Origin of the sequence: Flavobacterium sp. LC2016-13, assembly GCF_009707955.1 — a bacterium.
GTDB lineage: Bacteria > Bacteroidota > Bacteroidia > Flavobacteriales > Flavobacteriaceae > Flavobacterium.
The window spans coordinates 173,015-230,685 of the sequence record NZ_WMDQ01000005.1 but is presented as its reverse complement, the minus strand read 5'-3'; the positions used below and the strand labels follow the sequence as shown (position 1 = coordinate 230,685).

Sequence of the window (57,671 nt, the reverse complement as noted above, 5' to 3'; positions counted from 1 at the left end):
CAAAATTAGCATCATCATTTTCATCTTTCATCATCCAGATATTTCCTGAATCAATTTGAAATTGAGTAACATCTAAATCTAATGTCAAAAACAAAATTAAAGAGGTAACAGAATATTTTGTTTTCTCTAATTTTTTGATGAGTGATTTACTGATATGTTCTTTGCCAATTAAATTTAAATAGGTAATAGAAGGATCTGCATTTGAAACAATATTTTTAGCCATTATTCTGTCGCCATTTTCAAGCTGAACGCCTATTGCCTTTTTATTTTCGACAATAATGTTTTTAACGTTTTGTTTTACGCGAACTTCACCGCCATGTCTTTTTATTCCGTTTGTCATGGCTTTTACAATACCGCCGCCGCCGCCCATTGGGTAGAAACCGCCATCGAAATAATGACTCATTACAGAACAATGTACAGGAAAACAGGCTCTGTTTGGCGAAAGGCCATGATCGCCACATTGTATATTAAGGACTGCTTTTAATATTGGATCTTTTACGTGCCAACCCACAACTTTCTTTAAAGGAAATAAAGCAAATTTTCCGAAATGTTTGGTACGAAACGGAACGGTTATGTTTTGCCAGAAACCTTTTAGTTTTGGAATTAATTGCAGTTCATAACTTACTCTTTGAACTAGTGTAAGATATTCGTTTATATTTTTTTCTTCGTGTGGAAAGTGTGAAGAAAGTCTTTTTTTAAGATTGTCAACTCCGGCAGGTAAATCGAAACTTTCGTCACCAATTAAACAATGCTCGTAGGCATCTTTGTTCATTCTAAAAAAAACCATATCGTTGGCAATTCCTAAACCACGATATAATTTATCTGTAGATTGTCCTTCATCAAGTAGTCCCACGTAATGAACACCGGGACTAAAACGTTGTCCTTTTAAAGTAAAACTATGACTCCAGCCACCAGGAACATAATGTTGTTCCAGTACTAAAACTTTTTGCCCGGCTCTCGCCAAACATATTGCAGTTGATAATCCTCCAACTCCAGAACCGATGATAATTGTGTCAAATTCCTGCATATTTTGTTTTAAGATTTGGGGTATTTATGAAAGAATGACTTTAAATGTTATATTTTACTTTTTTAACTGGTTCCAGAAATCAAAATAATTGAACCACTGTAAAGGATACTTTTCAAGCATCGATTCTACACTTTCGATATAAGATCTTAAAAGTGCTTTTTCGTCTCTGTGTTTTACTACAGCTTCACGGGCATATAAATGATAATGCAGGTTTTGTTCTTTCATTACATAAACAAAAACAACAGGAACTTTTAATCGTGATGCAATTAAAAACGGACCTGCAGGAAAGTTAGCTTCCTCGCCAAGAATTTTTTCAGACAACGATTTTGTACCTTCAAAATAACGATCACCGGTAAAACAAACTAATTCATTATTAGACAAAGCTGCGTTGATCTCAAAAATATGAGACAAATCATCTCTGATAATTATAAATTTTACGGTTGGTTTTTGAGCAATACTTTCCAGATAATTTTTAATTGCTGAATGTTCTAAATCTGTAGTGACCAAATTAATTTGAAAATCAAGATCAATTTCGCCAAAGAAATGTTCAGCGATTTCAAAATTTCCAATATGGGCACTAATTAAAACACCTCCTTTTTTCTCAGCTAAAAGTTTTTTTAAAATTTCTATCCCGTCAAATTCATAACTGAATTTATTTCGCATTCCTGCCGAAATAGAAATTTTATCAATAATGGTTTGTCCAAAAGTATAATAACTTTTGAACACCATTTTTTTAGATTTAAAATGAGGATACTTTAGCCGTTCTTTAAAATAATAAAAGATGGCCTTATTACTTTTCTTTAAAAACAAAAAATAATAAGAAGCAACAAAATAAAGTAAAACGTAAGCGGATTTAACACCCGCTTTCTGTATCAAAAAAACGAATATTTTATAACCTAAAACTGTTCCTTTTGATTTGCCATCCCATTGACTCATTAAACAACTTTAGCTTTTAGTTTTGTTTCGATAAGATCATAAAAACTTTGGAAAGAAGCGATTCCTACGAAATCAGCTTCAACTAATTTTACACCAAAAGTTGCTTCAATTGAAACTACTAAGTCAACATAGTCTAAACTATCTAACCCAAGTGTGTCTTTTAAATTTGCATCCGGTTCAATGTCGTCGTTATCAACTTCAAATTCATCAACCAAAAAACTATTAATTTTTTTTACTATTTCTTCTTTATTCATCGCTTTCATTTAATCTTTTTAACTACAAGTGCAGAATTTGTTCCTCCAAACCCGAAGGAATTCGACAAAAATATATCAATTTTTTTATTTAACGTAGTTTTAACTAAATTTAATTTCGCTGAATCTTCATCCGTGTTTTCTAAATTGATATTTGGAGCGATAAAATCGTTCTGCATCATTAGCACAGAATAGATTACTTCGCTTGCTCCGGCCATCCAACATTCGTGCCCAGTCATTGATTTTGTTGAGCTTACGTAAGGATTGCTTTCTCCAAAAACTTCAAATATAGCTTTAGCTTCATTGCCGTCTCCAACAGGTGTCGAAGTTGCATGAGCATTTATGTAATCGATATCACTTGCTTTTAATTGTGCGTCATCAAGCGCTCTTTGCATGGCTGTTGACGGTCCTTCGACATTTGGAGTCGAAATATGACCTCCGTTTGAAGAAAACCCATAACCGGCAACTTCAGCAATAATAGTAGCACCACGTGCAATTGCAGATTCGTAGCTTTCTAATATTAACGTTGCGCCACCACCACTCGGAATTAACCCGTCTCTTTCGGCATCAAAAGGTCTGGAAGCTTTTGCAGGATCGTTTTCTCTGGCTGAAAAAACACCTAATCCGTCAAAACTGCTCATTGCATATTTGTTGATTTCCTGTGCTCCACCGCAAATAATGATGTCCTGAAAACCGCTTTTTATTAAAAAATAAGCCAATCCTATAGAGTGAGAACCACTTGCGCAGGCAGCACTTATAGTAAGATTGATACCACGAAGTTTAAAAATCGTAGATAAATTCATTGTTACTGTAGAATTCATCGATTTAAAAATAGCTCCTGAACCAATTAAGGCAGTGTCCTTTTTTTCGCGTATAATATCTGTAGCTTCGATAATTGCTTTCGAAACACTGTCGTTTCCGTACATGATTCCAACTTCGCGATCATCAAAAAAAGCATCGTCAATATTGGCATTTTTCAATGCTTCAATGGTAGCCATATAAGCATATTCGGTTTCTTCACCAATGCTCATACGTTGTCTTCTGGTTAATAAAGATTTTAAGTCAGGTTTTGGCACCATTCCGGTTAAGGCAGATTGAAACCCAAATTCTTTTCTTTCGGAATCAAACTGAATACCAGATTTTCCGTTATATAGCGATTCCTTTACTTCATCTAAAGAAGTACCAATACAAGAATAAATTCCCATTCCGGTAATTACAACTCTTTTATTCATCGTTTTAAAGTAATTTTTTAAACCTTAGGCGTAATTGTTTTTAACAGATAGTAAAACATAGCTTTTACATTCTTTTTGCACATAAAATTTATGTTTCTATGTGTTAAAATATAATTTTTACGAATATATTCCTCCGTTTATATTAATAATTTCTCCTGTAATATAACTTGCTTTTTTAGAAACTAAAAAGCTTACTAAATCGGCTACTTCTTCAGCTTCGCCAAAACGATTTACCGGAATTAGTTTTAATAATTCTTTTTCGTCTAATTGGCTTGTCATATCGGTTCTGATAAAACCCGGCGCAACTGCATTTACTGTAATATTACGTTTGGCAACTTCCTGGGCCAGCGCTTTTGTAGCTGCAACAATGGCACCTTTTGCTGCTGAATAATTGGTTTGCCCTGCAGTTCCTTTTACACCGGAAACAGAAACGATATTTACAATACGGCCATATTTATTGCGCAACATTTTTTGCATAAAAAATTGTGTCACATTAAAAAAACCATTTACACTAGTATTCACAACTCCGCTCCAGTCTTCAGGTGTCATCCACATAAAAAGACCATCTTTTGTAATTCCGGCATTGTTTACAATAGCTTCAACAATAGCTTCAGGATTTGCTTCCTGCCATTGTGTTAACGTTTTTTGAACATCTTCAAAATTAGAAACATCGAAGCCTAAAATTTCTCCGGTTGCTCCTAATTTTTGTATTTCCTGAAGCGTCTCTTCCGCTGCAGTTTTGTTAGAATGATAATTAATCAGAATATGATAGTTGGCTTCAACGGCTAATTTTTTACAAATAGCACTTCCAATTCCTCTTGAACCACCTGTTACTAATACACATTTCATATTTAAAAACAGTTTTTTATTATTTTTGAAAAGGTTCAGCATTTTCAAACCATTGGTTACCTAATACGGTACCATCTGGCTTAAGAAAACCCCATTTCTTTTCATTTTTTACTCTTGCAACACCATTAATAAATCCTTTTTCCTGATCTGAAAATAATGAAAGAAGACCATTGGATGTAATACCATATTGTGTTGGAATTACTATTTTTCCTTTTTCATTGATAAAACCCCAGTTGCTTTCTTTAATTGGAGCCAAACCATTTGAGCTGAAAGTTTCAGCATCACTATACGTTGGCTGAATTATGAAATCTCCTTTCAAATTAATGTAACCCCATTTTGAACCAACAAGAACGGGTGCTAAATTTTTTGAAAAAGCTTTTGCTTTATCAAATATTGGAGTAACAGCCCAGTTTCCTTTTAAATCAATGAAACCAATTTTTCCGTTTTTTCTCGCATAGGTTAAATCCTGTGTTCCAAAATCCCAGATTTTATCGGCGCCATCAACAGGAATAAATTTTCCTGCAACAACCAATCCAAAACTTTCTCCTTTTTTCGCCCAGGTTGTCGCTTTATAATAATTACCAATTTCCTGGTAAGCAATCTCAACAACAACTTTTCCGGCTGTATTGATGATTCCCCAACTGTCATTGTTTTTTACTTTGGCAAAACCATTTTCAAAAGATTTGATCACATCATATTTTGGCTCTAAAACAACGGTCATCTTTGGATTAATTAATCCAATTTTATTTCCTTGTTTTATGAATGCCACACCGTTTTCAAAATCAAATACTTTTTCAGAAGCCGGCGCAGTCAGAACATCTCCTTTAGTATTTATGTATACCCATTTTTTGTCTTTGGATACCACACAAATTCCGCTGCCGAAATATTTTACATTATCAAAAGTAGCCGGAATAACCAATGTACCTTTCATATCTATGAAACCCCATTTCCCATTATCTTCTACAGCAGCAAGGCCTTCGGAGAAATTTTTGGCATTTTTGTATTTTGGTTCTATACGAAACGTTCCTTCTTTAGTAAGGTATCCGTATTTACCGTCCTTTTTAACTAATGCCAGTTCCGGAGCCGGAGTCTGACTATTAACAAATTGAATAAACAATAACAACAAAAAAAGAAATGATTTTTTCATAGCTTAAGATTCAGATTAATAATAGGTATGGATTTTAATTATTTATAAGGTGATCTTTTACTTGTTGAACAAAAGGATACATTACCTGATCTTCTTTAAATACAGGGATTATTTTTCTAATTTCATCATACCATTCTCTGGTAACTGAAGAAATTTTATCTTTTTGTCCTAAATAATCAATTGCCTGAACAATCGTGATCATTTCTATACTTAATACTTCAAACGCATTTTCGATTACTTTTGATGTAATTACAGCTGCATTTGTTCCCATACTTACAATGTCCTGATTGTCATTGTTGTTCGGGATACTATGTACGTACATTGGGTTAGATAACATTTGGCTTTCTGCAGTTGTAGAAGTAGCAGTAAACTGAACTCCCTGCATTCCGAAATTGAATCCTAATGTTCCTAAATTTACAAATGGAGGAAGAAGTTCGTTGATTTTTGAATTCAATAAATAATTCAATTGACGTTCTGCCAACATGGTTAATTTAGTAATAACAATTTTCAACTTATCCATTTCAAGTGAAATATAATCGCCGTGGAAATTACCTCCATGATAAACATGTTGATTTTTTACATCGATAATCGGATTGTCATTTGCTGAGTTAAATTCGTCTTCAAGAATAGAAGCAACATTATTTATCGTTTCTAAAACCGGACCTAAAATTTGAGGTACGCAACGTAAAGAATAATATTCCTGAACTTTTTCTTTGAAAATTTCCTCAGTATTTTCGCCAGAATATAAATGGTCTTCTCTTTTACGAATCAAAGTACTGTCTGAAAGATTGGCTCTCATTTTTGCAGCAACTTCCTGTTGACCTTTATGACGTTTTGTTTGATTTAATTCTTCAGAGAAATGGTCATCGTATGCCTGAACCAATTCGTTGATGGCGCAAGAACATTTTAAAGACCAGTCTAATAATTTATTGGCATGGTGTACATTTACAACTCCAATTCCGGTCATTACTGATGTTCCGTTAATTAAAGCCAAACCTTCTCTGATTTCTACCTGAATAGGTTTTAAACCTTCAATTTCAAAAACTTCCTGAGTTGGTCTTCTGTCTCCTTTGTAGAAAACTTCACCTTCACCAATTAAATTTAAAGCTAAATGTGATAATTGTACCAAGTCACCACTTGCTCCAACACCACCGTGTTCAAAAATTAAAGGCGTAATGTCTCTGTTGATAAATTCTGACATTAGGTGAATTACTGACGGATGTACGCCTGAATTACCTAAAGACAATGTATTTAATCGCGCTAAGATTGCTGCCTTTGCACAAACCGGACTCAAAGGTTTTCCTGTTCCTGAAGAGTGGCTTCTGATTAAATTGTACTGTAATTGAATCTGATCAGATTCCTTAATTCGATATTGAGCCATTGGCCCAAACCCGGTATTTACACCGTAGATTACTTTATTTCCTGAAAATTCTTTTAAGAAATTAAAGCTTTCGTTTACTCGATTTAATACAAGATCGCTCACAACAACCTTGTTATTTCCAAATATTATGGATTCGAATTCTTTTAAGCTCAGGTATTCATTAATTGTGTTCATTAAATTCTTTTTGGTTCGTGCTAATTTAATTTTATTTATCAAAATAAATGTAGTTATTTTGAAATGGCAAATGTAAGTTAATAATTGATAACATTTTTATTATGACAAAAGAGATTGTTGATGTTTTAGTGATAGGTGCAGGACCTTCAGGATGTGTGTCTGCTTCGTATCTTCATAAGAACAATATTAAGATAAAAGTTGTAGAGAAAACTAAGTTCCCGAGGCTTGTAGTAGGAGAAAGTCTTATTCCTCGTGTAATGGACCATTTCTCTGAGGCAGAACTTTTTGAAAGTCTTGATGCAATGAATTTTGAAAAAAAATTAGGTGCACGTTTTATTCGAGGAGAAGAAATTTGTGTTTTTGACTTTAGTCAGAAATTTGGAGAAGGTTGGGATTGGACATGGCAAGTGCCAAGAGCTGATTTTGACAACACTATGGCTCAGGAAGTTATTCGTAAAGGAATTGATTTAGAATTTGAAACAGAAGTACTGGAAGTTTCTTTTGAAGGAAAAAATTCTAAAACGATTGTAAAAGACAAAGACGGGAATTTAAAAGAAATTCACGCAAAATTTATTATCGACTCGAGCGGATACGGTCGTGTTTTACCAAGACTTTTAGATCTTGATACACCATCAAAGTTAGATCCTCACTCTTCGATTTTTGCACACGTAAAAGATATCAACAGACCAGAAGGTGTAGAAGGAACGATGATTTCGTTTGATATTTTAGAAACAGAAGTTTGGTTATGGGTAATTCCGTTCTCAAACGGAAACACAAGTTTAGGGGTTGTTGGACCAACAGATTTTATCAATTCACTTTCTGAAAATAAAGATAATGCTGAGGCTTTACGTAATGCAATTCAGCTTTCTGATTATTATATCAAAAGATTTAAAGGAACTGAGTTTTTATTTGAACCGGTAAAACTTGAAAATTATTCAAGAGCCGTTAAAAAAATGTACGGAGATGGTTTTGCCTTAACAGGAAACAGTTCTGAGTTTTTAGATCCTGTATTTTCATCTGGTGTTGCTTTTGCTACAGAATCCGGAATGTTGGCTGCAAAATTATATATTAAGGAATCGCAAGGAATCGAAGTAGATTGGGAAACTGAATTTACTGGTTATATGAAAAGAGGAATTGCTGTTTTTACCACTTACGTGAAAGAATGGTATACCGGAAATTTACAAACATTGTTTTTTCACCAACCAGAAAATCCTGAAGTAAAAGAAAAAATTTGCTCGGTTTTAGCAGGTTATGTTTGGAATGAAGAAAATCCGTTTGTTAAAAAACATGACAACGTAATCAAAAATATGGCATATCTTATCAATAGTGAAAAAGAGAATGCTGAAAAATAATAAACTATTATTTTACGATATAAAAAAGAGGATGCAATTGCATCCTCTTTTTGTTTTAAAAAGAAAACCCCGGTTTAGAGACCAGGGTTTTTATAATCTTATTTGTAAGCTTTTTTCAAAAGTAATTTACCTAAAGATTTTCCAGTTTTAGCATATCCTTCACCAATTCTGGTTTCGTTGCTAAAGTTGCTTCCGTATTGATCTCCAGGAGCTTCTTCACTAGAAATTTCTAATAATACATTTGATTTGTTAGCTGTTTCAACAAATTTTAGGTTTGTTGTTACTTTTGCAGCTTGTTTCATCATTGCAATATCCCAACCTGGGTAAATCCAAACTGTTTGTACAATTAAAGTGTAAGGAGCAGTAGCTAAACCTTCTTGAAAAGTAACATCTTTTTTCTCCTTGTTTAATACAACATTAACAAGTTCTAAAAACTTAGGATTCCAGTTTAATTCTTTTGCAGCAGCCCATTTTTTGCTCCATGCAGTTCCATTTCCTTTTGTTTTTTCATTCAATTCAGCAGTTCTCTCTTCTACATACTGAGCTTCAGTTTTTTTATCTTTTAAAACTGTAAAGGTGCTGTAGTCAAACTCTACGTTAATTTCTTTTTGACCTTTTAAAAAGTCAAAATTTCCTTTTACAACGTCAATATCCTGAGCAAAGGCAGCTCCAGACATGAATAATAATGATAGTACTAGTTTTTTCATAAAAAGTGTTAAGTATTTATTAGGTCTCAAATGTAAAAATTAATTTATTAAAAACTATTTTCTACATCATTAATTATGTGTAAAAAATGAAATTATTTTAACTCAAATATTTTATCCATAAGAATCCATTTTTGACCTGCTTTTGCCCACGGCAAAGCTTGTTGAAATTTCCACATTAAGTTTTCCCATTCCTGAACTTTAGGGTTTTGAGCATCTGATGCTGATTTTTTTTCAAATGAAAATGCTGCATCAGCTTCAATAATCATAAACAGTCTATTCCCGGTACAATAAATATCAAGAACCGTTATGCCTGTATTTTTTATACTTTCTATAATCTCCGGCCAAACATTTTGATGCGTTAATTTATATTCTGCAATCAAAGCCGGATCATCTTTTAAATCTAACGCTAAACAGAATTTTTGTGTTGACATATATATAGGTATAAAATTATTGAGTTTTGTTTTTCCGAATTTGATGTATAAGACAAAAAAGACTGTCGTTTATAGACAGTCTTTTATTCTTCAAAAAATAATATAGTAAAAAATTATACTACCAAAATTTAACGTAAAGTGCAATAATAGCCAAAACTGTTATTACAATTAAAACCGTTGTTTGAGGTTTTACTTTAAACATTTCTGTATCTAGTTCAAAAGCTTTTGGGTTTACTTTTGGACCAGCAAAACTTATCGCAACCATTGTTAATGTTGTAAAGAAGAAAGATAATCCCATACAAATGTGGAACGGAATTTCAAAAGCTCCTTTACCGTTTGGATAAGCAGTATACAATAAAGTTTCATTTCCGAATAAAGCCGGAGCATATTCATTGAACAATACAGACAATAAAAATCCTAAAATTACACCCACAATTGCTGCAGTTCCGGTTGTTCTTTTCCAGAACATACCCAAAATAAACATAGCAAATACTCCAGGGCTAATAAAACCGGTATATTTTTGAATGTATGTAAATCCTCCAACACCACCAATTCCTAAAAGGTCATTCCATGTAAATAAAACAGCCAAAAGCATCGCAGCAAAAACGGCAATTCTACCAATATTTACCTGTTGTTTTTCGCCAGCATCTTTCTGAATGTATTTTTTATGAATATCTAAAGTATAAATAGTCGAGATACTGTTTACTTTTCCGGCTAACGAAGCTACAATTGCAGCCGTTAAAGCAGCAACCGAAAGTCCTTTTAAACCTGTTGGCAAGAACGTTAAGACAGCAGAATAAGCACCATCTTTTCCTCCAACTAATTGAGGTAAATGTCCGTTTTGGTATAAAACATAAGCAGCAATACCAGGTAACATTACGATTAAAGGCATTAATAATTTTAAGAAGCCTGCAAATAAAATTCCTGTACGCGCCGTTTGCAAATCAGCACCCAAAGCTCTTTGAGTAATGTATTGATTACAACCCCAATAGTTTAAGTTGATAATCCAGATACCAGCCAAATAAGATAACAATCCAGGGAAAGTTAAATATTTATCGATATCAAGTTGTGATGACGTTGCAGTTGGTTTTGGAATAATCATTTTGAAATGCTCAGGAGCTTCTCTCATCAGGACTTTAAAACCTGCAATAGCGTTTTCACCAACTCCAAAATATTGTCCAACAGTAGTTAATGCAATATAAGAAGTTACCAAACCTCCAATGATTAAAACGGCAACCTGAATAACATCAGTATAAGCTACAACTTTCATACCTCCTAAAGAAATAAACAAAGCAAATACAGCCAATCCGATCATGATAACATGCAGATATTCTCCGCCTGCAAGACCATTAATAGCAACAGCTCCTAAATATAAAATCGAAGTTAAGTTTACGAAAACATATAAAAACAACCAAAAAACGGCCATAATTAAAGCAGTCGATTCGTTATAACGTGTTTTTAAGAATTGAGGCATCGTGTAAATCTTATTTTTAAGATAAACAGGAATAAACCAAACAGCCACAATAATCAAAGCAATGGCAGCAATCCATTCGTAAGCAGCAACGGCAATTCCTAAAAAGAAACCTTCACCGCTCATTCCGATAAATTGTTCTGCAGAGATATTAGAAGCAATTAATGATGCTCCAATAGCCCACCAGGTTAAGTTTCCTTCAGCAAGGAAGTACGCTTTAGCATCATGTTCGTCTTTTTTACGTTTGTTGTAGATCGTGAAACCGTAGGATGCGACTACGATAAAGTAGATAATAAAAACCGCATAATCTGCGAAAGCGAGGTTCTGGTTCATTGTTTGTGGTATTTTAAAAATTAGTAAAGAATGATTGTTTGTTTAAGGTTTAAAACTTATTTTATTTTTAGATTTATGAATGTTCAACCTGATTTTTTTCTTTGCTTTTATAATGCACGTCTGATAATTCTCTTAAAATTTCTGCACTTTTTTCAGGAGTAATATCACGTTGCGATTCCGCTAACATTTCGTAACCAACCATAAATTTTTTAACGCTTGCAGAACGCAATAATGGTGGATAAAAATGCATGTGAAAATGCCATTCCGGATGATCAAATCCATCTGTTGGTGCCTGATGAATTCCTGACGAATACGGAAAAGATGTGTTGAATAAATTATCGTATTTTGATGTTAATTGTTTTAAGATCGTAGCATAAGCAATCGTTTCATCAGCAGTAAGATCTGTAATTTTTCCGAAAGCTCTTTTGCTGATAATCATGGTTTCGTAAGGCCAGATTGCCCAAAAAGGAACCAAAGCCACAAAATGATCATTTTCGATAACAATACGTTCTCCAGATCTTAATTCAGCTTTAAGATAATCCTCAAGAAGCGTTTTTTCATTTTTATCGAAATAAGCTTTTAAGCTTTTATGCGTTTTTTCAACTTGCGTTGGCAATGATGATTGTGCCCAGATTTGTCCGTGCGGGTGCGGGTTGCTGCATCCCATAACACTTCCTTTATTTTCAAAAATCTGAACGTAATTGATATATTTAATGTCTCCTAAATCAGTATATTCTGCTTGCCATGTTTTGATGATATTTTCAATTTCGGCAATACTCATTTCAGGTAAAGTAAGATCGTGTCTTGGTGAAAAACAAACGACTCTTGAAATTCCGCGCTCAGGCTGCGCTTTAAAAAAGGTATGTTTAATATCTTCCTCAAAAATAATTTCGTCTTGTTTCATGGCGGCAAAATCATTTTCAAAAACAAAGCTGTCTTTGTAATCCGGATTATTGACTCCGTTTGCACGTACATTTCCGGGACATAAATAACAAGTTGAATCGTATTTTGGCAATGCCTCCGTTAAAACAGTTTCGTTTTGTCCTTGCCAGGGACGTTTTGCGCGATGAGGTGAAACTAAAACCCATTCATTTATTAATGGATTAAAGCGTCTGTGCGGGTCTTCGTTAATGTCAAAATTTTTCATTGTAGTTGTTGTGGTATTAAAGTAGTGTTGTTCCGTTTCCGATTTTTACATCATAAAATTTTAGTTCGATACCAAATATATTTAAATAAAGATTTGAAAACTTATTTTTCACCTCATTTTCGTGACCTTTTTTAATTAAATTTATGGTGCAACCCCCAAATCCACCACCCATTAATCGCGAACCAATTACTGCATCGTCTTCTTTTGCAGTATCTACAAGCATATCCAGCTCCTCACAACTTACTGCATATTCTCTCGACAACCCATCATGGGTTTCAAAAAGCAATTGTCCTAAAAGTTCTATATTTCCGTTGTCTAAAGCCTCACACGCTTTTGTTACACGCTTAATTTCTTTTACTACAAAATGAACTCTTTTAAAAACAGTTTCATTCATTTTGTCCTGAAGACTCAAAACTTGTTCTTCTGTACAATCCCTAAAACTTTTTATTTCAGGAAAGTTATTTTTTATAATTGATAAACCTTCTTCACATTCAATTCTTCTCGTATTATATTCAGATGTAAAAAGAGAATGTTTAACATTACTGTCAAATAAAACCAAAGAATAATCTTTGAAATTTGCATCGTGATATTCGAATTCCAACGTATTACAATCTAATTTTATTACCTTATTTTCAAGACCATGAACGCTCGAAAACTGATCCATGATACCACAATTAATACCAACCCAATGTTCAGCCTTTTGCCCCATTAAAGCAATATCAACCTTATTAATAGTAAGGTTAAAAAGTTCCTTGATACCAAAAAGCATCCCGCACTCTAAAGCGGCAGAAGAAGATAATCCTGAACCAACCGGAATATTACTGCTAAAAACACAATTGAAACCTTCAAACGAAAAACCGTTATCCTGCAATTGTTTAATTACACCAAGAATATAATTTGTCCAAACGACATTGCTTAATTTAATTTCTTTCGTTAAATCAATCTCAAACTCTTCATTTAAATCTATAGCAATCACTTTTGATTTTGAAGTATTATTTTTTTCGAAAGCAAAAACAATAACCTTGTCTATTGCGGCCGGCAAAACATAACCATCATTATAATCGATATGTTCTCCAATAATATTAATTCTTCCTGGAGAAAGTACGATTTTTTGAGGCGTTGATCCAAACGATTTTTCAAAAAAAGCAGTTGTATTTTGTATTAAAATGTCATTCATTGTGTAATAAATTGGTGTTGTTTTTTAGCTTATTTTTTGAAATTGATAAACAGTTTTCTGTTGATATTCATCTCCTTTTTTCAAAACCGAATTTGGAAAATGAGAATGATTTGGTGCATCCGGAAAATTTTGTGTTTCAAAACAAATTCCGCTTGACGGATGATAATTTGAAGCTTCTTTTCCTTTCAAAACATCAAAACAATTTCCTCCAACATATACATGTACACTTGGCTGATCCGTGTAAACGTTCATTTTTAGATTGTTTTTTTTGCTGAACAATTGAGCCGCAATTTCATTTTTAGCTTCAATTACAAAAGAATTGTCAATTGTTGAAGGACAATTTTTTTGCGTTCTGAAATCGAAAGCATGATTAGAAAGATTCGTAAAATTTCCGGTTGGAATATTATCTGAATTCGTTTCTAAAATCTGATCAGAATTGACCAACATTTCCTGATCCAGAACCGTTGAATCATGACCGTTGAGGTTAAAATAACTATGATGCGTCAGGTTTAAAACAGTATCTTCAGTTGTTGTCGCTTTATATTCTAATTGTAATTCGTTTTCTTCTGTTAAAGTATAAGTAAGATCTACACATAATTCGCCAGGAAAATTTTCATCTAAATTGTCGCTTATTAAACGAAATGTTATCGACGGATTTTCTCCATTTGTAATGTCTGTAACAGACCAGACTTTTTTTCCAAAACCAACATTTCCTCCATGTAAAGTATTACCGTTATTGTTTCCAACAAGTTGAAATGTTTTGTCATTTAAAGTAAAAGTTCCCTTATTGATTCTTCCAGCATATCGACCAATAGTGGTTCCAAAATAAGGCGCGCTTGGCAAATTATAAGATTGCAAATAAGAATCTAAAGTATCGAAACCTAAAACAACATCTGCGACTTTTCCATTTTCGAGAGGTACCTGAAGTGAAGTTACAGTTGCACCATAATTGATAATTTGCGCTTTCATTCCGTTTTTATTTGATAATTCGAAAGAATAAACTTTCTCTCCATCAGGCATTAAACCAAATAATTTAGCTTCAGAAATATCTATTAAATGCGATATGTGTTTTAATTCCATGAAAATTTTAGTAAAAATGAAATTCAAAAATAGAAACATTTTAAAATTTTACATACCAGTACCTACCAGTTTTTTGTATATTGCAGAAAATTATCATTTTTCATGAATTTAATTTCCATTCAAAACAACCTCGGTTTACCAAAATATAAACAGATAATTCTTTCAATTGAAAAAGCAATTGAAGACGAACAATTGGTAAAAGGCGACAGGCTTCCGTCTGTAAATAAAGTGTGTTTGGCTTTTTCCTTATCGCGCGATACCGTTTTGCAAGGCTACGATGAACTTAAAAAAAGAGGGATTATTTATGCTATTCCCGGGAAAGGTTATTACGTGAAAAGCGTTGAAATCACTATAAAACAGAAGATTTTTTTACTTTTTGATGAATTGAATATTTTCAAGGAAGACATTTATAATTCGTTTTTAAAAAACATCGGAAAAAATGTTCAGGTTGATATTTTCTTTCATCATTTTAATGTTCAGGTTTTTCAAAAGCTAATAAATGACAGCAACGGAAATTACACGAAATACATCATTATGCCTACCAACTTAATCGATATAGTAAATTCTGTAAAAACCCTACCAGTAGGTGAAGTAATTATACTGGATCAAACCAATCCGGATTTAAAATTATATCCTGCCATTTATCAAAATCATCAAAAAGACATTTTTGAAGGTTTGCAAAAAGGAAAATCAAAATTGAATAAATACAAAAAACTGATTTTAATTTTTCCCGGATTCAGAGAACCGCTCGGAATGAAAATTGGCTTTGAAAATTTTTGTACTGAATATGATTTTGAATACGAAATTATAACCGAATTTACGAACAGAGAAATTACGGTTGGAGATCTTTATATTATTCCAAACGACAGAGATTTGGTTCGGGTAATAGAAAATGCCAGAAATCAAAACCTGAAATTAGGTAACGATTTTGGAATTATATCTTATAATGAAACTCCGTTGAAAAAAATTGTAGCAAACGGAATCACGACTATTTCTACCCATTTTGAAGCCATGGGAAAAATTCTTGCCGAAATGGTTCTTAAAGGGAAAAAAGAACAAATTGAAAATAAGTCTTCATTAATTATGCGGAATTCGTTGTAATCTCAAAAACGTCTTTTTTATATAGTTTGTGATTATATCACATCCGATCACATTTATGTTTATTAAATCGTCAGCTTTTTAATTAAAAAAATAAAAGAAACATTTCTTGTTTTAATGAAATTATTTTACATACATTTGTAAATGTAAATTCTACACTTATTTTTTTAGCATTGGATAATGTAAAATTTCATACAAATTAATTTGTAGTTTTTTAATAGTAGTTTTATTGAAGGAAAAACCCTGAGAGTTTGTAGCTTTCAGGGTTTGTTTTTTTAGGCAGATTTTAGAAATGAAAAAAACTGGCCTTATATGTAAAATCTGCGTGAAACATTTTAAAGATTTAATACAAAATCGTTCAGCAATTTTTCTTCGTATTTTTCTTTGTTGAAAGTATATAGATAAGAACCTTTTCGAGAAGACTGCATATCCTTTTCGTCTAATTTATTTAAAATTTCTAAAGAATTAATCTTACTGATAAAGTTTCGTTTATCTAATTCTTTGCTCAAAATAGCTTCATATAATTCCAGCAATTGACGCATCGTGAATTTTTCCGGCAGCAATTCAAAACCAATTGGTTTAATAGAAGTTCTGTAACGTAATCTTCGAATAGCATATTCTACCATTTCGTTATGGTCAAAAATTAAATGCGGCGCTTCGGCAATAGGAAACCATTCAGCATGGTAATTTTTAATAAGTTCCGTATTATGATTTTCAATATTAATCAAAGCAAAATAAGAGACAGAAATTGTTCTTTCAACAGGGTCACGATCAATTTCGCTATAAGCATATAACTGCTCCATATAGATATCGTGTAAACCAGTGTAGGTATTCAGGATTCTAATAGCTGCATTATCTAATATCTCGTCACGTTTTAAAAATCCACCAATCAAAGACCATTTCCCCTTTTCAGGTTCAAAATCCCTTTGAATCAGAAGAATTTTCAGCCCCTGGCTGTCAAATCCAAAAATGATACAATCTACTGCTAATAAGACCTTATCGGCAGAGCTATAACTGTTTAGCATATTCAATAATTTATTGGTAAATATATAAACTTCCTGACAGGTTTCATAATTTATTAATGTATACTTTACACTTGTAAAAAATACTTTTAGTATAATTCGATTTCAGCACTAATTAAAATTAGAAATACTTAGCGCATTATTCCTGAGAAATAATTCAACGGCTAAAATATTCATTTTTGGCTGTTTTTTCACACTTCATTTGCGAAATGTATTTTTATTTTATCTTTTTTACGAATTTAATTTGTTTTTGCGGTTTTATTTTAGCTAATTTTACAAATGTGTAAAAAACACTTATTAAAAATATTTATTAAATATTTCTGTAAGTAAATCAAACAGAAAAAGACGAATAAGAAGCGAAAATTCTTTGAATCTTAAACTGAATAGACAGAAAAAAGACAAGAGTGAAATTAAAGTTCAGGGAAAATTAACAATTGCTCAATTAGTGTTTTAAAATTATTATGAAATTATCGCAACAGAATAAATGTATAACTAACGTTTATTTTTTGTTTTAACTTCAAATACCCGTTTTAATGCATTATTTGTAAAAATTACTCACGTCGTTTTTGTTAAGTGTTTATTGTACACTTATAAAATATTTATAATTATATTTGTCGTCATTAAAAATGAATTTCGAATGAAAAATTACGTCATTGGGTTAGACTACGGAACAGATTCTGTTCGCGCGATGCTAATAGATACTGAAAATGGACAGGAATTAGCATCAAATGTTTCTCATTATAAAAGATGGAAAAACAAACAATATTGTGATGCATCGATAAATCAATTTCGTCAGCATCCTTTAGATCATATCGAAGGTTTGGAAATTACAATTCAAACTGTAATAAAAGAAAGCAAAGTAGATCCTTCGCAAATACGCGGAATATGTATTGATACAACAGGATCTTCTCCTGTTCCCGTAACCAAAGAAGGAATTCCGTTAGCGTTGACAAAAGGTTTTGAAGAAAACCCAAATGCAATGATGGTCTTATGGAAAGATCATACATCTATAAATGAAGCAAACGAAATCAACGAATTGGCAGTAAGCTGGGGCGGAGAAAACGTAACCAAATATGTTGGCGGAATTTATTCATCAGAATGGTTTTGGGCAAAAATACTGCACATTGCCAGAGAAGATGAAGCGGTTAGAAATGCAGCACATACCTGGATGGAACACTGTGATTTAATGACGTATTTATTAATTGAAGATAAAGATCTAAAAAAGTTTAAAAGAAGCCGTTGCGCCGCAGGTCACAAAGCTATGTGGCATGAAGACTGGAACGGACTTCCTCCTGTTGAATTCTTAGAAAAACTACATCCGTATTTAGCAACGCTTCGGGGTAATTTATATGATGAAACGTATACATCAGATTTAGTTGCCGGAAATTTAAGCAAAGAATGGGCAGATCGTTTAGGACTTTCGACTGATACAGTTATTGCTGTTGGAACTTTCGATGCACATTCTGGAGCTGTTGGAGCTAAAATTGGAGAAAATACTTTGGTTCGTGTTATGGGAACTTCAACCTGTGATATTCTGGTTGGTTCTTATGATGAAGTAGGAACAAAAACCGTTCGCGGAATCTGCGGACAAGTTGATGGATCAGTTATTCCAGGATTTATTGGTTTGGAAGCGGGACAATCTGCTTTTGGAGATTTATTGGCTTGGTACAAAGAATTGTTGCTTTGGCCAACAGAACATTTATTAGGTTCTTCGTCACTTTTAAATGATGCTCAAAAAGAGCAGTTAAGAGAAGAATTCAGCGATAAATTAATTGTAGAATTAACAAAAGAAGCAGAGAAAATTCCGGTTTCAGATAGTCTTCCAATTGCATTGGACTGGATTAACGGAAGAAGAACTCCTGATGCAAATCAGGAATTAAAAAGCGCAATTTCGAATTTATCCTTAGGAACAAAAGCACCACATATTTTCAAAGCTTTAGTAAACGCTATTTGTTTTGGAGCGAAGAAAATCGTAGACCGTTTTGAAGAAGAAGGTGTAAAAATTGACAGCGTTATCGGAATTGGTGGCGTTGCCCGTAAGTCTCCTTTTATTATGCAGACTTTGGCAAATGTTTTAAACAAGCCAATTAAAATCGCAGCTTCAGACCAAACTCCGGCTTTAGGAGCGGCTATTTATGCAGCAGTTGCAGCCAGAATTTATCCAAACGTAATCGAAGCAAGCCAAAAAATAGGAAGTGATTTCGACGGAGAATATTTCCCTCAATTAGATAAAGTAGCAGCTTATCATAAACTGCTTTTGGCTTATGATCAATTAAGCGCTTACGAAGATCCAACTATTAAAATATCGCAACATGAGTTCTCAATATAAAGATTTAAAGCAGGAATGTTACGAAGCCAATATGCAGTTAAACGCATTGAATTTGGTGGTATACACTTTTGGAAATGTAAGCGCAGTAGACAGAAAAAATGGTGTTTTTGCCATTAAACCAAGCGGCGTTCCGTATGAAGATTTAAAACCCGAAGATATCGTAATTGTCGATTTTGATAATAACATTATCGAAGGAACAATGCGTCCGTCATCAGACACCAAAACGCATGCTTATTTATATAAAAACTGGCCAAATATTGGAGGCGTTGCACATACGCACGCAACTTATTCTGTGGCTTGGGCACAATCGCAACGTGATATTCCAATATTCGGAACCACACATGCAGATCATTTAACTTCAGATATTCCATGCGCGCCGCCAATGGCAGATTCGCTTATCGAAGGAAACTATGAACACAATACAGGAATTCAGATTCTAGATTGTTTCAAAGAAAAAAATCTTTCATACGAAGAAGTAGAAATGGTTTTGATAGGAAATCACGGTCCTTTTGCTTGGGGGAAAAACGCAGCAAAAGCAGTTTATAATAGTAAAGTTCTGGAAGTCGTGGCAGAAATGGCTTACCTGACTTTACAAATAAACCCAAATGCACCAAGATTAAAAGACTCATTAATAAAGAAACATTACAACCGTAAACACGGCAAAGATTCGTATTACGGACAATAGTTTTTGTTTCAGGTTTCAGGTTTATTTTGTTTCAAGTTGTTGGAACGTTGAACATTGAACCTGCAAATAAATAAAACTTTAAGCAAAAAATAATATATAACAATAAGATTTTCCGCATTTCAAACTTGAAACTTGAAACAAAGAAAACTTGAAACAAAATAAAAAATGATAGATATATCTCAAAAAGAAGTATGGTTTGTAGTAGGAAGCCAGGAATTATACGGTGAAGAAACACTTAGAAAAGTAGCAGAACATTCTCAGATAATTGCAAAAGGATTAGATGCATCATCTAGTATTCCGGTAAAAGTGGTTTATAAAGATGTGGTAAAATCTCCTTCTCAGATTTTAGATGTTTGTTTGGCTGCAAATTCGGCTAAAAACTGCATCGGAATTATTGCCTGGATGCATACTTTTTCTCCGGCAAAAATGTGGATTGGCGGTTTGAGTATTTTGAAAAAACCATTATGTCATTTGCATACACAATATAATGCTGAAATTCCGTGGGGATCTATCGACATGGATTTCATGAACCTGAATCAATCCGCTCACGGAGATCGTGAATTTGGTTTTATCATGTCAAGAATGCGCAAAAAACGTAAAGTTGTTGTTGGACATTGGGAAGACGAAAGAGTTCAGAAAAAATTAGGGATCTGGTCAAGAGTCGTTTTAGGTTGGGATGAACTTCAAAACTTAAAAGTCGCTCGTATTGGAGACAATATGCGTGAAGTTGCCGTAACTGAAGGAGACAAAGTTGAAGCTCAAATTCGTTTTGGCGTTTCGGTAAACGGATACGATTCTTCGGATGTTACGAAACATATCGAAAAAGTAACAGACAAACAATTAGCTGATTTATTAGCCGTTTACGAATCATCTTATACTTTAACGGATTCTTTAAAAGAAGGCGGAGCACAAAGAAGTTCTTTAGTTGAAGCTGCAAAAATCGAATTAGGATTAAGAGCTTTTCTTGAAGAAGGAGGTTTTGGTGCTTTTACAGATACATTTGAAAACCTTGGTGTTTGGAAACAATTACCGGGAATTGCAACACAAAGATTAATGGCCGATGGTTACGGTTTTGGTGGAGAAGGAGACTGGAAAACGGCTGCAATGGTGAGAGCTTTAAAAGTAATGAATATTGGTCTTGAAGGCGGAACATCTTTTATGGAAGATTATACGTATCATTTCACGCCGCAAAAATCATATGTTTTAGGATCGCACATGTTAGAGATTTGCCCATCAATTGCAGACGGAAAACCTTCTTGCGAAGTGCATCCTTTAGGAATTGGAGGAAAAGAAGATCCTGCTCGTTTGGTATTTAACTCTCCTGCAGGAGATGCAATCAATGTTTCTTTAGTAGATATGGGAACTCGTTTCCGTTTAATTGTAAACGAAGTTGAAGCAATAAAACCATTGGCTGAATTACCAAAATTACCGGTTGCGAGAGTTTTATGGGATTGTAAGCCAAACCTTGATATCGCTGCAACAGCTTGGATTCTTGCTGGTGGAGCACATCATACTGTTTACAGTCAGTCCTTGACAACAGAATACATGGAAGATTTCGCAGATATTGCCGGAATCGAATTATTGGTTATTGATGAAAAAACTACTGTAAGAGAGTTTAAAGACAAAATCAATGCTAATGAAGCATATTTCCATTTGTTTCAACATGGGCTTTAAATGAGTCAAAAGTCTAATGTCATAAAGTCTTAAAGATTTTCCTAACTTTGAAATTCCAGACTTTAAGACTTTTGACTTTAAGACTTTACTAACTTAAAATTACCATTTATGAATGTATTAAAACGTTGTGTTTTCGGATTAAGCCTTTTGAGTTTGGCTATAATTTCAGTTCAATGTAAAAGCGATAAAAAAGCTGACACAGAAAAAGTTGCCACTGAAGGAAAAGCTTTAGTTACAATCGATAAATCAGATTACGGAACTACTGCGAAAGGAGAAAAAGTCGAGAGTTATAAACTGAAAAACCAAAATGGAATGGAAGTTGACATTATCACTTTTGGCGGCAGAATTACAGATTTGAAAGTACCTAATAAAGGAGGGGTTTCTGAAAATGTAGTGATCGGATTTACTTCTTTGGCACAATATGAAAAAGAAAATCCTTTCTTCGGAGCTTTAATCGGAAGATACGGAAACCGAATTGCAAAAGGTAAATTTTCTCTTGACGGAAAAGAATATCAATTAGCCATAAATAATGCGCCAAATGCTTTGCACGGTGGACCGCAAGGATATTTTAATGTTGTCTGGAAAGCTGATGAGGTAAAATCTGGCGATGCAGCTTCTTTAAAATTATCTTATGTAAGTAAAGATATGGAAGAAGGCTATCCTGGAACTTTAAAAGTTTTTGTAACCTATACATTAACAAATGATAATCAGTTAGAAGTTTTGTATGAAGCAACAACTGATAAAACAACGGTTGTGAATTTAACACAACATTCATATTTCAATTTATCCGGCGATTTTACAAAAACAATTCTGGATCACGAATTGACTTTAAATGCTGATAAAATTGTTCCGGTTGATGCAACTTTAATTCCAACAGGAAAACTAGAAGATGTTGCCAATACACCTTTCGATTTCAGAAAATCAAAATTAATTGGAAAAGACATCGAAGCTAAAAACGAACAATTAGAAAGAGGAAAAGGATACGATCATTGCTGGGTTTTGAACAATCCTGAAAAAGGAAAAACAATCATTGCAAAAGTATATCACGCAGCAAGCGGAAGAGTTTTGGAAATGACAACGGATGAGCCTGGAATTCAGTTTTATTCAGGAAATTTCCTTGACGGAACTTTGCCAACGCGAGACGGAAAAACGTACGCACACAGAACCGGATTATGTTTAGAAACAGAACATTATCCTGATTCTCCAAATCAGAAAAATTTCCCAACAACGGTTTTAAACCCGGGAGAAAATTATAAAACTAAAACGACTTTCAAATTTTCTGTACAGAAATAGTTTTAGGATTATTTAATTAGTTAGTAATTCTCTAAGAAACCTCGAAAAGCAATGCTTTCGAGGTTTTTTTATTTGTAATTATTAAAATGCATTATGATTTGTAAGGATTTTGTTAATTTATTCAATTCTTTCTTATATTTGAAAGATAACTATTATAAAAACCATTCGTAAATGAAAAACCCAATTAAAGCATTACTTCTGTTATTAACATCTTCAGTATTTGGAATCGCAAGTGCTCAGGTTCAAATGAATTCTAAATTTGACACGCCTTATGGTAACAATACCGCTGTCGGAAAGTTTGTCGAACTCAATGGAGCTAAAATTTACTATGAAGAATATGGAAAAGGAGAACCGTTGTTATTGATTCACGGAAATAGTGGAAGTATTGAAACAATGGGAAATCAGATTGCTTATTTTAAAAGTAAATACAGAGTTATTGCTCTTGATAGTAGAGGACAAGGCAAATCAGAGTTGAAAACAGATTCTTTAACATTTGTCCAAATGACAAAAGATACTGAAGCATTAGTTAATCACTTAAAACTAGATTCAATAAGTATTATTGGATGGAGTGACGGAGGAATTGTTGGATTACAAATGGGGATTTCAGGGAAGTCAAAAATAAAGAAAATCATAGCGATGGGTGCCAATTTACGACCTGATTCTACAGCTATTTATTCGTGGGCGACAAAATATGTTCAGAATTTTAGGAAATTGACTATTTCAAAAATTAAAGAAAAAGACACTAGTGAGAATTGGAATCTGCTGAAACAACTTACTGGACTTTTGGCATATCAGCCTAATATTGCAACTAAAGATTTATCAAAAATAAAAGCAAAAGTGCTTGTAATAGCTGGAGATAGAGACGTAATCAGAAATGAGCATACCGTTGAAATTTTCGAAAATATACCTAAAGCACAATTATGCATTATGTCTGGAGAGACGCATTTTGCTCCGGCTTCAAGTCCGGAAGTATTTAATGCAATAGCAAATAAGTTTTTATCAGAACCTTTTAAAAGACCAGATTCAGATTTTACTAAATGGGATAAATAAAATTGGATCAACAGAATTGTGTTATTTTAGCCATGAATTTCAACTTCATTTAATTCGTGGCTAAAAAAACAAAAAATGACTTTCAAACACACATTCAAAGCAGAAGTAAACTGGACTTCAAACCCAAATCCCGAACAATCAGCTTCAAAATTCTATAGCAAAAGCCATAAAATCGTTATTGAAGGAAAACCTGTTTTAGATGTTTCGGCAGCAAAAGCCTTCAAAGGAGATCCCGCTTTATACAATCCCGAAGATTTACTTTTAAGCAGTTTGGTTTCCTGTCACATGATGTCATACTTATATGTATGTTCTCAAAATAAAATAGAAGTAATTGAATATTCAGACAACGCCGAAGCAACGCTGGAAGTTTCTGAAGACGGAAGTGGACGTTTTGTTGAGGTTCGGTTAAATCCGAAAGTTAAAATCTCAAATCCTGATCAAATTCAATTGGCATTAGAACTTCATGAAAAAGCAAATCAATTGTGTTTTATTGCTAATTCCTGCAATTTTCCTGTTTTGCATGAGGCGAGTTGTGGGGTTGCATAAAGTCTTTGTGTTATTAATATTAACAATATTATGTGTTGTTTCAGCAAAAACTAATGTCTAGCATTGTTATAAATTGTTAATAACATCCTGTAAAAGTTAATAAATATGGATTTAATTCGTATCTTTGCAAAGTGATAAACAACGATTTAAATATACATTTCAATGAAGATAAGACAATTAATGCTGTCTTATACATTGTAAGCAAAATAGACCGTAAAGATTTTCATAAAATTTTTAAGTTACTATATTTTGCTGATAGGAACCATTTCGCTGATTATGGAAGGCCTATTACAGGCGATAATTATATTAAAATGGAAGATGGTCCCGTTCCTTCAAATCTATATGATATTTTTAAAACAATTAGAGGTAATGGATATTATAAAGATACTGATGGAAAGTTTTCAAAATTTTTTAGTGTCGAACATTATTGTTTTATTAAGGCAAACTTAGAGCCCAATTTAAATCAACTTTCAAAAACAGATTTAAGATATTTGGATATGTCAATAGATGAAAATGGAACTCTTGACTACCCTACTATAAGAGATAAATCTCATGATTTTGCATGGAATAATGCTATTATGGGAAGAGGTTTGTCTTTTGAGAATATCTTAAGAGAAAAAGGGATTGAAGATGAATACATACATTACTTAAAAGATAGAGCTGAAACAAAAAAAATTTTTGACAAGTGATATCTCCAACTATTGGAGAGGTTTATGCTGTAAGTTTTCAGCATATTGATCATGATAAGTATATTGTTATAGTTGGAGTTACATTGCTGGGTACTTATGTATGTGCTCCTTTTATAAATTCTAAAATAAATCAATTCATAATTAATAAAAAACCGCATTTAGTTTCTTTACATATTCCGATTACTCAAAATAAAAATAGATTTCTTAGTCATGATTCTTTTGTTGCTTGTGACGAGCATAATGCAATTTCTGTTCAGAAATTAAATGACTTGGAAGGTAATGGTATGTGTAGATTTTTAGGAATTCTAGATGCTGGTGATTTAGTTGTGGTAAAAGATGCATTTGTTAATTCAGGTTTATTAACAGCAGAAGAACTATATTACTATTTTCAAATTCCAATTCCTTAAAAAAAAATCGATCTGAAACCTTTTCTTTAAAAAATGTCTTTTTCAATAGTCATTTAATTTTATAAAATTGAATTAAATTATTTTTGACATCTTAATAATAACCCTTTTTAAATCTTTTGGTGGTTAAAAATAAAAAAAAACCGTAAAATATTGATTTGCAATATTATTACGGTTTTTTAAAGTACCCGGAGCCGGAGTCGAACCGGCACGGTTTCCCACAGGTGTTTGAGACCAGCGCGTCTACCAATTCCGCCATCCGGGCTTAGCAGACGAAAAAATAATTAATAAATCAATTATTTTAACGCAATAGAATAAGTGATTATGATGTCATAAATGTGCTTATTCCTTTAACACGGTGCAAATGTAAAAATTAAAATTAAATTTTCTACTAAAAATACTTAAATATTTCCTTTCAGTGTCCAATAAATTTTCTAAATTTGCACCTCGTTAAAACGAAGCACACACAACTAACTACAAAACAACAAATTATAATGTCGCACCTAGAACCAGAAGCTAAAATTTTTGCTTGTTCACAAAGTGTTTACCTTGCAGAGAAAATTGCCGAACAATACGGAATTCCACTAGGCAAAGTAACGATGTCAACGTACAGTGATGGAGAATTTCAACCATCTTACGAAGAGTCAATCAGAGGATTACGTGTTTTTATCGTATGCTCAACTTTTCCAACTGCTGATAATTTGATGGAATTGTTATTAATGATTGATGCAGCAAAACGCGCATCTGCAAGACACATTACAGCTGTTATGCCTTATTTTGGTTGGGCAAGACAAGATAGAAAAGATAAACCAAGAGTTCCGATTGGAGCAAAATTAGTAGCTAATTTATTAGATGCTGCAGGAGCGACAAGAGTAATGACAATGGATTTGCACGCTGATCAAATTCAAGGGTTTTTCGAAAAACCAGTAGATCATTTATTTGCATCTACAATCTTTTTACCATACGTAGAAAGTTTAAAATTAGATAATCTAACAATTGCATCTCCGGATATGGGAGGTTCAAAAAGAGCATATGCTTACTCTAAGTTTCTGGAATCAGATGTAGTAATCTGTTACAAACAAAGAAAAGCAGCCAACGTTATCGACACTATGGAGCTAATTGGTGAAGTAAAAGGGCGTAACGTAATATTAGTAGACGACATGATCGATACGGGTGGAACATTAGCGAAAGCGGCAGATTTAATGATCGAAAAAGGAGCATTAAGCGTTAGAGCAATTTGTACACACGCTATTTTATCCGGAAACGCTTACGAAAAAATTGAAAACTCAAAATTAAGCGAGTTAATAGTTACCGATTCAATTCCGTTAAAGAGAGAATCAAAGAAAATCAGAGTAGTGAGTTGTGCACCTCTTTTTGCCGAAGTTATGCACATGGTGCACCACAACAATTCCATCAGTGGAAAATTTATAATGTAAAAGGCTATATGCTTTAGGCTTTAAGCCGTAAGCTATTTCACAATTACAAAAAAGCCTAAAGCATATTGCTTAAAGCTTACAGCAAATTAGAATATTTATTAATAACTATATTTTTTTTACAATGAAATCGATTACAATTAAAGGATCAGAAAGAGAAAGCGTAGGCAAAGTGTCAACTAAAGCCTTACGTAATGCTGGAGCGGTTCCTTGCGTGTTATACGGAGGAAATCAGGCAGTACACTTCTCAGCAGACGCTGCAGCGTTCAAAAACTTGGTTTACACTCCAAATGCACACACAGTTGTGATTGAGCTTGGAAAAGGAAAATCATTCAATGCAATTTTGCAAGACATTCAGGTTCACCCAGTATCTGACAAAATTTTACACATTGACTTCTTTCAATTATTTGATGACAAAGAAATCACTATGGAAGTTCCTGTAAAAGTTGTTGGTACATCAAAAGGTGTTCTTGCTGGAGGTGTTTTACGTTTAAACACTCGTAAATTAAAAGTTAAAGCTTTACCTAAAGATCTTCCTGATTTTGTTGAAGCTGACATTACTCCACTTGAAATGGGTAACAAATTATATGTTACTAAAGTTGGTGCTCCAGAATTTAAAATTATGCACCCGGAGAACACTGTTGTTGCTCAGGTAAGAATTTCTCGTGCTGCTATGAAAGCTGCTCAAGAAGCTGCAAAAGCTGCAAAAGCTCCTGCAAAAGGAAAGAAAAAATAATTTTTTTCAAATCAATACAAAAAGCACCAATCGAAAGATTGGTGCTTTTTTTTTGAGGTTCTGAGATGCTGAGGTTCTAAAACTCTAAGCTTTAAGATGTCAAGCTGAGCGAAGTCGAACCTCCTCGTGATTTTTGGTTAGTTTTTTTCGAAGCAGAAACTCTCAATTTTTTCAAGACCTCATGTTCCTGCCATCCGCTGTATCTTTTTACTGCTAAAGGAGCAGTAAAAAGGATGCCGCTTCTGTCAGGGCTGGCCAGGAGTTTTGTTTTTATGAGAAAAGAGATTCAAAGGTTCAGAGCGACAAAGTTGCAAAGGTTTTGGCACAATCTTGTCATCTGAGCGAAGTCGAAGGACCGTAAGTAGCTCAACAATCTAAAGTCAATTACTTTGCGAGGCTTCGACTTCGCTCAGTCTGAAAAATGAAAATAAAAATCTGCTCAAATCAGCCAAATCTGCGTGAAAGCTTTTCCTAGTGAGCTTTACGTAAAAACTTTTGCGCTCTTCGTGGTTAAAAATAAATTATCTAATTAACCAATTGGCACATTCTCTAATTAATCATACTTTTGCAAACATGATAAAATGGATAACAAAACTGTTTTCATCAACACAAAAAGAAGAGAACATAGACAATATGAAACCGGAGGTTCACGAACACCAAAAAAACAATATAAAAAACGTGAGTAAAAAATATTTAATCGTAGGACTTGGTAATATTGGAGCCGAATACGTAAATACAAGACATAATATAGGTTTTAAAGTGCTGGATTTTTTAGCAAAAAAAGAAAGTCTTTCTTTTGAAACCGTAAAATTGGGAGCTTTGGCTGAGTACAAATTTAAAGGAAGAACCTTTTTTCTCCTTAAGCCAAACACATACATGAATTTAAGTGGTAAAGCCGTAAAATACTGGATGGATAAGGAAAATATCCCATTAGAGAATATTTTGGTCATTACAGATGATTTAAATCTGTCATTTGGCACGATCCGAATCAAACCAAAAGGAAGTGACGGTGGTCATAACGGACTTAAAAATATCAATCTGGTTTTAAATACACAACAATACACCCGTTTTAGATTTGGTATAAGCGATCAGTTCAAAAAAGGACAACAAATTGATTATGTTTTAGGGGATTGGGATGAAGAAGAAAAAGCAAAATTGCCGGAACGTTTAGAAGTTGCTTCTGAAATTATCAAAACATTTGGCACCGCCGGATTAGAAAATACAATGACTACTTTTAATGGAAAATAAAGATTTACAAGTATTTAAGTGTTTAAAAATTAAATCATCAATTAATTAAATTGAATTATAACGAAATAGTATTTTCTATTCCAAAGTTAAATGTTTAAATTTGGGATAAATTATTATAAACCATAAAATCATAATATCATGGCTTTTGAATTACCACAATTACCTTATGCATATGATGCATTAGAACCACATATTGATGCACGTACAATGGAAATTCACCATTCAAAACATCATAATGCCTATACAACAAATCTTAACGCTGCAATTGCAGGAACAGATTTAGAAGGAAAAACAATCGAAAACATCTTAATCAATTTAGATAAATCTAACGGTGCGGTTCGTAACAATGGTGGAGGTTTCTACAATCACAATTTATTCTGGACTGTAATGAGCCCAGACGGTGGCGGATTACCAACAGGTGATTTGTTAGCTGCAATTGAGTCTTCTTTTGGAACTTTTGAAGAGTTTAAAGCAAAATTTGCTAAAGCTGGTGCAACACAATTTGGTTCAGGATGGGCTTGGTTAACAGTTCAAAAAGGAGGTAAATTAGAAGTTGTAGGCACTCCAAATCAAGATAATCCATTAATGCCAGAAGTTGCTGGTAACGGTGGAACTCCAATCTTAGGAATGGATGTTTGGGAACATGCTTACTACTTAAACTACCAAAACAGAAGACCAGATTATATTGAAGCTTTCTTCAGTGTAATTAACTGGACAGAAGTCGCAAGAAGATTTGCTTTAGACAAATAGTCGAAAATAGAGTAAAGAGAATAGAGTAAAGAGAATAGAGTAAATAAAAAAGACGGATGACTTAAAGTTATCCGTCTTTTTTTATGTTTAATTTTCTTCAATTCTCGTTATTCTATAATCTATTTTCTTTTCTCTAAAAAAAGAAAATAAAAAAGGTGGAATCTCTTCCACCCTTTTTGCCCCAAATCTACCATGTACTTAACCTACTAATGTAATGGTTTAGTAAATCTATGATAGCTATATTTAATATTCAAATATTTTAGATTAAGTGCAAATAAACCCGATGAAATACGTAATTTCTTACTTTGGGTTGTTTTTGACTTTATTTCAATAAAAAAGGTGAAATCTCTTTCACCCTTTTTGCCCCAAATCTACCATGTACTTAACCTACTAATGTAATGGTCTAGTAAATCTATGGTAGTTATATTTAATTATCAAATATTTCAGATTAAGTGCAAATAAACCCGATGAAATACGTAATTTCTTACTTTGATTGATTTTTGACTTTATTCCAATAAAAAAGGTGGAATCTCTTCCACCCTTTTTGCCCCAAATCTACCATATACTTAACCTACTAATGTTATGGTATAGTAAAGCTATGGTAGCTATATTGTATTTCCAAATATTCTAGACAAAATGCAGATATATTCGACGAAATGCGTAATTTCTTACTTTGAACTGGTATTTTGACTTTATTCCAATAAAAAAGGTGGAATTTCTTCCACCCTTTTTGCCCCAAATCTACCATAAACTTAACCTACTAATGTTATGGTATCCCAAAAGTATCGTAGCTATTCGATTTTGCCAAACATATAGGATGAACGGCAAAAAAAACCGATTAACTGCACTATTTAACCTTTTGTTAGTATTTTTTTAATATGCTCTTGCATCTTTTCCTTCATAGAAATTCATGAAAGCTCTGTTTACAACACGATTTCCGCCTGGTGTTGGGTAATCTCCGGTAAAATACCAGTCTCCAAGATTTTTAGGACAAGCAATATGTAAATCTTCTACTTTTTGAAAGATAATTTTCACTTCAGCATTAATTTCAGGAGAACTTAACATTTCGGCAATTTTATCTGAAATTTCTTCTGGAGTAAATTGGTCATAAATTGCAGTTACATAATTTACAACATCCGTATCAACATAATTTTCCTGTGCTTTACATTTAGCATAAACTTCATCAACAATATGATAAAGGTTTCTTTCTTTCAATAAAGCAAGAGCTGCTCTAAAAGCGACAAGACCTTCAAGTTTTGCCATATCAATTCCGTAACAATCAGGGTAACGAATTTGCGGAGCCGAAGAAACAATTACAATACGTTTTGGTTTCAAACGATCCATCATTTTTATGATACTCATTTTTAATGTTGTACCACGAACAATACTATCGTCAATAATAACCAAATTATCAGTTGGTTTAATTACTCCGTAAGTCACATCATAAACGTGAGCAACTAAATCGTCACGGCTACTGTCTTCTGTAATAAAGGTTCTAAGTTTAGCATCTTTAATGGCAACTTTTTCTGTTCTGATTTTTACAGCTAATAACTCCTGTAATGTTTCAGTCGTAAGTGTATTTCTGTTTTCCAGAATATAATTGTTTTTTCTTTGATTCAAAAAATCCTGAGCTGCTTCAACTAAACCATAAAATGAAGTTTCGGCTGTATTCGGGATATATGAGAAAACAGTATTGTCTGTATCGCTGTCAATTGATTTAAGAACTGCAGGTAAAATTAGTTTACCTAAGTTTTTACGTTCTTGGTAAATTTCAGCATCACTTCCTCTTGAGAAATAAATTCTTTCAAATGAACAAGCTTTTTTTACGGTTGGTTCTAAGATTTGTTCCATAGAAACTTTTCCGTTTTTCTTGATGATTAATGCATTTCCCGGATCGATTTCCTGAACTTTTTCAAAAGGTACATTAAATACAGTTTGAATAACAGGACGTTCAGATGCTACAACAACGACTTCATCATCTTGGTAGAAATAAGCAGGACGAATCCCAGCAGGATCTCTAAAAACGAAAGCATCACCATGACCTAATAATCCGGCCATTGCATAACCTCCATCTAAATTTTTTGCTGAACGTGCTAATATTTTTGCAATATCCAATCGGTCTGCAATAACAGGAGAAGCTTCTCTTTTTGAGTAACCTTCAGCTTTACAATCTTGATATAATTGCATTACTTCTTTGTCTAAGAAGTGACCAATTTTTTCCATAACCGTAACAGTGTCCGCCATTTCTTTTGGATGTTGTCCAAGCTCAACTAAATTTTCGAAAAGTTCTTTAACATTTGTCATGTTGAAGTTACCTGCCAAAATTAAATTACGGTGCATCCAGTTACTTTGACGTAAAAATGGGTGTACACTTTCGATGCTGTTTTTTCCGAAAGTTCCGTAACGAACATGTCCTAAAAATAGTTCTCCTATATAAGGTATATTAGCTTTTTGTTTCTCAACATCATTTGCGTATTCAGGATGTGTAGTCATCTCCTCATTGATACGGTCATTAATTTGTGCAAAAACATCCTGAATAGGTTGTGCATGATTCGAACGAACTCTGCTAATGTAGCGTTGTCCAGGCTCAACATCAAGTTTGATGCTTGCAAAACCTGCGCCATCCTGACCACGGTTATGCTGCTTTTCCATCATTAAATACATTTTTTGTATTCCGTAAAAAGCAGTTCCGTATTTTTCTTTGTAATATTCAAGCGGTTTAAGAAGTCTAACCAGGGCTATACCACATTCGTGTTTTAAAGCGTCGCTCATTGTGTTTTGTATTTTGTGTTGTTGTAAGTTGTGTGTATTAACGTAATAAAAAAGCCCCGTTTTATCGAGGCTTTCGGGCATTATATTTCTATGTCGAACTGAGTTAACGATTTAAATTGTTGTAATCGTATCGCTACTTCAGCCTTGCTTAATGTTTCCATCCTTTCGGTTCCAAATTTCTCCACACAAAATGAAGCTAAATTCGAACCGTAAATAATTGCGTTTTTCATGTTTCCAAATGAAATGTTTTCACTTTGTGCAATGAATCCTGAAAATCCACCTGCAAAAGTATCTCCGGCTCCTGTTGGATCGAAAACATCTTCTAATGGTAAAGCCGGTGCAAAAAATACTTCTCTGTTATGGAATAAAAGTGCGCCGTGTTCTCCTTTTTTGATCACCACATATTTTGGTCCCATTTCCTGGATTTTAGCCGCTGCTTTTACTAATGAATATTCTCCTGAAAGTTGTCTTGCTTCTTCGTCGTTAACCGTTATAACGTCTACACGTTTAATTACGTCAAGTAATTCAGGTAAAGCGCAGTCCATCCAAAAGTTCATTGTGTCTAAAACAATTAATTTTGGTTTTTTCTCTAATTGATCTAAAACACTGCTTTGTACTAAAGGATGTAAGTTTCCTAACATTACAATATCAGCGTCTTTAAAATTTTGAGGAACTTTTGGTTGAAAATCAGCCAAAACGTTTAATTCCGTAACTAAAGTATCTCTTGAGTTTAAGTCATTGTGGTATAAACCGCTCCAAAAAAACGTTTTACCGCCTTTTACAATTTCGATACCAGAAATATCAATATTTTTTGAAGTCAATAAATCTAAATGTTCTTGAGGAAAATCGTCGCCAACTACAGAAACAATGGCCGATTGTAAGTTGAAAAATGATGCTGATAAACCAATGTACGTTGCAGCACCACCTAATATTTTATCTGTTTTTCCGAAAGGAGTTTCGATAGCGTCGAAAGCAACCGTTCCAACAATCAATAATTTATTCATTTTATGAATTTCGAATTAGGGTGCAAAGATACTTCATAAGTTACAATATTGCAACGGTTTAGGTTCTCAAAATTTTCATAAAAAAACAATATCGTTTGCGGGGCTAAAAGTATTGTAAATGAATGAATTAAATTCGATTGTTTGGAGTGCTTAAAATATGTTTTTTCGATTTAAAATGCAATAATTATTTTTGGAAAAAGTACTGAAGATTTTAGTTAGATTTGTTTAAATCTCAAAATCTCATTCATGAAGAAAATCCTTACATTATTATTGTTGTTTTGTTTTTTGATTTCCTGTGAAAGAAAAGAATCTAATTTTTCTGAAGAAATGATAGAGAAGTTAGCTTTTCATGACGAAGGAAAAAATGCTTCCGTAACAGTAAATTTATATTCAATTATAGAATTATACATTCGAACAAACGAAGATGGAATTTTTGTGACAAATGGCGAGCTTTTATATCAATCGTATAAAATGTACTATCAAAAGAATTATAAAACGTATAAAGAGTTTTTAGAAACTGTTTTGAATGAAGATTACGTTTTTGATGCGTCGAATCAAAAAATAATACTTTTGGAAAATTTTAAATTGAATCCAAAAACAGAAAAAGAATATGATAGCTTAGGATTTGATAGATTTTTGAAAAAATACTCGAAACCTTCATTAGGCGAAAATGAAAATGAAGACGAACTAAATAACTTAATTATACAACCTGACGAATTTTCTACAATATCATATCTATTATATCTAAACGGATATGATATTCGTGTAGATGATATTCATCCAAGATATTTAATAATTAAAAGAGAAGATTTATTTAAATAACTCTACAACTCATACTTCTTATCAAAATAATTTTTTAAAACACCAATCTGAATCAAAACCATGAACGGAACTATTAAAAGTGCATACAATATGTTTTTAGAAAAATGAATTCCCGAAAATAGAGTAGAAGCTTTATCAGAATATAATTTTACTATTTCAAAATTAGAAATTTCGGTATTGAAATAAAGAGAATAAATTGTCAAGGCAATTAAACAAATTCCGATAAAAATCCAGGCCGATTTAGAAATCAAAGGTTTGTAAGCTTTAATTTTGCTTTTTTCGGACACTAAAACCTGAGACATTATTTTTGAAGTAAAGTCAAAAGATGGCGATTCCAAATTGGTTTCGGTCATCATTTTATCAATTAGATTTTCTATTTCTTTATCATTTTCTTTCATAACATTCTATTATTTCTGGTTCTAATTGCTTTTTTAAAATTACAGCTAATTTTTGTCGGCTTCTAAATAATTTTACTTTGACATTATTAGCATTGATATTCATAATTTTCCCTATTTCTTCTAAACTCTGATCTTCAAAATAAAATAAAGTTAGCAAGAAATTCTCTTCGCTCGGTAATAAATCTAGACAATTCTGAATCGTTTGCTTTCGTTCTTTTTCTTCTAAAGCACTTAAAGCATTGTCCATTGTTTTTATCAAATGTGCCGAAAATTCATCTATTGATATATTAAGGTCTTCTTTTTTGTTTTTCTTCAAACGATCTAAACACGTATTATAGGCAATTTTATAAATCCAGGTCGAAAATTTAGAATCGCCTTTAAATTTATTCAAAGAGTTATAAATTTTAATAAAAGTATCTTGTGCAACTTCTTCAGCTTCTTCTCTGTTTTTAATCATTTTGAGTGCCAAAGTAAAAATCATATCCTTATAACGATCAACAAGCACGGCAAACGCATTGACCTCGCCCTGTAGAATTTTATCGATATAATGTTGATCACTTATTGTACTCATATTATATAGGACGTAAAAAAATCATTTTAGGTTACAGAAAACCTCGTTTTTTTTTAATTCTAATTGTTGAACTAGTTATAACACAACTTTGTCAAAGTTGCGGTATTCAAAATTAACTCATAATCAGTAGTTTTTGTACCAAGACTTCGAGATGGAATTTAAAAGTTGAATTTTTTTGCCAAATGCTGTAACCTGAATTTAAAAGCTGTCGTCCTATGGAGTATCAATCAATTATAAAAACGTAAAAATTATGGGATCACAAATTTTAGTACCAATTAGTCTTTTCTTAATGATCTTCGGGATCGTTTATCTTATTTATTCAACAAGAAACAGAGAACGTTTAGCGCTTATAGAAAAAGGTGTTGATGCAAGTATATTTTTAAAAGGAAAAACAAATGGAGTTCCGGTTTGGAAAATCTTTATTTTGAATACCGCTTTTCTTTTAATCGGAATTGGGCTTGGTTTTTTTATTGCTTTATTTCTTTCGACTTATACAAAAATGAATTCAGATGTTGTTTATCCGGCAACAATCATTACAATGTCTGGAGTTGGTTTGCTTGTAGGGTTTCACAGAGCCAAAGATTTAGATAAAGAATAAATAAATCGTTTTAAGTTAGTAATGAAAAACGCATCAAATTAATTTTTGATGCGTTTTTTTATTCTTTTGATCCTATGGTTTCATAATATTCATCTACAGAAAGCTTGGGTTGCATAGATGCCATAACAGCTAATTCATCACAACGTTCATTTTGCGGATGATTATTGTGACCTTTTATCCATTTAAAATCGACTTGATGTTTACGGTAAACAATTAAAAAGCGTTTCCATAAATCAGGATTCTTTCTTCCTGCGAATTTCTTTTTTTCCCAGCCCAAAACCCACTTTTTTTCAACAGAATCAACAACGTATTTAGAATCTGAAATAACCAAAACCTTCATATTCGGATTTTTCAGTTTCTCTAAACCCACAATTACAGCCAAAAGTTCCATTCTATTATTAGTAGTAAGACGAAAACCTTCGTAGAATTCTTTTTTATGTGGAGTTCCTACCAATTCCATTACCACGCCATAACCACCGTTTCCGGGATTTCCTTTTGCCGCGCCATCAGTATATATATGTACTTCGTGATTCATCATTTTTTTATTTACCATATAAGTTATATAAGTTCATTTAAATAATACAGCTTATATTTCTTTGTCAAGTATTAAAAGAGTTAATAGTAGTCCAACTTATATATTCTTATATGACTTATATGGTTTAATTTCTTTGTGCTTTATTCTTCTAATAATCTCGAAATAATTTCCGGAAAGTGTTTTTGTTCTAATTCATGAATCTTTTCGGCTACAGTTTCCGGAGTATCATCATCTGTTAAGGCTATATTTTGCTGAAATATGATTCCGCCTTCGTCATAATTTTCATTTACATAATGAATCGAGATTCCGGTTTCTTTTTCCTTATTGTTTATTATAGCTCTGTGTATGTGCATTCCATACATTCCCTTCCCTCCATAATTGGGTAAAAGTGCAGGATGAATGTTGATTATTTTATTTGGATATAGCTCGATTATGTTTTCGGGAAATTTCAATAAGAAACCAGCCAAAACTATTAGATCCGGGTCGATTTCTTGTATTTTTTGTAAGACATTTCGATCCAAAAGTTCATTTTTTGAGAAGATTTCGACCGGAATTTGATGATTTTTGGCTCTTTCGATAACTTTTGCCGAAGCATTATTGGTAAAAACCGAAACAACATTTGCAATTTTTGAAGCTGCAAAATATTTAATAATGTTTTCTGCATTAGTTCCTGATCCTGAGGCAAAAACAATAATTTTTTTCATAATAGATATTATTTTGAGAATGCAAAAAACGGAATAAAAATCGAAAATAAATAGTATTAAAAGGGCTTTCTTGAAATTAATTTTATAAATTAGTATCACATTTATAAACTAAATAGTTGTTTTAAAATAAAGTTTTTTATTTTTGCCAACAAATTAAATTCTAAAATTAAAGATTATGTCAGACATTGCATCAAGAGTAAAAGCGATTATCGTAGACAAATTAGGCGTTGACGAAAACGAAGTTGTAACAGAAGCAAGCTTCACTAATGATTTAGGAGCTGACTCATTAGACACTGTTGAGCTTATTATGGAATTCGAAAAAGAATTTGATATTCAAATTCCAGACGATCAAGCAGAAAACATTGCTACTGTTGGTCAAGCTATTTCTTATATCGAAGAAGCTAAAAAATAATAATACTGCACCCGATTTTTATAGTCTATAAGTCGGGTGTTATTATTTTTTTAAAATTTTAAATTTCGATTGATTTTCAATCAAAAAGATATATTTATATTGTAATGCCCATGGCTCTTAAGTAACAATAGTGTTAAGAAAGCGTGGGTTTTATTTGTTTAAAGTACAAAATACATATTTATGACGTTAAAGCGAGTTGTTGTAACAGGATTAGGTGCTCTTACTCCTATCGGGAATAATATCCAGGATTATTGGGAGGCACTTGTGAATGGGGTTAGCGGAGCCGCTCCTATCACGTATTATGATACAGAGAAGCATAAAACGAAATTTGCCTGTGAAGTAAAAAACTTCAATATTGAAGACTACATGGATCGCAAGGAATCTCGAAGATTAGATAAATTTGCTCAATATGCTGTGGCCGCAAGTGATGAGGCTATTAAAGATGCCGGACTTACTAATGATAATATCGACAAAACAAGAGTTGGTGTTATTTGGGGAGCAGGAATTGGAGGTTTAGAAACTTTTCAGGAAGAAGTAATTTATTACGCTAAAGGTGACGGAACACCAAAATTCAATCCATTTTTTATCCCTAAAATGATTGCCGATATAGCGCCAGCACACATTTCAATGCGTAATGGATATATGGGACCAAATTATACTACCGTTTCTGCATGTGCATCTTCTGCAAATGCATTAATTGATGCTTTCAACTACATTCGTTTAGGAATGTGTGATGTTATTGTATCAGGCGGATCTGAAGCTGCTATTACTATTGCTGGTATGGGAGGTTTTAACTCTATGCATGCTTTATCTACAAGAAACGAAAGTCCTGAAACGGCTTCAAGACCTTTTGACGGAACCAGAGATGGCTTTGTTTTAGGAGAAGGAGCAGGAGCGTTGGTTCTTGAAGAATATGAACATGCTAAAGCCAGAGGCGCAAAAATTTATTGTGAAGTTGGCGGAGGCGGAATGTCATCTGATGCTTATCACTTAACTGCACCACATCCGGAAGGAATTGGAGTTATTGCAGTAATGAAAAATACTTTAAGAGATGCAGGAATGAATCCGGAAGATGTTGATCATATCAATACACACGGAACTTCTACTCCGTTAGGAGATGTAGCCGAATTAAAAGCAATTAGCGCAGTTTTTGGCGAACATGCAAAAAATATCAATATCAATTCGACAAAATCAATGACAGGACACTTACTTGGTGCTGCCGGAGCTATTGAAGCTATTGCTTCTATTCTGGCAATGCAACACAGTATTGTTCCTCCAACGATTAATCATACTGTAGTTGACGAAAATATCGATCCGGCATTAAATCTTACCTTAAACAAACCTCAAAAAAGAGAGGTAAATGTTGCTATGAGTAACACATTTGGTTTTGGTGGACACAATGCTTGTGTATTGTTTAAAAAATTAGTTGACTAGTTTTGTCTATGAATATTATCAAAAAAATATTTTCAAAATCCCGTTCTCAAGAAGACGGGATTTTTTTTGACACTATTCAGAAAATACTTGGTTTTCAGCCGGTTTCGATTGATTTTTATAAGAAAGCTTTTACGCATCGCTCTTCGAATAAATTAGACGAATCAGGCAATCCAATTAATTATGAACGGCTTGAATTTTTAGGTGATGCTATGTTAAGTGCGGTAATTGCTGCACATTTGTTTAACAAAGCACCAAATGGCGATGAAGGTTATTTAACCAAAATGCGCTCTAAAATTGTTAGCCGTGAGCATTTAAATGAATTAGGTAAAGATTTAAACCTGGTTCGTTTTGTAGAAAGCAAAGTGCCTGTTCAGCATTTTGGCGAAAATATTCATGGTAATATTTTTGAATCACTTGTTGGTGCAATTTATCTAGACAGAGGATATCCTTTTTGTGAAAAATTCATTCAAAAAAGAGTTATTACACCTTATGTAGATATTGCCAGACTTGAAGGAAAAGTAATCAGTTATAAAAGTCTTGTTATCGAATGGTGCCAGAAAGAAAAGAGAATCTTTCACTACGACATTTTTGAAGATAACGGTATTGACGGACAACGCTTATTTGGCGTAAAATTAAGTATAGACGATAAAGTAATTGCAAGAGCAAGAGCAACTTCAAAAAAGAAGGCGGAAGAAAAAGCATCACAACGAGCTTATTTTGCTTTTCAGGAGAAAATAGATAAGAAATAACTACAATATTATTGTAATTTCCTAAAGACTATAACGTTTTCGTTTATAAATTAACAAAAACATCCACATCTTAACTATTGATGCTCCAATAGAAATAGTATATTTACACCTAGATTTTTCATGATATGGCAATTCATAGATTGGATTTAGACGAATTTGACGAAATTGATTATTATTTAATGGCAATTCATACTTCATTAGAAGATTACAGATTAGCCTATTTTATCAATAAAAACCTTCCGATAAACTTAAGTAAGAGCAAAAACGAGATCCATGCTCAAACTAAAGAAGGCGAGGCAAATTTTTCGAGATTTTATTATTATGATGCCGAAAAAGCAGTTTCATGGAATTTGATTCAGAATAAAAATGAGATCATTTCAGCGAGTAAAAATGATTCTCAAGATTTGTTTTCCAATGAGACAAGTGAGGTTTCAACAACAATTCATTTACTTCCTGAATTCAAAAAAGTAGATTTTTTCCTGAAAATAGACAATAGCGAAGAGGCTCTTGATTTTTCAGCAATTCAGCAAAAATTAAATACAATAGAGAGTATTGCGGCTATATATGCCTTAGATACTGATAAAATAAAATCAAAAAACAATCTAATTTTTTAAAAAAAATGCTAAAAACAAACAAAAAAACCAAAATTGTAGCTACACTTGGACCTGCATGTAGTACGAGAGAGATTATCAAGGATATGATCGAGGCAGGGGTTAATGTGTTTAGAGTCAATTTTTCGCATGCTGATTACGAAGGAGTAAAAGATAAAATTAATATTATTAGAGGCTTAAACGAAGAGTTTGGTTATACAACTGCAATCCTTGGAGATTTACAGGGACCAAAACTTAGAGTTGGAGTAATGGAAGAAGGAACAGTAGTAAATGATGGTGATGTAATCACTTTTACAACTGCTGAAGATATTATCGGAACAGCACAAAAAGTGTTCATGAAATATCAAAACTTCCCAAATGATGTTAATCCGGGGGAGCGTATTTTGCTTGATGATGGTAAACTTATTTTTGAAATTCTTACAACTGATAAAAAAACAGAAGTTACAGCAGTAGTAATTCAAGGTGGAGAATTAAAATCTAAAAAAGGGGTTAATCTTCCAAACACTAAAATTTCTTTACCGGCTTTAACTGAAAAAGATATTGCAGATGCAATTTTTGCTATTGAACAAAAAGTAGACTGGATCGCCCTTTCGTTTGTAAAAACACCTCGCGATTTACAAGACTTACAAGAATTAATCGCTAAGCATTCAGAATATAAAATTCCAATTGTTGCTAAAATTGAAATGCCTGAAGCTCTTGAGAACATAGATAAAATTATAGCATATTGCGATGGTTTAATGGTTGCTCGTGGAGATTTAGGAGTTGAACTTCCTGCACACGAAGTACCATTAGTACAAAAAGACTTGATTCGCAGAGCTAAAACGGCTAGAATTCCTGTTATCGTTGCGACTCAAATGATGGAAACAATGATTACAAGTTTAACGCCAACAAGAGCTGAAGTTAACGACGTTGCAAACTCTGTAATGGATGGAGCTGATGCGGTAATGTTGTCTGGAGAAACTGCTACAGGAAATTATCCTGTACAAGTAATTCAGAGAATGACTCAAATTTGTGAGGCTGTTGAAGATTCTCCGCTTATTCAGGTTCCACAAAATACACCACAAATTAAAACAAAACGTTTTGTTACTAAAACAGTTTGTCACCAGGCAGCTTTATTGGCAAATGAAATTAAAGCAAAAGCAATTTGTACTTTGACAAATAGCGGATATACAGCTTTTCAAATTTCAGCTTGGAGACCATCGGCACATATTTTAGTATTTACTTCAAACAGAAGAATCTTAACACAATTAAATTTATTATGGGGAGTAAAATCATACTTCTACGATAAAGATGAAAGTACAGATGATACTGTAACAGACGTTAACGAAATTGCAAGAGAAAAAGGATTTGTTGTAAAAGGAGATTATTTAATTAACCTTGCAGCAATGCCAATTAAAGATAAAGGAATGGTAAATACCATGAGAGTTTCTGAAATAGAATAGTTTTCTTTTTATAAAGATTACCACATAAAAAAAGCCATCAAATTATTTTGATGGCTTTTTTGCTTGTAATAACTTCATCCGCAAAAACAATTTTCACTAAAACAATACCCAAAAAGGAAGTAATGTTAAAGTGTTTTTTTAAAATACAAAATCCTTAAACAAGTATTTAAAAATTATAAAGCGAAAGTTCTAAAAGAAATAGAATGCGCAAACTATAGCATTTTAACGTTTCATTTTATAAAATGGAACGACATCAAGGTAAATAATTACAATTGTTACATTCTTAAATAGCTAATTTTGAGGTTCTTAAAAAAATGTAAGGTTTTTTTGAAATATTTGATAATAAGCAATCAAATTTATTTTAATAATTATCGCACATGTTAATCTGTTTTTAAGAATCAAATTTTATACAAACAAATAGAATTATTAACAAATTTTATTACCATGAAACAAAGTAAACTTAAAAATGGATTTAAAAATGCGATTTTACTTTTTGCATTAGTATTTTTCCCAGGTTTTCAAGTGGAGGCTCAAAATACTAAAAAGCCTAATGTTTTAATAATTTGGGGCGATGATATAGGAACAACAAATGTTAGTGCGTATAGTGATGGACTGATGGGATATATGACTCCTAATATTGATCGTGTAGGAAATGAAGGAATACGTTTTTTACACTATTATGCAGAACAAAGTTGTACAGCAGGCCGTGCTGCTTTTATTACTGGACAACACGGAATTCGTACAGGTTTGACTAAAGTAGGTTTTCCTGGCGCACCAATGGGAATGAGTCAGCTAGACCCTACAATTGCCGGTGTTCTTAAGTCTTTAGGTTACGCTACAGGTCAATTTGGTAAAAACCACTTAGGCGACCGTAACGAAAGTTTACCTACTGTAAATGGTTTTGATGAATTTTTCGGGAATCTATATCATTTAAATGCTGAAGAAGAACCAGAATTGCCGGATTATCCAAAAGATCCCGCATATTTGGCAAAATTTGGACCTAGAGGAGTTTTAAAATGTACTGCGACAAATGTTGATGATCCTACGATAACTGATGCTCGCTTTGGAAAAACCGGAAAACAAAAAATTGAAGATACAGGAGCTCTTACTAAAAAAAGAATGGAAACTATCGATGATGAAACATCTGCAGCAGCTATTGATTTTATCAAAAGACAAAATGCTGCCGGGAAGCCATTTTTCGTATGGTGGAATGGCACCCGTATGCACTTGCGTACGCATGTAAGAGCTGAAAACCGCGGTAAGTATACACATGGAGACAGTGAATATATGGACGGTATGATAGAACATGATTTAACGGTAGGACAACTTTTAAAAGTATTAGATGATTTAGGAATTGCCGATAATACATTAGTAGTTTATTCTACGGATAATGGACCGCACATGAATACATGGCCAGATGGAGGAATGACTTCTTTCCGTTCAGAAAAAAACACCAATTGGGAAGGTGCTTTTAGAGTTCCTTGTATGGTACGCTGGCCAGGTGTAATCAAACCAGGTCAGATAACTAATGAAATGATGAGCCATAACGATTGGTTTCCAACTTTAGTGTCTATTGCAGGAGAACCAGATATTACAAACAAGTTATTAAAAGGATATAAAGCAAACGGAAATACTTATAAAGTACACTTAGACGGCTACGATCAATCTACATTTTTAGAAGGTAAAACACCAAAAAGTGCCAGAGATAGATTCTTTTATTCTGATGATGATGGTTTGCTTGTAGGTATGCGTTTAGGTGATTACAAATACGTTTTTGCTGAACAGCGTATGGCAGGAACAATGGGACTTTGGGCAGAACCGTTTGTTAAGTTACGTTTACAAAAAATATTTAATCTGTATCAGGACCCTTACGAAAGAGCTGATTTTACTTCTAATACTTATTGGGACTGGATCGTTAATCACATTGGTACTGTTTACGGAATGAATGTTGAAGTGATGAAGTTTGCAGAAACATTCAAAGAATACCCTCCTCGTTCAATCCCGCCAAGTTTCTCTCCTGTAACGATTATGGAAGAAACACTTGAGCAAATAAAGTTGCAAAAAGCAATACAAAGTGACGTACAATCTTCAAAGAAAAAATAGCAAAATAAAAAAATAGAGCTTGAATCTCCCATACTTCAAGCTCTGTTAATTTAAAAATCAATACCATGTATAGAAAAATATATATGTTGTCTGTATTTTTATTTTTACTGGTTTCATGTAAAAAAGCCGAAACAGCTACAACAATAAATCCTAAAGATAGTACAACAGTTGTTGCAAATAGCGGAGATCCGTTACCAAGCTGGAATGATGGAGCCTTGAAAACCGACATTATTGCTTATGTAAAAAAAGTAACAACAGAAGGAACTCCGGATTTTATTCCGATAGAAAACAGAATAGCTACTTTTGATAATGACGGAACATTATGGGCTGAAAAACCTTATGTTCAGGAACTATTTGCTTTTTATCAGGTAAAAAAAATGGTCGAAGCAAATCCTGCTTTAGCTCAAAAACAGCCTTTTAAAGCCGTGATAGAAAAAGATAAAACTTTTTTTGCAAAAGGAGGAGACAAAGCACTTATGGAACTTGTTGGAGCAACTCATACCGGAATGACCGAAGATGAATTTGAAAAGTCAGTAAATGATTTTTTTAAAGGAGCGCAATATCCGGGAAAAAATATCCCTGTAAAACAAATACGATATCAGCCACAACTTGAGTTGCTGAATTATCTCCGTGCCAACGGATTTAAAACTTACATCGTAACAGGCGGTACAATTGAAGTTGTACGTGCAATATCTCAGGATTTTTACGGAATTCCAAAAGATCAGGTTGTGGGAACTTCTTTCAAATACAAATATGATGATGCTAAAAATGCAGTACAAAGACTGCCTGCTTTAGATCATTTTAATGATAAGGAAGAAAAACCAGTCGGCATACAATTACACATTGGACAAAGACCTGTTTTTGCCTGCGGAAACGAGGGTGGCGCCGGAGATATTGCCATGCTAAAATATTCTCAGGGTAATAAATATCCATCATTTCAATTGCTGGTAAACCACAACGATTCTATTAGAGAATATAGTTATCAGGAAAAAGATAACCTGTCATTAAATACTGCTTCAAAAAATAAATGGCATGTAGTAAGCATAAAAGACGATTGGAAAAAAGTTTTTGCAGATAAATGATTTTGAATTAGTTAGTATGAAATGAAACAGTTTTTAGCTTTTAAAAATTGTTTCATTTTGATTTTAGAAATGATTAAAACCTTTAAATGGAATAATTATGAAAAATACAAGATTAAATATTTATCTCAAATGGCTATTCGTTGCATTTTTTTTCCTTTCGAATTTTATGATTTTTGCGCAGGACGAACAAAAAACAAGTGCAAGTGCTCAGGAATTAGCCGATAAATTGGCAAACCCGGTTGCAAGTTTAATTAGTGTGCCTTTGCAGAATAATTTAAATTATGGCATCGGGCCTTTTAACGGATCAAAATACACCATAAATATACAGCCGGTAATTCCTTTTAAATTAACAGAAAATCTAAATTTAATTACCCGTTACATATTGCCGGTAGTAGATCAAAGAGATATTACAGGTGAAAACACACATCAATTTGGATTAAGCGATGCAACAGTTACGGCTTTTTTTGCTCCTAAAACAAAAGGACTTATTTTAGGAATTGGACCTGCATTTTTGATTCCAACCGCTACAGATGATTTTCTGGGAACAGAGAAATTTGGAGTTGGTCCAAGTGCATTAGTAATGCATCAGGGAAAAGGGCTTTCGATAGGTTTTATCGCCAATCAAATCTGGTCAGTTGCAGGAAATAAAGACCGTGTAGATTTTAGTCAGTTTTACACACAGATATTTCTTTCTCATAGTTATAAAAGCGGTGCCAGTTTAGGTATAAGTTCAGAAATCACTCAAAATTGGGAAGGTAAGACAACCCAGATTACCATCAGTCCAAGTATTGGAGCTGTGACCAAATTAGGAGATCAGGTGGTTCAGTTTGCAATTATGCCATTAATACCAATTGTTGGTCCGCATGAAATTAGACCTGATTGGGGTTTGAGAGCTGTTTTGGCATTCGTTTTTCCAGGATCATAAATTGTTTAGAATTTTATTTATCATAAAAAAATACGATATAAAGTCAAAAATTTTATCAATTATAATAATGAGTTGTTTGGCTTTGTGTACCAATTCTAACCGCTTATGACCGCGAAACACACGCTCTTATTTTAAATATGAAATATGCCGGGCGTGGTTCAACTACTCCCGGACTTCAAAAAAACAGCGATGGTTTTGTAGATATTTACTTTGGTGCAAAAGCGCCTTCAGGAAAAGAATCTAACTGGTTGCCAACGGATTCAAAACGAAAATTCGAATTATTAGCTCGTTTTTATGGACCCGAAAAAGAATTTTTCGAGAAATCCTGGAAAATGGGTGATTTGGAAGAAGTAAAGTAAAAGCAGGTATGTTTGACAAAATTGAAAATAAAAGTGAGATAGTATTTGATCCGATAGCTTCAAAAGCAGAACGTTTTGAAAAAGGTGTTGCGATTAGAAAAATTATGCCCAGATCTGTTCATGAAGAATGGAAATCGTTCGAAAACAGAAAAGATCCGGTGGCTATTTTGATTGAAACGAGTGTTGGAAGAGTAGAAAGTTTGCTGCCAATACGATATAGCAGAATGATGGAGTCGCCGTTTTCGTTTTTTAGAGGCGCAGCAGCAATTATGGCGGCAGATTTGGCACAAACGCCCAATACAGGAATTTATCTTCAGCTTTGTGGCGATTGTCATTTAATGAATTTTGGAGGATTTGCAACTCCTGAGCGTAAGTTGGTTTTTGATATTAATGATTTTGATGAAACATTTCCGGGTCCGTGGGAATGGGATTTAAAAAGACTGGCCGCAAGTTTTTCTATTGCTGGAAAATGGAGAAAATTTTCGGATAAAACCTGTAAAGAATTTGCATGGCATGTGGCTGACAGTTACAAAAGGCATATGCTGGAATATAGCAAATTATCTGCCCTTCAAATTTGGTATGCTGATATTGATCTGGCAGAACTTATTGAAATGGGAGAAGATGAGGAACTAAAATCGTTTCAGCAAAAGCGAATTAAAAAAGCAGCGGAATATACAGCGCATGAAAAAGAATTTGCAAAAATGACTTATCAGGAAGGTTCGCGAGCCCGAATAAAAGATGAACCTCCTCTCATTTATCATCCAACAGGTGAACTAGGTGAGCGAATTTTGAAAGAAGCTCAAATTGTTCATGAACGTTATATAGAATCATTATCTGATGATAAAAAAGTGCTTTTAAAGCGATATTCATTACACGATTTGGCGATTAAGGTGGTAGGTGTAGGAAGTGTAGGGACTATTTGTGGCGTTAGTTTGCTGATGTCGGCAACGGGCGAACCCATTTTTTTGCAATTTAAAGAAGCAAGAAAAAGTGTTTTAGAATCGAATGTAAAAGTTGAAAATAAGTATAGTAATCAGGGCGAAAGAATTGTAATGGGACAAAAACTAATGCAATCAGCGTCAGACATGTTTTTAGGATGGACCAATGATAGTCAGAATAAGTTTTTTTATATCCGCCAGCTTCGGGATGCAAAAGTAAAACCGGTTCTTGAAATTATGAAACCTAAAAATATTATCGACTATGCAAAAGCCTGCGGATGGGCGCTGGCAAGAGCACACGCACGTTCTGGAGATGCTTCGTTATTATCCGGATATATGGGAAATAGCGATGAGTTTGCAAATGCAATAGCGAAGTTTTCTATTGCATACACAGCACAAAATGAAGCTGATTATAACACAATGTTGAAGGCAATCAAAGAAGGAAGATTGCAAATATTATAATGATTTTTTAATATTTTTTTATAAATAAATAATTACAAAATATAAAATGCACATAAATATATTTTTACAAATTATATTTCGTTTTGTAGGTTTATACTTTTAAAAAATTATTTATTTTTATGATTATTCGGTTAATTCAAGAAAATAAATTATCTTTGTTTCGATGTAATTTGTTGTTTTGCAGTAAGTTATATTAATTATAAGCCTAGTGGAATTATTTTCCTCAGTTCATGCCAATTTTGAAGAAATTTATTTTTTAATAAGTTGAAGTTTCACTCTATTAATAATAATTTAAACATCGCAAAATGAACAAGAAAAGAAACACTCTTCGCATAATCCCACTATTATTTCTGGGCTTTATTTACAGCTGTTCTCCTACTGTGAAAGTTACTAGTGATTATGACCATTCAGCCAATTTTAGTGAATTCAAAACCTTTGCTGTTTATGATTTAAAAGCACAGGAAGGGCAGGTTAATCAATTAAATGTTGAACGGGTTACAAAAGCAATTCGATCAGAAATGATTGCCAAAGGCTTTACAGAATCAAGTAATCCTGACTTAAAAGTAAATGCTGTATCTATTTTAAAAAATAAGCAGTCAGTAACCGCAAACTCTGATTTTTATGGTTATGGAGGAATGTATCGTCCATACGGATATTGGGGCGGCGGCGCAATGATGGGCGGCGCTACAACAACATTTAATACTTATGACTATGTTGATGGTTCATTGGTAATTGATATTGTATCTACAAAATCACAAAAATTAGTTTGGCAAGGAATCGGTAATGCACAAATTGACAGCAAACCGGACAATCCTGAAGAATTTATTGCCAATTCAATTAAAAAAATACTTGAAGGTTTCCCTCCTGGCTTAGAAAAAAAATAGCCTCGTACAAAAAGAAAAAGCCATAAACTTTCAATGAAGGCATTTGTACTTATCCGTTTTACGGATAAGTATAAGCCTTTATACAATTCTGACATCCCCATTTTCAAATTATTTGAAAAGAGAATCCGTTTAAAATAATTAAACCAAAAACCATGATAGATATAATACTTTCCCTATTCTTTTTTATTGCAACCTTTATTGGTTTAGCAACATCTTTTATGGTTCTCTTTTCAAAAAAAAAATTTTCAAAATGCTTTTTTTTAGGATTATTCCTGTTTAGTCTGACCGTTGTAAGCATTTACAATTTTTATTTGTCGGCAAACATTTTAAAAAATTTTCCCGATATGTTTATCGTAACAAAGTCTTTTATTTTTCTGGTAGCTCCCAGCGCTTTTTTATACGTGAGAAAAGTTTTGTTTGAAGATAAAACATTTAAAAAGCATGACTACCTGCATTTCGTACCCTTTGCGATATACTTTAGTTTAACCTTTATGGCCTGGATTGGAAATTTTACTGATTTTCGATTCTTCGATTACCTTTCAGTAAAAATCAATAACCCTTTTTCTATGTTAAGTTTAAGTGTTTGGTTAATATATGCTTTTTGCCAAACAATGATGGTTTTAAATTATGACATAAAAAAAATCAAAGGAAATCAATTTCATAAAATAAAAATTTTAGGCTGGATAAGAATTTATAACCTGGTGATTTTGTTTTTGTTTTCGACCCTTTTCGTGCATTATTTTTTAACGAACGGATTAGATACGCTCGATTTCTCCTGTTATATTATGATTTCTTCAGTTTTGATTTTTACGGTAGCATGGCTGTATTTTAAACCACAACTTTTTTATGATCCGGTAGAAACCACTATTAATGTTTCAGATATAGAAGAAGATTCTATAGTTATAAAAACAAAAGAAACCAGAAATATTCTGCCCATCGTTAAAGAATTAACACCAGATAAAAAACAAGAATATCTCGCCAAACTGGAAGTTGTTTTTATAACCAAAAAACTTTTTTTGAAGAAGGATTTTGTAATTCGTGATTTATCAGAAGAAACAGGAATATCAGTACATCATCTTTCTAATTTAATCAACTCAGAATTTAACCTTCATTTTCAGGATTATGTGAATTTAAAAAGGATAGAATATTTTAAAGACAAAATAAACGATCCAAAATGGAAAGATCTGTCGCTTGAAGGAATGGCATGGGGATCCGGATTTAAATCACGAACCACTTGTTTTAGAGCTTTTATAAAACACACCGGAAAATCACCTTCAGAATATTTTAAAGTAATTCGGATCAATTCAAACAAACCAACACTTACGGTTTAAAATAAGTCAAAACCAAAAAAAATCAAATGTCAATAGTAATTGCGAAATCGCAATTTTTAAAATATAGTTATGAAAATCGAATATAGTACACCAAAACAAACCATAAGATTAATAACAACAACATTGTTTTTATTTCTTTCCTTTTTTAGTAATGCTCAGCTAAAAGGAGGACACATATTAGGCGCAATGGGTTTACAATCAGGAACGCAAACGCCGGCCAATACTTTAAGCGTATATGTACCGGGTTATCTTTATGATGCTGGTTCTTTACGCGATGAAAACGGAGATAAATCAATAGGAAATCCTGATATTACAATGTTTATAACAGGAGTTGGAGCCTCGTATGTAAGCGACTTTAAAATTTTGGGCGCTAACTATGGCGCGACTATTTTATTGGCTTTTGCATCTAACACCATTCAGGGAAATTCTATTGATGCCAAAAATTCACTTGCCTTTACAGATATGTTTATACAACCCATACAATTGGGCTGGCATAATAAAAGAGCCGATTTTGTTGTTGGTTATTCATTATATCTCCCAACCGGAAAATTTACGGCAGGAGCTTCAGACAATGCAGGTTTAGGTATGTTTATGAATGAATTTTCAGCAGGAACAACCGTATTCTTCAACGATAAAAAAACATTTCATTTTTCGGTATTGGCGGCGTATGAAATAAACAGTAAAAAGAAAGATACTGATATAAAAACCGGAGACATTTTAAGTTTTGAAGGAGGCTTGGGAAAAACTTTTTATTTGAAGAATGCAGAAAAAACAGGACTAAAAGGAATATTAAATGCCGGCGTAATTTATTATTTGCAAGGTAAAGTATCAAACGATAAAATCCCGGTTGGTAATTTTGTTCTTGAACCTACAAAAGACAGAATTGCAGGAATTGGAGCTGAGGTAAATTATTTTCATATAGGTTCTAAAACTTCTGCGGGATTACGCTGGGTTTCTGAATTTGAAGCCGTAAACCGTTTTCAGGGAAACACCTTTTTCCTTACGCTGGCACATGTGTTTAGCCTTGCAAAAGAAATAAAAGACTAGCTTTTGAAGTACTTCAAAATTGATGTTTTTGCTGAATAAGATAAATCTTAAATTAGTTTAAATGAGAAATGCATCTTCAGGTTCTATCGTAAAAAACAAAAAATTAATTCAAAGAATAGTTTTTATGTTTGTAGTGTTCTTTTTGTCATTTCAAACAACAATAGCGCAAAAAATTCATATTACGACCAAAGATTCTCTTGACGGAGCTTTCGATTTAAGCGATTATATCATTTATGCACACGGTTTTATTGTAATTCCAACCGTTATTACAGAACCTGCTTTGGGCGGAATTGGCGGCGCAATCGTTCCGGTTTTTCTTAAAAAACGTCCGCCGGTTGTAGATGAAAATGGTAAAAAACGTTTTATAAATCCAGATATAACGGGAGGAATTGGTATGTATACCGAAAATAAAAGCTGGATGGCTGGTGCTTTTCGGTCTGGAACCTTAGTGGATTCCAGAATTTTATACCGTGTTATGGCTGGTTATGGCGATATGAATTTATCATTTTACGCCAATAATATCCCAAACGCAAAAGATCAGGAATTTAAACTCAATTTTAGATCGACTATTTTTTATACACAATGGCTCAAACAATTTCGAAATGCAAAATGGAGCGCAGGCCCACAATATCTCTTTTTAAACTCAAAAATAAACCTGCCCGATGTTGATCTTCCGCCGCCATTTGTACAGCCAAAAGATATTAAAAGCACCATAAGTCAGCTAGGAGCTGCAATTCAGTTTGACGGGCGCGACAATATATTTACACCAGATAAAGGAATACGGCTTCAGTCAGACTTTTTTTGGTCAGATAATGCAATTGGGAGCGATTATGATGCCTGGCGCGTCAATTTATCGGCAATAGGATTTTATCCCTTAACAAAAAAATTAATTGGCGGGCTTAGGGTAGAAGGAGAGCAGGCGTTTGGGAGTCCGCCTTTTTATCTTTTGCCGGGAATCAACTTAAGAGGAATTCCCGCAGCAAGATATCAGGGAAAAACAAGCATCGTTACCGAAGCTGAATTGCGATGGGATTTATACAGAAGATGGAGTCTTATGGGTTACGGCGGCTTAGCAAGTGCATTTAACGATTGGGACAAAGCTTTTGCCAAACCTGTAGTTTACAGTTACGGAACCGGTTTCAGGTATTTATTAGCCCGAAAATTCAAATTAAGAATGGGTGTCGATGTTGCAAAAGGTCCCGAAGAATGGGCGTATTATATTGTATTTGGAAGTAATTGGATGAGATAATTATTAATTGTGAAAAATAAAATAAAAATTCCCGATAATTGGTATCGGGAATTCGAACTGATTTGTGTTAATTCGTGAAATTGGCAGCTAAAACTTTTTTATCGTTTTTCCAATATGGTTTAATGATTTTATTTTCTTTATGAATCAAAACCAATAATAAAACGGTTGCAAATGCACAAAAAATAATTGCTTGTATCGATCCTTCAGGACCAAATGCTCCACCGGTAATAAACTCCGGACCTTGTATTTTGGCTTCTATTAAGCTATTTGTTTTTTCGTTTCCAGATGTGATAGCTCCAAAAATTCCTGATTGTGTAAAATTCCATGCAAAATGCAAAGCAATCGGAATCCATAAATTACGGCTATAAATAAAAATAGCTCCAAATAAAAAGCCTGCTGTAGTGATGCATATTCCCGAAATTAAAGTGCCGTTAGGATTTGCCAAATGAAGAACTCCAAACAGAACTGCAGAAAAAGTCAGCGCAATATAGCTTCCCAGTTTTTCCTCCATAATTCTAAATATAATACCGCGTACCAAAATTTCTTCGATAATGGCTACCGTAAACATAATAGCAAATGGTATCAGGATAAATGAAATGGGATTGATTTTTACAACACTATAACTTCCGTTAAGGTAAATTACTAAAATTGTTAAGGATTGCAAAACAAAACCAATCGCAGCCCCGATGAAAAGATTTTTAACAAGTCCTTTTGTGGCAAATTCTGTTACCACTCTTTTATCATACTTTTTAAAGAAAACAATGTAGCTCAAAATGCAGGATGCCGAAACAAAAAAACCTTTTAGAAGATTTCTGTAATCTTTATCAAGAGATGTTAAGGCAAGTAATTTTGAAGCAATTTGCTGTCCGATAATAACAACAGCCATAAAAACCAGTAAGGCAAGAAGAATTTTGATTACTGGGGAATTAAATATTTTTTGTTTTGTAGTCAGGACTTCCATTTTGATTTTGTTTAAGTATTAATCTGAAACAAATTTAGGTTGTCGCAAAACCAAAAAATAGAATGAAATTTGCCTGTCTTATAATTTTTGAAATTGTTTAGGTAAAAATCCGGTTTGATTTTTAAAAGTTCTGATAAAATGACTCTGATCTGCAAAACCACACTGAAACCCAATTTCTGTCAAATTACTTTTGTTGGATTCTATTAGCGAAAGCGAACGATTTATTTTGATTCGGCGCATATATTCGCCCAAAGTACAACCGAAATATTTGGGAAAATGCTTTGATATTGTAATCGGATTTAGGTTTAAAACCTGTGCCAAATCCTGCAAATTCGGGTTTTCATTCCAACAATCATTCAATAATTCGTTTAAACTTTTTACCCAAAACGGACTCTTTTCAAATCGTTCTAAATGACTGTTTGTGTTCGATAATTGAGCAAATAACATATTGATTGTATCGCCCGAAAAAGCATCGGCAACCAAACTTTCCTTAAAAATTTTCAGGATTAAAAATTTCGTAAGTGTTGCATTTTGAATCGATTTTTCGATAACAGCTTCACTAATCTGAAGTTCTTTCAGCAAGTTTTCCTCAATTTCGATATTGATATTTTTAGATGGAAAAAGCGTATTGTGATTTAGGTGCAATTCATCACTATGGTAAAATAATAACGAACCCGGACCAACAACTTCGCTAAAGTTTTTTCGTTTCTCAGAAGTTCCGCCTTTCAAAAAAAGTGTAATATGCGCATTATTGTGCGAATGCCAGCCTTCGTAAACCTTATTGTGATACTCCGTTTCTACAACAGCAATTCCCTGCGTATTGTTAAAGATACTTTTGGTATTGCCTAAGTATTTCTCTTTTTGAAGTTCGTACATTTCAGATGGATTGTGTGGCATTTAAGCAACCAAAATAATACTTATTTGGCAAATAATGATTCACGATTGAATTTTCGTTACAGATATTAATAAAGTATTGCATATTTTGTAAGGTTATATCGATTAATAAAAACATTATGTAATTATTAACGGCAAATAGTTAGTATTTTTATTTATTATTTAATTGATTTGTAACAAATATAAAGGAGCGGCTACTAATTAGTCAACTATTTAAATCATTGATTATGTATAAAATTACGATGAAATCAGTTTTCGTTGCATCTGCTTTTTTGGTTGGTGTTAGCGGCTGTTTCGCACAGGACATTTTAGTGAATTCGCTAAAGCTGAATGCAAGTGATAAAAGTAAAGAGAACTTTAAATTCACAGAGCAAATAAACCTTGGTACAACTTCGGTAAAAACACAAGGTTCTTCCGGAACATGTTGGAGTTATTCTACAAACTCATTTTTAGAGTCAGAAATGATTCGTTTAGGAAAACAGCCTGTAGAATTATCTCAGATTTACTCAGCAAGAAACGTTTATGTAGAAAAAGGAATTAATTATGTGCGTATGCATGGCGCTGTTACTTTGGGTGACGGAGGTGCGCTGCATGACGTAATTAATATGTATAAAAAATACGGAACTGTACCAAGAGAAGTTTACACAGGATTAAACTACGGAACTGATAAAAATAAATTTGGCGAAATGTCAGCGCTTATCGAAGGTGTTTTGGCTGCTGTGGTTAAAAACCCAAATGGAGAATTAACGCCAAACTGGCAAAAAGCGTATGCTGCCGTTATCGATTCGTATTTAGGAAAAGTGCCGGAAAACTTTACATACAAAGGAAAAAATTACACGCCACAATCGTTTGCTAAAGAAGTAGTAGGAATTAATCCTGACGATTATATCGAAATGTCATCGTTTACAACATCGCCTTATTACCAAAAAACAACCATGATGGTTCCGGACAACTGGTCGTTTGATCAGGTTTACAATGTAAAAGTAAACGACATGACAGATGTTATCGACAATGCTTTGAAAAAAGGATATACTGTAGCGTGGGCGACAGACGTAAGTGAAAAAAGCTTTAGCTGGAAAAATGGTGTAGCTTATGTTCCAACAAAAAAATTCGACGACATGACAGCTGAAGAAAAAGCAGACATGTTTAACGGACCAAAACCAGAACCGGAAATTACGCCAGAAATGCGTCAGGCTGCGTTTGACAATTACACAACTACAGACGACCACGGAATGCACATTATTGGTCTTGCAAAAGATCAAACGGGAAGAGAATATTACATCGTAAAAAATTCGTGGGGAGAAACAAACGACTACAAAGGTTTCTTGTTTGTAACCAAAAATTTCGTAAAATATAAAACGACTGCTTTAATGGTAAATAAAGGTGGAATTCCTACTGAAATTGCTAAGAAGTTAGGGGTTTAAAATAGATTTTTTCTTTAATGATATGAAAAAGCGCCACAAGTAATTGTGGCGCTTTTTTTTTACAAAATAGATACAATGTTTTTTGCACAAAAAAACCTATATTTATTGTTTTTTAATTGCTAATACATTTGAGTAATTAAGGAAATTTTACATTTTGTTAAATGAGTTATAAATAAATTATTTTTATAAATGGATATACTTAATATTATCGCGGCATTTGCAACTATACTGTCATTTATAGTATCGATTTTAGTTTACAATAAAGTAAACAAAATTGATAAAAGTATAAATATGAAGAAAAGCAAAAAGGAAAAGAACAATACAATAAAAGGAAACGATAATGTTGTTTCAGGAAGAGATTCTAATATTAAGAGATGAAAAAGAACTCTGTTACAGGCAGAAATAATATTGTTGCAAATAGAGATGTTAATAATATATTTCAAATGCAGGCAATTAACCAAGAAGTTGAACTTGGAGTAATAAATGAAATATTTGATTTTGTAATTAAAGAAGCAAAATGTCTAGATTTAGATGAAAGCAAAAAAGCATTTACATCAGATAGGCTTATACATATAGTAAAAAAGATTAGTATTAATTTTTGTGAAAAAGATGAAATTGTTGAGGTAAAACAATATTTTACTAATTTATATTCTAAAATACATAGTGTTGAAAAATCTTTTCAGGCTCTAAATGAAGATGATCAACAATCGATTCATTTCTATGTTTCAAGTAAATATTTTGATTTGAAACGATCTGAAATGAAACCAATAGAAATTTTGAAAAATTTAGCAGATATATTTATGCCTCCAAGTAGTATAAAAAATCCTACTTATGTGAGTATTGCCCAATCAATTGTACTTTTTTTCTTTGATGATTGTACTATATTTGAAAAAACAGTAGATGAATCAAATGAGCAACTGGATCTTTTTGCAGATTTATAATTATGTTATTACCAACTAAACATCAAGATTTAAGCAATAACATTTTAGTGTTAGGAGCTGATATTCTGTATTTTTTAAAGAAAGACAGTTACACTCCTGAGGAAATTTTTCAGAAATTAAAAAACGAGAAAAATGTCACCTTAGAATATTTATTTGATGCTTTAACTTTTTTATGGTTAATTGAAGCAATAACTTTTACAGATAACAAAGTCACTAAATGTATTTAGAAAAAATTTATTCTGAGCCAGAAGGCCTTTTTCCAACGACTGAGTTCAGGAATGGACTAAATATCATTTATGGTCAAAAAGAAGAGCAAAGTCCTAAGGATTCTTTAAATAGTATTGGGAAATCTACTTTTTTAGATTTAATAGATTTTTGCTTGTTATCTTCTTACCAAAAAAATCATAATCCTAGGTTATTTGCAGCAAAACATTTAATGCTTGGTTTTGATATTGTTTTGGAGTTTTCTATTAATGAAATTAAATATATTGTCAAGAGGAATGTTGAAAATCCAAACATAGCAGAATTTGGCAAATTTGGTGATGAAATTAAGATATATTCAATTGATAATTTAAAAGAGGTTTTTTCGGTATTAATTTTTAAAACAAAAAATTATCCTGGTAAGTTTAATATTAAATGGTTTAGACAACTAATATCTTTTTATATAAAAATTCAAAAATTTAAACAAGCTAAGTTTTTAGATCCAATCAAATATATTTCAGAACTATCAGAAGTACAATTAAACATATTTCATTTTTATTTATTGGGTTTAGACAATTCGATACCTTTTAAATTATTTAAATATAGAACAGATCAAAAAGGATTGGAAACCTCTTTAATTGAAATTAAAAGATATGCAGAAGAAAAATATGATTTAAAAAATCTTAAAGATACTCAGAATGAAATAAATAGGCTTAAAGTTGAAATTGATAAATTAGAAATAGCAATTAGTAGGTTTGAATTAGGCGAACAATATAGTGATGCTGAAACTGAAGCAAACAAACTTACTGAATCGATTAAGAGCAATTTGTATCAAAGTTTCGTTGATAGGGAAAAGATTAAATCCTATGAAGAGAGCTTTTTATTGCCGGAAAAGGTTAATATAAGAAGGATTACTTCAATGTATAAGCAAGTTTCCGAAGACTTGTCTATTAAGATAAAGAAAACAATACAAGAAGCTATTGCCTTTAGAAATGAATTGTCAAATTCAAGAAAAGAATTTATTAGTAATGAAATTGATAGATTGAAAAAATTTATCAAAGAAAGAGAAGAGATTTTAAAAGAATTAGAGGAAAAAAGAACAAAACTGTTTTATTTTTTATCAGCAAAAGAAGCTATTTCTGATTTAACAGAAGCTTTTTTTAATT

57 protein-coding genes and 1 tRNA gene (2 of these 58 running past the window's edge) are annotated in these 57,671 nt (G+C 32.9%); 35 read left to right on the top strand and 23 right to left on the bottom strand.

The window, feature by feature from the left end; all coding sequences use genetic code 11:
• The 7 genes from GKZ86_RS12665 to hutH form a co-directional block, all read right to left on the bottom strand.
• Positions 1-1,027, bottom strand: the 5' portion of a protein-coding gene (locus GKZ86_RS12665) for an NAD(P)/FAD-dependent oxidoreductase (protein ID WP_154783477.1). 614 nt of this gene lie to the left of the window's left edge; the window shows 1,027 of its 1,641 coding nt (coding positions 1-1,027); it begins with the start codon at positions 1,025-1,027; its stop codon lies beyond the left edge, outside the window.
• A gap of 54 nt (positions 1,028-1,081) precedes the next feature.
• Positions 1,082-1,963: a lipid A biosynthesis acyltransferase gene (locus GKZ86_RS12660; RefSeq protein ID WP_154783476.1), complete on the bottom strand. Its 882-nt coding sequence runs from the start codon at positions 1,961-1,963 to the stop codon at positions 1,082-1,084.
• The gene (locus GKZ86_RS12655; protein WP_059115612.1) at positions 1,963-2,217 is read right to left on the bottom strand and encodes an acyl carrier protein; all 255 of its coding nucleotides are present in this window, start codon (positions 2,215-2,217) and stop codon (positions 1,963-1,965) included. Before GKZ86_RS12655 ends, GKZ86_RS12660 begins: the two co-directional genes overlap by 1 nt.
• A 5-nt stretch (positions 2,218-2,222) precedes the next feature.
• On the bottom strand, positions 2,223-3,446 hold the full coding sequence (locus tag GKZ86_RS12650; RefSeq protein ID WP_154783475.1) for a beta-ketoacyl synthase: 1,224 nt from the start codon (positions 3,444-3,446) through the stop codon (positions 2,223-2,225).
• A gap of 117 nt (positions 3,447-3,563) precedes the next feature.
• A complete protein-coding gene (gene fabG, locus GKZ86_RS12645; protein ID WP_154783474.1) occupies positions 3,564-4,295 on the bottom strand; it encodes a 3-oxoacyl-ACP reductase FabG in 732 nt (243 codons plus the stop codon).
• A gap of 19 nt (positions 4,296-4,314) precedes the next feature.
• On the bottom strand, positions 4,315-5,442 hold the full coding sequence (locus GKZ86_RS12640; RefSeq protein ID WP_154783473.1) for a WG repeat-containing protein: 1,128 nt from the start codon (positions 5,440-5,442) through the stop codon (positions 4,315-4,317).
• Positions 5,443-5,476: 34 nt separating this feature from the next.
• Positions 5,477-6,997 carry a histidine ammonia-lyase gene (gene hutH / locus GKZ86_RS12635; protein WP_154783472.1) on the bottom strand — a complete coding sequence of 507 codons (1,521 nt, stop codon included), beginning with the start codon at positions 6,995-6,997 and terminating at the stop codon, positions 5,477-5,479.
• A 101-nt stretch (positions 6,998-7,098) separates the two neighbouring features.
• On the opposite strand from hutH, the gene GKZ86_RS12630 reads away from it, so the two are divergent.
• Complete coding sequence (locus tag GKZ86_RS12630) at positions 7,099-8,349, top strand: NAD(P)/FAD-dependent oxidoreductase (protein ID WP_154783471.1); 1,251 nt, start codon at positions 7,099-7,101, stop codon at positions 8,347-8,349.
• Positions 8,350-8,447: 98 nt separating this feature from the next.
• Here the strand turns inward: GKZ86_RS12630 and GKZ86_RS12625 are convergent, their stop codons facing one another.
• The 6 genes from GKZ86_RS12625 to GKZ86_RS12600 form a co-directional block, all read right to left on the bottom strand.
• Positions 8,448-9,056 (bottom strand): hypothetical protein, encoded by a 609-nt coding sequence (locus GKZ86_RS12625; protein ID WP_154783470.1) that lies wholly within the window; start codon positions 9,054-9,056, stop codon positions 8,448-8,450.
• A gap of 92 nt (positions 9,057-9,148) precedes the next feature.
• Positions 9,149-9,487, bottom strand: a complete 339-nt coding sequence (locus GKZ86_RS12620) for an L-rhamnose mutarotase (RefSeq protein ID WP_154783469.1) — start codon at positions 9,485-9,487, stop codon at positions 9,149-9,151.
• Positions 9,488-9,605: 118 nt separating this feature from the next.
• Positions 9,606-11,291 carry a sodium/sugar symporter gene (locus GKZ86_RS12615; RefSeq protein WP_154783468.1) on the bottom strand — a complete coding sequence of 562 codons (1,686 nt, stop codon included), beginning with the start codon at positions 11,289-11,291 and terminating at the stop codon, positions 9,606-9,608.
• A gap of 73 nt (positions 11,292-11,364) precedes the next feature.
• Positions 11,365-12,438: a UDP-glucose--hexose-1-phosphate uridylyltransferase gene (locus tag GKZ86_RS12610; protein ID WP_154783467.1), complete on the bottom strand. Its 1,074-nt coding sequence runs from the start codon at positions 12,436-12,438 to the stop codon at positions 11,365-11,367.
• Between the two features lie 16 nt (positions 12,439-12,454).
• Entirely contained in the window at positions 12,455-13,615 is a 1,161-nt protein-coding gene (gene galK, locus GKZ86_RS12605) for a galactokinase (RefSeq protein ID WP_154783466.1), read from the bottom strand.
• Positions 13,616-13,639: 24 nt separating this feature from the next.
• Positions 13,640-14,695, bottom strand: coding sequence for an aldose epimerase family protein (locus GKZ86_RS12600; RefSeq protein ID WP_154783465.1), 1,056 nt, complete (start codon positions 14,693-14,695; stop codon positions 13,640-13,642).
• Positions 14,696-14,797: 102 nt separating this feature from the next.
• Here GKZ86_RS12600 and GKZ86_RS12595 point away from each other — a divergent pair, with 102 nt between their 5' ends.
• Positions 14,798-15,796, top strand: coding sequence for a GntR family transcriptional regulator (locus GKZ86_RS12595; RefSeq protein ID WP_154783464.1), 999 nt, complete (start codon positions 14,798-14,800; stop codon positions 15,794-15,796).
• A 332-nt stretch (positions 15,797-16,128) separates the two neighbouring features.
• Here GKZ86_RS12595 and GKZ86_RS12590 read toward each other — a convergent pair whose 3' ends face one another.
• Positions 16,129-16,818: an NUDIX domain-containing protein gene (locus GKZ86_RS12590; protein ID WP_154783463.1), complete on the bottom strand. Its 690-nt coding sequence runs from the start codon at positions 16,816-16,818 to the stop codon at positions 16,129-16,131.
• 634 nt (positions 16,819-17,452) lie between these two features.
• On the opposite strand from GKZ86_RS12590, the gene GKZ86_RS12585 reads away from it, so the two are divergent.
• From GKZ86_RS12585 to GKZ86_RS12550, 8 genes are all read left to right on the top strand, one after another.
• Positions 17,453-19,144: a ribulokinase gene (locus GKZ86_RS12585; RefSeq protein WP_154783462.1), complete on the top strand. Its 1,692-nt coding sequence runs from the start codon at positions 17,453-17,455 to the stop codon at positions 19,142-19,144.
• The gene (locus GKZ86_RS12580) at positions 19,128-19,829 is read left to right on the top strand and encodes an L-ribulose-5-phosphate 4-epimerase (RefSeq protein WP_154783461.1); all 702 of its coding nucleotides are present in this window, start codon (positions 19,128-19,130) and stop codon (positions 19,827-19,829) included. Before GKZ86_RS12585 ends, GKZ86_RS12580 begins: the two co-directional genes overlap by 17 nt.
• A gap of 165 nt (positions 19,830-19,994) precedes the next feature.
• Positions 19,995-21,503 (top strand): L-arabinose isomerase, encoded by a 1,509-nt coding sequence (araA, locus tag GKZ86_RS12575; protein WP_154783460.1) that lies wholly within the window; start codon positions 19,995-19,997, stop codon positions 21,501-21,503.
• A 108-nt stretch (positions 21,504-21,611) separates the two neighbouring features.
• Complete coding sequence (locus GKZ86_RS12570; RefSeq protein WP_154783459.1) at positions 21,612-22,796, top strand: aldose epimerase family protein; 1,185 nt, start codon at positions 21,612-21,614, stop codon at positions 22,794-22,796.
• Between the two features lie 171 nt (positions 22,797-22,967).
• Complete coding sequence (locus tag GKZ86_RS12565; RefSeq protein ID WP_154783458.1) at positions 22,968-23,846, top strand: alpha/beta fold hydrolase; 879 nt, start codon at positions 22,968-22,970, stop codon at positions 23,844-23,846.
• A gap of 75 nt (positions 23,847-23,921) precedes the next feature.
• Positions 23,922-24,392, top strand: a complete 471-nt coding sequence (locus tag GKZ86_RS12560; protein WP_154783457.1) for an OsmC family protein — start codon at positions 23,922-23,924, stop codon at positions 24,390-24,392.
• Positions 24,393-24,523: 131 nt separating this feature from the next.
• Complete coding sequence (locus tag GKZ86_RS12555; protein ID WP_154783456.1) at positions 24,524-25,081, top strand: Panacea domain-containing protein; 558 nt, start codon at positions 24,524-24,526, stop codon at positions 25,079-25,081.
• Entirely contained in the window at positions 25,078-25,488 is a 411-nt protein-coding gene (locus GKZ86_RS12550) for a hypothetical protein (protein WP_154783455.1), read from the top strand. The genes GKZ86_RS12555 and GKZ86_RS12550 overlap by 4 nt, the downstream gene beginning before the upstream one ends.
• 182 nt (positions 25,489-25,670) lie before the next feature.
• Here the strand turns inward: GKZ86_RS12550 and GKZ86_RS12545 are convergent.
• A tRNA-Leu gene (locus GKZ86_RS12545) sits at positions 25,671-25,750 on the bottom strand.
• Positions 25,751-25,979: 229 nt separating this feature from the next.
• Here GKZ86_RS12545 and GKZ86_RS12540 point away from each other — a divergent pair.
• The 4 genes from GKZ86_RS12540 (at position 25,980) to GKZ86_RS12525 (ending at position 29,652) form a co-directional block, all read left to right on the top strand.
• Positions 25,980-26,921 (top strand): ribose-phosphate pyrophosphokinase, encoded by a 942-nt coding sequence (locus GKZ86_RS12540; RefSeq protein ID WP_154783454.1) that lies wholly within the window; start codon positions 25,980-25,982, stop codon positions 26,919-26,921.
• A 121-nt stretch (positions 26,922-27,042) separates the two neighbouring features.
• Positions 27,043-27,654 (top strand): 50S ribosomal protein L25/general stress protein Ctc, encoded by a 612-nt coding sequence (locus GKZ86_RS12535; protein ID WP_154783453.1) that lies wholly within the window; start codon positions 27,043-27,045, stop codon positions 27,652-27,654.
• Between the two features lie 573 nt (positions 27,655-28,227).
• Positions 28,228-28,902 (top strand): aminoacyl-tRNA hydrolase, encoded by a 675-nt coding sequence (pth, locus tag GKZ86_RS12530; protein WP_154783452.1) that lies wholly within the window; start codon positions 28,228-28,230, stop codon positions 28,900-28,902.
• Positions 28,903-29,040: 138 nt separating this feature from the next.
• A complete protein-coding gene (locus GKZ86_RS12525) occupies positions 29,041-29,652 on the top strand; it encodes a superoxide dismutase (RefSeq protein ID WP_154783451.1) in 612 nt (203 codons plus the stop codon).
• A gap of 873 nt (positions 29,653-30,525) precedes the next feature.
• On the opposite strand, the gene GKZ86_RS12520 is transcribed toward GKZ86_RS12525, so the two are convergent.
• Both GKZ86_RS12520 and GKZ86_RS12515 read right to left on the bottom strand, forming a co-directional pair.
• Entirely contained in the window at positions 30,526-32,424 is a 1,899-nt protein-coding gene (locus GKZ86_RS12520; RefSeq protein WP_154783450.1) for an amidophosphoribosyltransferase, read from the bottom strand.
• Positions 32,425-32,504: 80 nt separating this feature from the next.
• Positions 32,505-33,428 (bottom strand): PfkB family carbohydrate kinase, encoded by a 924-nt coding sequence (locus GKZ86_RS12515; RefSeq protein WP_154783449.1) that lies wholly within the window; start codon positions 33,426-33,428, stop codon positions 32,505-32,507.
• 246 nt (positions 33,429-33,674) lie between these two features.
• Between GKZ86_RS12515 and GKZ86_RS12510 the strand changes: the two genes are divergently transcribed.
• Positions 33,675-34,250, top strand: a complete 576-nt coding sequence (locus tag GKZ86_RS12510) for a hypothetical protein (protein ID WP_154783448.1) — start codon at positions 33,675-33,677, stop codon at positions 34,248-34,250.
• A 2-nt stretch (positions 34,251-34,252) separates the two neighbouring features.
• Here the strand turns inward: GKZ86_RS12510 and GKZ86_RS12505 are convergent, their stop codons facing one another.
• Both GKZ86_RS12505 and GKZ86_RS12500 read right to left on the bottom strand, forming a co-directional pair.
• A complete protein-coding gene (locus tag GKZ86_RS12505; protein WP_154783447.1) occupies positions 34,253-34,648 on the bottom strand; it encodes a hypothetical protein in 396 nt (131 codons plus the stop codon).
• Positions 34,635-35,219 (bottom strand): RNA polymerase sigma factor, encoded by a 585-nt coding sequence (locus GKZ86_RS12500; RefSeq protein ID WP_154783446.1) that lies wholly within the window; start codon positions 35,217-35,219, stop codon positions 34,635-34,637. Before GKZ86_RS12500 ends, GKZ86_RS12505 begins: the two co-directional genes overlap by 14 nt.
• 250 nt (positions 35,220-35,469) lie before the next feature.
• Between GKZ86_RS12500 and GKZ86_RS12495 the strand changes: the two genes are divergently transcribed.
• Positions 35,470-35,817: a DUF6249 domain-containing protein gene (locus GKZ86_RS12495; protein WP_154783445.1), complete on the top strand. Its 348-nt coding sequence runs from the start codon at positions 35,470-35,472 to the stop codon at positions 35,815-35,817.
• A 58-nt stretch (positions 35,818-35,875) separates the two neighbouring features.
• On the opposite strand, the gene rnhA is transcribed toward GKZ86_RS12495, so the two are convergent.
• Positions 35,876-36,352 carry a ribonuclease HI gene (gene rnhA / locus GKZ86_RS12490; RefSeq protein WP_154783592.1) on the bottom strand — a complete coding sequence of 159 codons (477 nt, stop codon included), beginning with the start codon at positions 36,350-36,352 and terminating at the stop codon, positions 35,876-35,878.
• Between the two features lie 140 nt (positions 36,353-36,492).
• Complete coding sequence (gene purN / locus GKZ86_RS12485) at positions 36,493-37,056, bottom strand: phosphoribosylglycinamide formyltransferase (protein WP_154783444.1); 564 nt, start codon at positions 37,054-37,056, stop codon at positions 36,493-36,495.
• A gap of 175 nt (positions 37,057-37,231) precedes the next feature.
• Here purN and GKZ86_RS12480 point away from each other — a divergent pair, with 175 nt between their 5' ends.
• The 14 genes from GKZ86_RS12480 to GKZ86_RS12415 all read left to right on the top strand — a co-directional run bounded on the left by GKZ86_RS12480 (position 37,232) and on the right by GKZ86_RS12415 (position 52,084).
• Entirely contained in the window at positions 37,232-37,468 is a 237-nt protein-coding gene (locus GKZ86_RS12480; RefSeq protein WP_007137004.1) for an acyl carrier protein, read from the top strand.
• A 180-nt stretch (positions 37,469-37,648) separates the two neighbouring features.
• Positions 37,649-38,902 (top strand): beta-ketoacyl-ACP synthase II, encoded by a 1,254-nt coding sequence (gene fabF / locus GKZ86_RS12475; protein WP_154783443.1) that lies wholly within the window; start codon positions 37,649-37,651, stop codon positions 38,900-38,902.
• Between the two features lie 8 nt (positions 38,903-38,910).
• Entirely contained in the window at positions 38,911-39,651 is a 741-nt protein-coding gene (rnc, locus tag GKZ86_RS12470; protein ID WP_154783442.1) for a ribonuclease III, read from the top strand.
• Between the two features lie 125 nt (positions 39,652-39,776).
• Complete coding sequence (locus GKZ86_RS12465) at positions 39,777-40,265, top strand: IPExxxVDY family protein (protein ID WP_154783441.1); 489 nt, start codon at positions 39,777-39,779, stop codon at positions 40,263-40,265.
• A gap of 5 nt (positions 40,266-40,270) precedes the next feature.
• A complete protein-coding gene (gene pyk, locus GKZ86_RS12460; protein ID WP_154783440.1) occupies positions 40,271-41,704 on the top strand; it encodes a pyruvate kinase in 1,434 nt (477 codons plus the stop codon).
• 444 nt (positions 41,705-42,148) lie between these two features.
• On the top strand, positions 42,149-43,807 hold the full coding sequence (locus GKZ86_RS12455) for an arylsulfatase (protein WP_154783439.1): 1,659 nt from the start codon (positions 42,149-42,151) through the stop codon (positions 43,805-43,807).
• Between the two features lie 65 nt (positions 43,808-43,872).
• On the top strand, positions 43,873-44,889 hold the full coding sequence (locus tag GKZ86_RS12450) for an HAD family phosphatase (protein WP_154783438.1): 1,017 nt from the start codon (positions 43,873-43,875) through the stop codon (positions 44,887-44,889).
• A gap of 97 nt (positions 44,890-44,986) precedes the next feature.
• On the top strand, positions 44,987-45,814 hold the full coding sequence (locus GKZ86_RS12445) for a hypothetical protein (protein WP_154783437.1): 828 nt from the start codon (positions 44,987-44,989) through the stop codon (positions 45,812-45,814).
• 92 nt (positions 45,815-45,906) lie between these two features.
• Complete coding sequence (locus GKZ86_RS12440; protein ID WP_317173541.1) at positions 45,907-46,173, top strand: DUF1214 domain-containing protein; 267 nt, start codon at positions 45,907-45,909, stop codon at positions 46,171-46,173.
• A gap of 8 nt (positions 46,174-46,181) precedes the next feature.
• Positions 46,182-47,573: a DUF2252 domain-containing protein gene (locus tag GKZ86_RS12435; protein WP_154783435.1), complete on the top strand. Its 1,392-nt coding sequence runs from the start codon at positions 46,182-46,184 to the stop codon at positions 47,571-47,573.
• A 305-nt stretch (positions 47,574-47,878) separates the two neighbouring features.
• Positions 47,879-48,457, top strand: coding sequence for a DUF4136 domain-containing protein (locus tag GKZ86_RS12430; protein ID WP_154783434.1), 579 nt, complete (start codon positions 47,879-47,881; stop codon positions 48,455-48,457).
• Positions 48,458-48,948: 491 nt separating this feature from the next.
• On the top strand, positions 48,949-49,788 hold the full coding sequence (locus GKZ86_RS12425) for an AraC family transcriptional regulator (RefSeq protein WP_230328247.1): 840 nt from the start codon (positions 48,949-48,951) through the stop codon (positions 49,786-49,788).
• Positions 49,789-49,857: 69 nt separating this feature from the next.
• On the top strand, positions 49,858-50,835 hold the full coding sequence (locus tag GKZ86_RS12420; RefSeq protein WP_154783432.1) for a transporter: 978 nt from the start codon (positions 49,858-49,860) through the stop codon (positions 50,833-50,835).
• Between the two features lie 61 nt (positions 50,836-50,896).
• A complete protein-coding gene (locus tag GKZ86_RS12415) occupies positions 50,897-52,084 on the top strand; it encodes a BamA/TamA family outer membrane protein (protein ID WP_154783431.1) in 1,188 nt (395 codons plus the stop codon).
• A 67-nt stretch (positions 52,085-52,151) separates the two neighbouring features.
• Here GKZ86_RS12415 and GKZ86_RS12410 read toward each other — a convergent pair whose 3' ends face one another.
• Entirely contained in the window at positions 52,152-53,045 is an 894-nt protein-coding gene (locus tag GKZ86_RS12410) for a CPBP family intramembrane glutamic endopeptidase (RefSeq protein WP_154783430.1), read from the bottom strand.
• Between the two features lie 78 nt (positions 53,046-53,123).
• Positions 53,124-53,921 carry an AraC family transcriptional regulator gene (locus GKZ86_RS12405; RefSeq protein WP_194632432.1) on the bottom strand — a complete coding sequence of 266 codons (798 nt, stop codon included), beginning with the start codon at positions 53,919-53,921 and terminating at the stop codon, positions 53,124-53,126.
• Positions 53,922-54,166: 245 nt separating this feature from the next.
• On the opposite strand from GKZ86_RS12405, the gene GKZ86_RS12400 reads away from it, so the two are divergent.
• From GKZ86_RS12400 to GKZ86_RS12380, 5 genes are all read left to right on the top strand, one after another.
• Positions 54,167-55,363: an aminopeptidase C gene (locus GKZ86_RS12400; RefSeq protein ID WP_154783428.1), complete on the top strand. Its 1,197-nt coding sequence runs from the start codon at positions 54,167-54,169 to the stop codon at positions 55,361-55,363.
• 189 nt (positions 55,364-55,552) lie between these two features.
• The gene (locus GKZ86_RS12395) at positions 55,553-55,741 is read left to right on the top strand and encodes a hypothetical protein (protein ID WP_154783427.1); all 189 of its coding nucleotides are present in this window, start codon (positions 55,553-55,555) and stop codon (positions 55,739-55,741) included.
• The gene (locus GKZ86_RS12390) at positions 55,738-56,304 is read left to right on the top strand and encodes a hypothetical protein (RefSeq protein WP_154783426.1); all 567 of its coding nucleotides are present in this window, start codon (positions 55,738-55,740) and stop codon (positions 56,302-56,304) included. The genes GKZ86_RS12395 and GKZ86_RS12390 overlap by 4 nt, the downstream gene beginning before the upstream one ends.
• Positions 56,305-56,306: 2 nt before the next feature.
• Positions 56,307-56,531 carry an ABC-three component system middle component 6 gene (locus GKZ86_RS12385; RefSeq protein WP_154783425.1) on the top strand — a complete coding sequence of 75 codons (225 nt, stop codon included), beginning with the start codon at positions 56,307-56,309 and terminating at the stop codon, positions 56,529-56,531.
• A protein-coding gene (locus GKZ86_RS12380) for a DUF2326 domain-containing protein (RefSeq protein ID WP_154783424.1) crosses the window boundary here: on the top strand, positions 56,522-57,671 show its 5' portion. 623 nt of this gene lie beyond the right edge of the window; 1,150 of the gene's 1,773 nt are visible here — the first part of the coding sequence; the start codon lies at positions 56,522-56,524; its stop codon lies beyond the right edge, outside the window. The genes GKZ86_RS12385 and GKZ86_RS12380 overlap by 10 nt, the downstream gene beginning before the upstream one ends.

Bases quoted from the DNA above. Each gene is read 5' to 3' on its own strand.
- GKZ86_RS12660 (WP_154783476.1), bottom strand. From the start codon at position 1,963: ATGAGTCAATGGGATGGCAAATCAAAAGGAACAGTTTTAGGTTATAAA.
- GKZ86_RS12655 (WP_059115612.1), bottom strand. From the start codon at position 2,217: ATGAATAAAGAAGAAATAGTAAAAAAAATTAATAGTTTTTTGGTTGAT.
- GKZ86_RS12650 (WP_154783475.1), bottom strand. From the start codon at position 3,446: ATGAATAAAAGAGTTGTAATTACCGGAATGGGAATTTATTCTTGTATT.
- fabG (WP_154783474.1), bottom strand. From the start codon at position 4,295: ATGAAATGTGTATTAGTAACAGGTGGTTCAAGAGGAATTGGAAGTGCT.
- GKZ86_RS12640 (WP_154783473.1), bottom strand. From the start codon at position 5,442: ATGAAAAAATCATTTCTTTTTTTGTTGTTATTGTTTATTCAATTTGTT.
- hutH (WP_154783472.1), bottom strand. From the start codon at position 6,997: ATGAACACAATTAATGAATACCTGAGCTTAAAAGAATTCGAATCCATA.
- GKZ86_RS12630 (WP_154783471.1), top strand. From the start codon at position 7,099: ATGACAAAAGAGATTGTTGATGTTTTAGTGATAGGTGCAGGACCTTCA.
- GKZ86_RS12625 (WP_154783470.1), bottom strand. From the start codon at position 9,056: ATGAAAAAACTAGTACTATCATTATTATTCATGTCTGGAGCTGCCTTT.
- GKZ86_RS12620 (WP_154783469.1), bottom strand. From the start codon at position 9,487: ATGTCAACACAAAAATTCTGTTTAGCGTTAGATTTAAAAGATGATCCG.
- GKZ86_RS12615 (WP_154783468.1), bottom strand. From the start codon at position 11,291: ATGAACCAGAACCTCGCTTTCGCAGATTATGCGGTTTTTATTATCTAC.
- GKZ86_RS12610 (WP_154783467.1), bottom strand. From the start codon at position 12,438: ATGAAAAATTTTGACATTAACGAAGACCCGCACAGACGCTTTAATCCA.
- galK (WP_154783466.1), bottom strand. From the start codon at position 13,615: ATGAATGACATTTTAATACAAAATACAACTGCTTTTTTTGAAAAATCG.
- GKZ86_RS12600 (WP_154783465.1), bottom strand. From the start codon at position 14,695: ATGGAATTAAAACACATATCGCATTTAATAGATATTTCTGAAGCTAAA.
- GKZ86_RS12595 (WP_154783464.1), top strand. From the start codon at position 14,798: ATGAATTTAATTTCCATTCAAAACAACCTCGGTTTACCAAAATATAAA.
- GKZ86_RS12590 (WP_154783463.1), bottom strand. From the start codon at position 16,818: ATGCTAAACAGTTATAGCTCTGCCGATAAGGTCTTATTAGCAGTAGAT.
- GKZ86_RS12585 (WP_154783462.1), top strand. From the start codon at position 17,453: ATGAAAAATTACGTCATTGGGTTAGACTACGGAACAGATTCTGTTCGC.
- GKZ86_RS12580 (WP_154783461.1), top strand. From the start codon at position 19,128: ATGAGTTCTCAATATAAAGATTTAAAGCAGGAATGTTACGAAGCCAAT.
- araA (WP_154783460.1), top strand. From the start codon at position 19,995: ATGATAGATATATCTCAAAAAGAAGTATGGTTTGTAGTAGGAAGCCAG.
- GKZ86_RS12570 (WP_154783459.1), top strand. From the start codon at position 21,612: ATGAATGTATTAAAACGTTGTGTTTTCGGATTAAGCCTTTTGAGTTTG.
- GKZ86_RS12565 (WP_154783458.1), top strand. From the start codon at position 22,968: ATGAAAAACCCAATTAAAGCATTACTTCTGTTATTAACATCTTCAGTA.
- GKZ86_RS12560 (WP_154783457.1), top strand. From the start codon at position 23,922: ATGACTTTCAAACACACATTCAAAGCAGAAGTAAACTGGACTTCAAAC.
- GKZ86_RS12540 (WP_154783454.1), top strand. From the start codon at position 25,980: ATGTCGCACCTAGAACCAGAAGCTAAAATTTTTGCTTGTTCACAAAGT.
- GKZ86_RS12535 (WP_154783453.1), top strand. From the start codon at position 27,043: ATGAAATCGATTACAATTAAAGGATCAGAAAGAGAAAGCGTAGGCAAA.
- pth (WP_154783452.1), top strand. From the start codon at position 28,228: ATGATAAAATGGATAACAAAACTGTTTTCATCAACACAAAAAGAAGAG.
- GKZ86_RS12525 (WP_154783451.1), top strand. From the start codon at position 29,041: ATGGCTTTTGAATTACCACAATTACCTTATGCATATGATGCATTAGAA.
- GKZ86_RS12520 (WP_154783450.1), bottom strand. From the start codon at position 32,424: ATGAGCGACGCTTTAAAACACGAATGTGGTATAGCCCTGGTTAGACTT.
- GKZ86_RS12515 (WP_154783449.1), bottom strand. From the start codon at position 33,428: ATGAATAAATTATTGATTGTTGGAACGGTTGCTTTCGACGCTATCGAA.
- GKZ86_RS12510 (WP_154783448.1), top strand. From the start codon at position 33,675: ATGAAGAAAATCCTTACATTATTATTGTTGTTTTGTTTTTTGATTTCC.
- GKZ86_RS12505 (WP_154783447.1), bottom strand. From the start codon at position 34,648: ATGAAAGAAAATGATAAAGAAATAGAAAATCTAATTGATAAAATGATG.
- GKZ86_RS12500 (WP_154783446.1), bottom strand. From the start codon at position 35,219: ATGAGTACAATAAGTGATCAACATTATATCGATAAAATTCTACAGGGC.
- GKZ86_RS12495 (WP_154783445.1), top strand. From the start codon at position 35,470: ATGGGATCACAAATTTTAGTACCAATTAGTCTTTTCTTAATGATCTTC.
- rnhA (WP_154783592.1), bottom strand. From the start codon at position 36,352: ATGAATCACGAAGTACATATATATACTGATGGCGCGGCAAAAGGAAAT.
- purN (WP_154783444.1), bottom strand. From the start codon at position 37,056: ATGAAAAAAATTATTGTTTTTGCCTCAGGATCAGGAACTAATGCAGAA.
- GKZ86_RS12480 (WP_007137004.1), top strand. From the start codon at position 37,232: ATGTCAGACATTGCATCAAGAGTAAAAGCGATTATCGTAGACAAATTA.
- fabF (WP_154783443.1), top strand. From the start codon at position 37,649: ATGACGTTAAAGCGAGTTGTTGTAACAGGATTAGGTGCTCTTACTCCT.
- rnc (WP_154783442.1), top strand. From the start codon at position 38,911: ATGAATATTATCAAAAAAATATTTTCAAAATCCCGTTCTCAAGAAGAC.
- GKZ86_RS12465 (WP_154783441.1), top strand. From the start codon at position 39,777: ATGGCAATTCATAGATTGGATTTAGACGAATTTGACGAAATTGATTAT.
- pyk (WP_154783440.1), top strand. From the start codon at position 40,271: ATGCTAAAAACAAACAAAAAAACCAAAATTGTAGCTACACTTGGACCT.
- GKZ86_RS12455 (WP_154783439.1), top strand. From the start codon at position 42,149: ATGAAACAAAGTAAACTTAAAAATGGATTTAAAAATGCGATTTTACTT.
- GKZ86_RS12450 (WP_154783438.1), top strand. From the start codon at position 43,873: ATGTATAGAAAAATATATATGTTGTCTGTATTTTTATTTTTACTGGTT.
- GKZ86_RS12445 (WP_154783437.1), top strand. From the start codon at position 44,987: ATGAAAAATACAAGATTAAATATTTATCTCAAATGGCTATTCGTTGCA.
- GKZ86_RS12435 (WP_154783435.1), top strand. From the start codon at position 46,182: ATGTTTGACAAAATTGAAAATAAAAGTGAGATAGTATTTGATCCGATA.
- GKZ86_RS12430 (WP_154783434.1), top strand. From the start codon at position 47,879: ATGAACAAGAAAAGAAACACTCTTCGCATAATCCCACTATTATTTCTG.
- GKZ86_RS12425 (WP_230328247.1), top strand. From the start codon at position 48,949: ATGGCCTGGATTGGAAATTTTACTGATTTTCGATTCTTCGATTACCTT.
- GKZ86_RS12420 (WP_154783432.1), top strand. From the start codon at position 49,858: ATGAAAATCGAATATAGTACACCAAAACAAACCATAAGATTAATAACA.
- GKZ86_RS12415 (WP_154783431.1), top strand. From the start codon at position 50,897: ATGAGAAATGCATCTTCAGGTTCTATCGTAAAAAACAAAAAATTAATT.
- GKZ86_RS12410 (WP_154783430.1), bottom strand. From the start codon at position 53,045: ATGGAAGTCCTGACTACAAAACAAAAAATATTTAATTCCCCAGTAATC.
- GKZ86_RS12405 (WP_194632432.1), bottom strand. From the start codon at position 53,921: ATGTACGAACTTCAAAAAGAGAAATACTTAGGCAATACCAAAAGTATC.
- GKZ86_RS12400 (WP_154783428.1), top strand. From the start codon at position 54,167: ATGTATAAAATTACGATGAAATCAGTTTTCGTTGCATCTGCTTTTTTG.
- GKZ86_RS12395 (WP_154783427.1), top strand. From the start codon at position 55,553: ATGGATATACTTAATATTATCGCGGCATTTGCAACTATACTGTCATTT.
- GKZ86_RS12390 (WP_154783426.1), top strand. From the start codon at position 55,738: ATGAAAAAGAACTCTGTTACAGGCAGAAATAATATTGTTGCAAATAGA.
- GKZ86_RS12385 (WP_154783425.1), top strand. From the start codon at position 56,307: ATGTTATTACCAACTAAACATCAAGATTTAAGCAATAACATTTTAGTG.